47 protein-coding genes and 4 pseudogenes are annotated in these 53,165 nt (G+C 71.8%); 21 read left to right on the forward strand and 30 right to left on the reverse strand.

Annotated features, from left to right (window positions below):
* Positions 1 to 59 precede the first annotated feature (59 nt).
* Genes HYE82_RS04745 through HYE82_RS04755 form a run of 3 tightly spaced genes read left to right on the forward strand, consistent with a single transcriptional unit; the run spans position 60 to position 3,777 of the window.
* Positions 60 to 1,598: a cobalamin biosynthesis protein CobG gene (locus HYE82_RS04745; protein WP_256986922.1), complete on the forward strand. Its 1,539-nt coding sequence runs from the start codon at positions 60 to 62 to the stop codon at positions 1,596 to 1,598.
* The gene (locus HYE82_RS04750; protein WP_179172644.1) at positions 1,595 to 2,242 is read left to right on the forward strand and encodes a precorrin-8X methylmutase; all 648 of its coding nucleotides are present in this window, start codon (positions 1,595 to 1,597) and stop codon (positions 2,240 to 2,242) included. The genes HYE82_RS04745 and HYE82_RS04750 overlap by 4 nt, the downstream gene beginning before the upstream one ends.
* On the forward strand, positions 2,239 to 3,777 hold the full coding sequence (locus HYE82_RS04755) for a precorrin-2 C(20)-methyltransferase (protein WP_179172645.1): 1,539 nt from the start codon (positions 2,239 to 2,241) through the stop codon (positions 3,775 to 3,777). The genes HYE82_RS04750 and HYE82_RS04755 overlap by 4 nt, the downstream gene beginning before the upstream one ends.
* Before the next feature lie 85 nt (positions 3,778 to 3,862).
* On the opposite strand, the pseudogene HYE82_RS04760 reads toward HYE82_RS04755, so the two are convergent.
* Positions 3,863 to 4,042: pseudogene (locus HYE82_RS04760) on the reverse strand (transposase); the annotation flags it as partial.
* A 103-nt stretch (positions 4,043 to 4,145) separates the two neighbouring features.
* On the opposite strand from HYE82_RS04760, the gene HYE82_RS04765 reads away from it, so the two are divergent.
* Positions 4,146 to 4,925: a hypothetical protein gene (locus tag HYE82_RS04765; RefSeq protein WP_179172646.1), complete on the forward strand. Its 780-nt coding sequence runs from the start codon at positions 4,146 to 4,148 to the stop codon at positions 4,923 to 4,925.
* 187 nt (positions 4,926 to 5,112) lie between these two features.
* Here HYE82_RS04765 and HYE82_RS04770 read toward each other — a convergent pair whose 3' ends face one another.
* The 4 genes from HYE82_RS04770 to HYE82_RS04785 all read right to left on the reverse strand — a co-directional run bounded on the left by HYE82_RS04770 (position 5,113) and on the right by HYE82_RS04785 (position 8,897).
* On the reverse strand, positions 5,113 to 5,904 hold the full coding sequence (locus HYE82_RS04770; RefSeq protein WP_179172647.1) for a cobalt-precorrin-6A reductase: 792 nt from the start codon (positions 5,902 to 5,904) through the stop codon (positions 5,113 to 5,115).
* On the reverse strand, positions 5,894 to 6,643 hold the full coding sequence (cobM, locus tag HYE82_RS04775; protein ID WP_179172648.1) for a precorrin-4 C(11)-methyltransferase: 750 nt from the start codon (positions 6,641 to 6,643) through the stop codon (positions 5,894 to 5,896). Before cobM ends, HYE82_RS04770 begins: the two co-directional genes overlap by 11 nt.
* Entirely contained in the window at positions 6,640 to 7,911 is a 1,272-nt protein-coding gene (gene cbiE / locus HYE82_RS04780; protein WP_179172649.1) for a precorrin-6y C5,15-methyltransferase (decarboxylating) subunit CbiE, read from the reverse strand. The genes cobM and cbiE overlap by 4 nt, the downstream gene beginning before the upstream one ends.
* A gap of 314 nt (positions 7,912 to 8,225) precedes the next feature.
* Entirely contained in the window at positions 8,226 to 8,897 is a 672-nt protein-coding gene (locus HYE82_RS04785; RefSeq protein WP_179172650.1) for a DUF1326 domain-containing protein, read from the reverse strand.
* A gap of 219 nt (positions 8,898 to 9,116) precedes the next feature.
* On the opposite strand from HYE82_RS04785, the gene HYE82_RS04790 reads away from it, so the two are divergent.
* The gene (locus tag HYE82_RS04790) at positions 9,117 to 9,893 is read left to right on the forward strand and encodes a DUF2182 domain-containing protein (RefSeq protein WP_179172686.1); all 777 of its coding nucleotides are present in this window, start codon (positions 9,117 to 9,119) and stop codon (positions 9,891 to 9,893) included.
* A gap of 392 nt (positions 9,894 to 10,285) precedes the next feature.
* On the opposite strand, the gene HYE82_RS04795 is transcribed toward HYE82_RS04790, so the two are convergent.
* Positions 10,286 to 11,368, reverse strand: a complete 1,083-nt coding sequence (locus tag HYE82_RS04795; RefSeq protein WP_179172651.1) for a serine protease — start codon at positions 11,366 to 11,368, stop codon at positions 10,286 to 10,288.
* A 360-nt stretch (positions 11,369 to 11,728) separates the two neighbouring features.
* Here HYE82_RS04795 and HYE82_RS04800 point away from each other — a divergent pair, with 360 nt between their 5' ends.
* Together HYE82_RS04800 and HYE82_RS04805 are read left to right on the forward strand one after the other, a co-directional pair.
* Positions 11,729 to 12,397, forward strand: a complete 669-nt coding sequence (locus tag HYE82_RS04800) for an O-methyltransferase (protein ID WP_179172652.1) — start codon at positions 11,729 to 11,731, stop codon at positions 12,395 to 12,397.
* 76 nt (positions 12,398 to 12,473) lie between these two features.
* On the forward strand, positions 12,474 to 13,259 hold the full coding sequence (locus HYE82_RS04805) for a tyrosine-protein phosphatase (RefSeq protein ID WP_179172653.1): 786 nt from the start codon (positions 12,474 to 12,476) through the stop codon (positions 13,257 to 13,259).
* Positions 13,260 to 13,274: 15 nt separating this feature from the next.
* Here HYE82_RS04805 and metC read toward each other — a convergent pair whose 3' ends face one another.
* The 8 genes from metC to HYE82_RS04845 form a co-directional block, all read right to left on the reverse strand.
* Entirely contained in the window at positions 13,275 to 14,477 is a 1,203-nt protein-coding gene (gene metC, locus HYE82_RS04810) for a cystathionine beta-lyase (protein WP_309144195.1), read from the reverse strand.
* Complete coding sequence (locus HYE82_RS04815; protein WP_179172655.1) at positions 14,474 to 15,751, reverse strand: MFS transporter; 1,278 nt, start codon at positions 15,749 to 15,751, stop codon at positions 14,474 to 14,476. The genes metC and HYE82_RS04815 overlap by 4 nt, the downstream gene beginning before the upstream one ends.
* On the reverse strand, positions 15,748 to 16,704 hold the full coding sequence (locus tag HYE82_RS04820; RefSeq protein WP_256986924.1) for a sulfurtransferase: 957 nt from the start codon (positions 16,702 to 16,704) through the stop codon (positions 15,748 to 15,750). Before HYE82_RS04820 ends, HYE82_RS04815 begins: the two co-directional genes overlap by 4 nt.
* Positions 16,701 to 17,942 (reverse strand): acetyl-CoA carboxylase biotin carboxylase subunit family protein, encoded by a 1,242-nt coding sequence (locus HYE82_RS04825; RefSeq protein WP_179172656.1) that lies wholly within the window; start codon positions 17,940 to 17,942, stop codon positions 16,701 to 16,703. The genes HYE82_RS04820 and HYE82_RS04825 overlap by 4 nt, the downstream gene beginning before the upstream one ends.
* A 20-nt stretch (positions 17,943 to 17,962) precedes the next feature.
* The gene (locus HYE82_RS04830) at positions 17,963 to 19,159 is read right to left on the reverse strand and encodes a radical SAM protein (RefSeq protein ID WP_179172657.1); all 1,197 of its coding nucleotides are present in this window, start codon (positions 19,157 to 19,159) and stop codon (positions 17,963 to 17,965) included.
* Between the two features lie 179 nt (positions 19,160 to 19,338).
* Positions 19,339 to 20,505 (reverse strand): ATP-grasp domain-containing protein, encoded by a 1,167-nt coding sequence (locus HYE82_RS04835; RefSeq protein ID WP_179172658.1) that lies wholly within the window; start codon positions 20,503 to 20,505, stop codon positions 19,339 to 19,341.
* A 1,009-nt stretch (positions 20,506 to 21,514) separates the two neighbouring features.
* Positions 21,515 to 22,759, reverse strand: coding sequence for an SWIM zinc finger family protein (locus HYE82_RS38860; RefSeq protein ID WP_179172659.1), 1,245 nt, complete (start codon positions 22,757 to 22,759; stop codon positions 21,515 to 21,517).
* Between the two features lie 380 nt (positions 22,760 to 23,139).
* The gene (locus tag HYE82_RS04845; RefSeq protein WP_179172660.1) at positions 23,140 to 23,658 is read right to left on the reverse strand and encodes a plasmid pRiA4b ORF-3 family protein; all 519 of its coding nucleotides are present in this window, start codon (positions 23,656 to 23,658) and stop codon (positions 23,140 to 23,142) included.
* Between the two features lie 181 nt (positions 23,659 to 23,839).
* Between HYE82_RS04845 and HYE82_RS04850 the strand changes: the two genes are divergently transcribed.
* On the forward strand, positions 23,840 to 24,787 hold the full coding sequence (locus HYE82_RS04850; protein ID WP_179172661.1) for a hypothetical protein: 948 nt from the start codon (positions 23,840 to 23,842) through the stop codon (positions 24,785 to 24,787).
* A gap of 376 nt (positions 24,788 to 25,163) precedes the next feature.
* On the opposite strand, the gene HYE82_RS04855 is transcribed toward HYE82_RS04850, so the two are convergent.
* The gene (locus HYE82_RS04855; protein ID WP_179172662.1) at positions 25,164 to 25,544 is read right to left on the reverse strand and encodes a TipAS antibiotic-recognition domain-containing protein; all 381 of its coding nucleotides are present in this window, start codon (positions 25,542 to 25,544) and stop codon (positions 25,164 to 25,166) included.
* A gap of 469 nt (positions 25,545 to 26,013) precedes the next feature.
* Positions 26,014 to 26,445 carry a helix-turn-helix domain-containing protein gene (locus HYE82_RS04860; RefSeq protein ID WP_179172663.1) on the reverse strand — a complete coding sequence of 144 codons (432 nt, stop codon included), beginning with the start codon at positions 26,443 to 26,445 and terminating at the stop codon, positions 26,014 to 26,016.
* A 96-nt stretch (positions 26,446 to 26,541) separates the two neighbouring features.
* Here HYE82_RS04860 and HYE82_RS04865 point away from each other — a divergent pair, with 96 nt between their 5' ends.
* A complete protein-coding gene (locus HYE82_RS04865; protein ID WP_179172664.1) occupies positions 26,542 to 26,892 on the forward strand; it encodes a DoxX family protein in 351 nt (116 codons plus the stop codon).
* A gap of 137 nt (positions 26,893 to 27,029) precedes the next feature.
* On the opposite strand, the pseudogene HYE82_RS04870 reads toward HYE82_RS04865, so the two are convergent.
* Positions 27,030 to 28,029, reverse strand: a pseudogene (locus tag HYE82_RS04870) (IS630 family transposase).
* A gap of 220 nt (positions 28,030 to 28,249) precedes the next feature.
* Between HYE82_RS04870 and HYE82_RS04875 the strand changes: the two are divergent.
* Positions 28,250 to 28,471, forward strand: a complete 222-nt coding sequence (locus HYE82_RS04875) for a hypothetical protein (protein ID WP_256986926.1) — start codon at positions 28,250 to 28,252, stop codon at positions 28,469 to 28,471.
* Between the two features lie 10 nt (positions 28,472 to 28,481).
* Here the strand turns inward: HYE82_RS04875 and HYE82_RS37690 are convergent.
* The 3 genes and pseudogenes from HYE82_RS37690 to HYE82_RS04890 form a co-directional block, all read right to left on the reverse strand.
* A pseudogene (locus tag HYE82_RS37690) lies at positions 28,482 to 28,916 on the reverse strand (IS701 family transposase); the annotation flags it as partial.
* 234 nt (positions 28,917 to 29,150) lie between these two features.
* Positions 29,151 to 29,702, reverse strand: a complete 552-nt coding sequence (locus tag HYE82_RS04885; protein WP_179172665.1) for a GNAT family N-acetyltransferase — start codon at positions 29,700 to 29,702, stop codon at positions 29,151 to 29,153.
* Between the two features lie 103 nt (positions 29,703 to 29,805).
* Entirely contained in the window at positions 29,806 to 30,933 is a 1,128-nt protein-coding gene (locus HYE82_RS04890; RefSeq protein WP_179172666.1) for a magnesium and cobalt transport protein CorA, read from the reverse strand.
* A gap of 101 nt (positions 30,934 to 31,034) precedes the next feature.
* Here HYE82_RS04890 and HYE82_RS04895 point away from each other — a divergent pair, with 101 nt between their 5' ends.
* On the forward strand, positions 31,035 to 32,162 hold the full coding sequence (locus HYE82_RS04895; RefSeq protein WP_179172667.1) for a winged helix DNA-binding domain-containing protein: 1,128 nt from the start codon (positions 31,035 to 31,037) through the stop codon (positions 32,160 to 32,162).
* A 45-nt stretch (positions 32,163 to 32,207) separates the two neighbouring features.
* Complete coding sequence (locus HYE82_RS04900) at positions 32,208 to 33,929, forward strand: AMP-binding protein (RefSeq protein ID WP_179172668.1); 1,722 nt, start codon at positions 32,208 to 32,210, stop codon at positions 33,927 to 33,929.
* Between the two features lie 96 nt (positions 33,930 to 34,025).
* On the opposite strand, the gene HYE82_RS04905 is transcribed toward HYE82_RS04900, so the two are convergent.
* Entirely contained in the window at positions 34,026 to 34,514 is a 489-nt protein-coding gene (locus tag HYE82_RS04905; protein WP_179172669.1) for a glutathione peroxidase, read from the reverse strand.
* 78 nt (positions 34,515 to 34,592) lie between these two features.
* Positions 34,593 to 34,982, reverse strand: a pseudogene (locus HYE82_RS04910) (hypothetical protein); the annotation flags it as partial.
* A gap of 1,072 nt (positions 34,983 to 36,054) precedes the next feature.
* Here HYE82_RS04910 and gcl point away from each other — a divergent pair.
* A complete protein-coding gene (gene gcl, locus HYE82_RS04915; RefSeq protein WP_179172670.1) occupies positions 36,055 to 37,842 on the forward strand; it encodes a glyoxylate carboligase in 1,788 nt (595 codons plus the stop codon).
* 100 nt (positions 37,843 to 37,942) lie between these two features.
* Here the strand turns inward: gcl and HYE82_RS04920 are convergent, their stop codons facing one another.
* The 5 genes from HYE82_RS04920 to HYE82_RS04935 form a co-directional block, all read right to left on the reverse strand.
* The gene (locus tag HYE82_RS04920; protein WP_179172671.1) at positions 37,943 to 38,521 is read right to left on the reverse strand and encodes a TetR/AcrR family transcriptional regulator; all 579 of its coding nucleotides are present in this window, start codon (positions 38,519 to 38,521) and stop codon (positions 37,943 to 37,945) included.
* Between the two features lie 121 nt (positions 38,522 to 38,642).
* Positions 38,643 to 38,771 carry a hypothetical protein gene (locus tag HYE82_RS37695; protein WP_256986925.1) on the reverse strand — a complete coding sequence of 43 codons (129 nt, stop codon included), beginning with the start codon at positions 38,769 to 38,771 and terminating at the stop codon, positions 38,643 to 38,645.
* Between the two features lie 405 nt (positions 38,772 to 39,176).
* A complete protein-coding gene (locus tag HYE82_RS04925; RefSeq protein WP_179172688.1) occupies positions 39,177 to 40,634 on the reverse strand; it encodes a catalase in 1,458 nt (485 codons plus the stop codon).
* A 280-nt stretch (positions 40,635 to 40,914) separates the two neighbouring features.
* Positions 40,915 to 41,808, reverse strand: a complete 894-nt coding sequence (locus tag HYE82_RS04930) for a 2-hydroxy-3-oxopropionate reductase (RefSeq protein ID WP_179172672.1) — start codon at positions 41,806 to 41,808, stop codon at positions 40,915 to 40,917.
* A 116-nt stretch (positions 41,809 to 41,924) separates the two neighbouring features.
* A complete protein-coding gene (locus HYE82_RS04935) occupies positions 41,925 to 42,758 on the reverse strand; it encodes a TIM barrel protein (protein WP_179172673.1) in 834 nt (277 codons plus the stop codon).
* 124 nt (positions 42,759 to 42,882) lie between these two features.
* On the opposite strand from HYE82_RS04935, the gene HYE82_RS04940 reads away from it, so the two are divergent.
* The 7 genes from HYE82_RS04940 (at position 42,883) to HYE82_RS04970 (ending at position 48,811) form a co-directional block, all read left to right on the forward strand.
* On the forward strand, positions 42,883 to 43,134 hold the full coding sequence (locus HYE82_RS04940) for a thiamine-binding protein (RefSeq protein WP_179172674.1): 252 nt from the start codon (positions 42,883 to 42,885) through the stop codon (positions 43,132 to 43,134).
* The gene (locus HYE82_RS04945; RefSeq protein ID WP_179172675.1) at positions 43,131 to 43,514 is read left to right on the forward strand and encodes a helix-turn-helix domain-containing protein; all 384 of its coding nucleotides are present in this window, start codon (positions 43,131 to 43,133) and stop codon (positions 43,512 to 43,514) included. Before HYE82_RS04940 ends, HYE82_RS04945 begins: the two co-directional genes overlap by 4 nt.
* A 179-nt stretch (positions 43,515 to 43,693) precedes the next feature.
* Positions 43,694 to 44,200, forward strand: a complete 507-nt coding sequence (gene uraD / locus HYE82_RS04950; RefSeq protein WP_179172676.1) for a 2-oxo-4-hydroxy-4-carboxy-5-ureidoimidazoline decarboxylase — start codon at positions 43,694 to 43,696, stop codon at positions 44,198 to 44,200.
* Positions 44,201 to 44,208: 8 nt separating this feature from the next.
* A complete protein-coding gene (uraH, locus tag HYE82_RS04955) occupies positions 44,209 to 44,601 on the forward strand; it encodes a hydroxyisourate hydrolase (RefSeq protein WP_179172677.1) in 393 nt (130 codons plus the stop codon).
* Between the two features lie 6 nt (positions 44,602 to 44,607).
* Entirely contained in the window at positions 44,608 to 45,531 is a 924-nt protein-coding gene (gene pucL / locus HYE82_RS04960) for a factor-independent urate hydroxylase (RefSeq protein WP_179172678.1), read from the forward strand.
* Between the two features lie 214 nt (positions 45,532 to 45,745).
* A complete protein-coding gene (locus HYE82_RS04965) occupies positions 45,746 to 47,140 on the forward strand; it encodes an 8-oxoguanine deaminase (RefSeq protein WP_179172679.1) in 1,395 nt (464 codons plus the stop codon).
* A 279-nt stretch (positions 47,141 to 47,419) separates the two neighbouring features.
* On the forward strand, positions 47,420 to 48,811 hold the full coding sequence (locus HYE82_RS04970; RefSeq protein WP_309144197.1) for a nucleobase:cation symporter-2 family protein: 1,392 nt from the start codon (positions 47,420 to 47,422) through the stop codon (positions 48,809 to 48,811).
* Positions 48,812 to 48,938: 127 nt separating this feature from the next.
* On the opposite strand, the gene HYE82_RS04975 is transcribed toward HYE82_RS04970, so the two are convergent.
* Complete coding sequence (locus tag HYE82_RS04975) at positions 48,939 to 49,421, reverse strand: hypothetical protein (protein WP_179172681.1); 483 nt, start codon at positions 49,419 to 49,421, stop codon at positions 48,939 to 48,941.
* 244 nt (positions 49,422 to 49,665) lie between these two features.
* On the opposite strand from HYE82_RS04975, the gene HYE82_RS04980 reads away from it, so the two are divergent.
* Positions 49,666 to 50,298, forward strand: coding sequence for an HAD family hydrolase (locus HYE82_RS04980; protein WP_179172682.1), 633 nt, complete (start codon positions 49,666 to 49,668; stop codon positions 50,296 to 50,298).
* A 145-nt stretch (positions 50,299 to 50,443) separates the two neighbouring features.
* Here HYE82_RS04980 and HYE82_RS04985 read toward each other — a convergent pair whose 3' ends face one another.
* Entirely contained in the window at positions 50,444 to 51,094 is a 651-nt protein-coding gene (locus HYE82_RS04985) for a 3'-5' exoribonuclease (RefSeq protein ID WP_179172683.1), read from the reverse strand.
* Between the two features lie 50 nt (positions 51,095 to 51,144).
* On the reverse strand, positions 51,145 to 52,335 hold the full coding sequence (locus tag HYE82_RS04990) for a GDSL-type esterase/lipase family protein (protein WP_309144196.1): 1,191 nt from the start codon (positions 52,333 to 52,335) through the stop codon (positions 51,145 to 51,147).
* Between the last annotated feature and the right edge of the window lie 830 nt (positions 52,336 to 53,165).

A 53,165-nucleotide genomic window follows, 5' to 3' on the forward strand; every position in this document is an offset into this window, starting at 1 on the left:
GGTCGGGGGTGGTGACGGCCACAGGTCGGGGGCCGGGATTCGTGGGTATGCTCGCCGCCATGCCCACACCCCCCTCCGCCCCTGCAGCACGGGACGAACCCGTCATACGGGAGCGCGGTGACGCCTGCCCCGGCGCACTGCGCCTCCACGCGGCCGACGACGGGTACCTGGCCCGGGTGCGGATCCCCGGCGGGATGCTCGGCGGGGACGCGGCCCTGCTGCTCGCCGACGCCGCCGACCGGCTGGGCGACGGGCACATCGACCTCACCTCGCGCGGCAACGCCCAGCTCCGCGGGCTCGGCGCGAGCTGCGGCGGCGAACTGGCCGCGGTACTGGACCGGGCCGGGCTGCTGCCCGCGCCCACCCACGAGCGGGTCCGCAACATCGTCGCCTCGCCGCTGACCGGCCTGGACCTGCCGGCGCTGCCGGACGTGGCCCCGTGGGTGGCCGAGCTGGACCGGCTGCTCTGCGCCGAGGCCCAAGCGGCCGCCCTGTCCGGCCGTTTCCTGTTCGCCCTCGACGACGGCCGCGGCGACGTGGCCTCGCTGGACGCGGATGTCACCGTCGTCGCCCGCGACGCCGAACACGCCCTCGTGTACGTCGCCACCGCCTCGGCTGCGACCACCTTGGCTGTGACGGCCCCGGCTGCGACCGCCTCGGCTGCGACCACCTTGGCTGTGACGGCCCCGGCTGCGACCGCTCCGGCTGCGACCACCTTGGCTGTGACGGCCCCGGCTGCGACCGCTCCGGCTGCGACCGCCTCGGCCGTACGCGTGGCCGCGGAGGACGTGCCGCGTGCCGCGCTGGCCGCTGCCCGCTACTTCCTCGACGCGGTCCGCGCCGCCGGTACGCGCGCCTGGCGGGCTGTCGAACTGCCCGCCGAACACGCCCTGACCGCCGCCGGGTTGGCGGCCCGCCTGGAAGCCGCCGGCATCCCGGCCACCGCCGTGGCCGCGGCCTGCACCGCTGCCGCACCGGAGGGCCGGCGGAACCCGGGGGAACAGGAACATGGGCAAGGCCCGGACGGCCCCCCCGAGACCCGCCCGGACGGGCCGGGCCCCGAGCCCGGGATCGTCGCCGGGCCCGGCGCGGCCGTCGCACTCAGTGTGCTCGCTCCCCTCGGGCGGCTGACCACCGCTCAGTGGCGGCTGCTGGCCGGGCTGACCGGCCGGATGCGGCTCACGCCCTGGCGCGGGATCGTCGTGCCCGGCGTGCCCGCCGACCGGGCACCGCAGGCCCTGGCCGCGCTCGCCGAGGCCGGGCTCGTCACCGCCCCCGACGACCCCTGGCGTTCCGTCACCGCCTGTACCGGGCAGCCCGGTTGCGCCAGGTCCCTGGCCGACGTCCGCGCCGACGCGCGGGCCGTCGCCGCCCGCGCGACCGGACCGCTGCCCGTGCACTGGTCCGGCTGCGACCGCCGCTGCGGTCACCCCCGCGGCACCGCCTGGGTCGACGTCGTCGCCACCCCGGCCGGCTACGACCTCACCGTCCCCGGCGGCAGCCCACCGCACCGCGGCATCGAGACTTCCGACCACCTGGCCGCGGCCCTCGCGTCCGCACGCCGCACCACCTCCCACGACGACGCAGCGAAGAAATGAGCGAGTACACAGTGTTCGAGTACGAGAAGGACGGCGCGGAGATCTACCGCCAGTCCTTTGCCACGATCCGCGCCGAGGCGGACCTCTCCGGGCTGCCCGCCTCCGTCGCGCAGGTCGCGGTACGCATGATTCACGCCTGCGGAATGACCGACCTGCCCCGGGACCTCGGCTACACGCCGGACGTCGTCCTGCGCGCCCGCGCCGCCCTGCACGCCGGGGCGCCCGTCCTCTGTGACGTACAGATGGTCGCCAGCGGCGTCACCCGCAAGCGGCTGCCCGCCGACAACGAGGTGGTCTGCACCCTCTCCGACCCGTCCGTGCCCGCTCTCGCACAGCGCATGGGCACCACCCGCAGCGCCGCCGCCCTCGAAGTGTGGCGCGACCGCGGCCTGCTGGAGGGCTCCGTGATCGCCGTCGGCAATGCGCCGACCGCCCTGTTCCGGCTGCTGGAGATGATCGAGGAGGGTGCCCCGCGCCCCGCCGCCGTCATCGGCGTGCCCGTCGGCTTCATCGGCGCCGCCGAGTCCAAGGACGCCCTGGCCGCCCACCCCTCGGGCCTCGACCACCTCATCGTCCGCGGCCGGCGCGGGGGCAGCGCCATCGCGGCCGCCGCCCTCAACGCGATCGCGAGTGAGGAAGAATGAGCAGCAGCGCCAGCACCAGCACCATCAGCACCGGCAGCGCCGGCGTCGGCGCCAAGGGCCGTCTGTACGGGGTGGGGCTCGGCCCCGGTGACCCGTCGTTGATGACCCTGCGGGCCGTCGAGGTGATCGGCGAGGCCGATGTCGTCGCCTACCACAGCGCCCGCCACGGCCGTTCCATCGCCCGCTCCATCGCCGCCCGCCACCTGCGCGCGGACCACATCGAGGAGCCGCTGGTCTACCCGGTCACCACCGAGACCACCGACCACCCCGGTGGCTACCAGGGTGCGATGGAGGAGTTCTACGAGGCCTCCGCCGCCCGCCTGGCCGCGCACCTGGACGCCGGCCGGACCGTCGCGGTCCTCGCCGAGGGCGACCCGCTCTTCTACGGCTCGTACATGCACATGCACAAGCGGCTCGCCGACCGCTACGAGGCCGAGGTCATCCCCGGCGTGACCTCGGTCAGTGCCGCGGCCGCCCGCCTGGGCACCCCGCTCGTGGAGGGCGAGGAGGTGCTCACCATCCTCCCCGGCACCCTGCCCGAGGAGGAGCTCACCGCCCGCCTGGCCGCCACCGATTCCGCGGTCGTCATGAAGCTGGGACGCACCTTCCCGGCCGTGCGCCGCGCGATGGAGGGCAGCGGCCGCCTCGCCGAGGCCCGCTACGTCGAGCGCGCCACGATGGAGGGGGAGCGGACCGGCGTCCTCGCGGAGACCGATCCGGACACCGTCCCCTACTTCGCCGTCGCCGTCGTGCCCAGCCGGGTCGGCAATCCCGGCAGCGTGCCGTCCGGGCCCGGCGGGGTCTGCGTCGTCGGCACCGGGCCGGCCGGGCCGCTGTGGCTCACCCCCGAGACGCGCCGGGCGCTGTCCGACGCCGAGGTCCTGATCGGCTACACCACGTACCTGGACCGCGTCCCCGCCAGGCCGGGGCAGATCCGGCACGGCTCCGACAACAAGGTCGAGTCGGAGCGCGCCGAGTTCGCCCTCGACCTGGCCCGGCGCGGCAAGCGGGTCGCCGTGGTCTCCGGTGGCGACCCGGGCGTCTTCGCCATGGCCACTGCTGTGTTGGAGGTCGCCGCGCAGCCCGAGTACAAGGACGTGCCCGTACGGGTCCTGCCGGGCGTGACCGCGGCCAACGCGGCGGCCGCCGCGGCCGGCGCCCCGCTCGGCCACGACTACGCCACCATCTCCCTGTCCGACCGGCTCAAGCCGTGGGAGGTCATCGAGGAGCGGCTGCGCGCGGCCGCCGCGGCCGACCTGGTCCTCGCCCTGTACAACCCGGGCTCGCGCAGCCGGAACTGGCAGGTCGCCAAGGCTCGCGAGCTGCTGCTGGGGCTGCGCCCGGCACGGACCCCGGTGGTCGTCGCCCGCGACGTGGGCGGACCGGAGCAGTCCGTCCGCATCGTCACGCTCGGCACGCTGGAGCCCTCCGAGGTCGACATGCGCACGCTCCTGCTCATCGGCTCCTCGCAGACGCAGGTCACGGAGCGCCCGGACGGCTCGTCCGTCACCTGGACCCCCCGCCGGTACGGCTGAGGGGGCGGGGCGGGGGCGATGGGTTTCCGGGGCTTCCCGGCCGCCCGTCGTCCTTCCGGGGCGGGCCGGCCTGTAAGACGTCATCTCATGTGGCGAGTCTGCGATAGCAGATGAGGGTGCAGGCAATGCTGGTGAAGGCCAGGAAGTGTTCGGCCTTGCGTTCGTAGCGGCGGTGGAGCCGGCGGCAGCCGGCGAGCCAGGCCATGGTGCGTTCGATGGTCCAGCGAGGGCGGCCCGGTCGCTGCGAGGACTCGATGCCTCTGCGGCGTTCGCGCCCGAGATTCCGACGGAGAGGGCAGACCGGTCCGCTCCGTGATCAAGTGGATCTTCGATCCGTCCAACTCCGACAGCAGGGAGCGTCTCCTCCTATGACCGCACAGCCCGCACGCCCTGAGCGCAGCGGTCCCGAGACCGCCTCGTTCATGGATGTCTCGCCGTTCAAGCCTTCTCTCGTCAAAGCGGTGTTCAGGGACGTGACCCCGATGCACGTCTCTCGGTCGGCCGCGTGGGCCGCCGCGTCGGTGACGCGGACAGTGCTGACGGAGATCATCGACGGCGCGAGGGGAGCGGCGGCGAAGGAGGCCCGGAAGAAGCTGATTCCCAGGGACCTGCTTTCGGCGATCGACCGGAACGTCGAGCTCGAGGTGGGGGAGAAGTGGTACGACCACAGCCCGACGTTTCGAGGCCTGACCGGTGTCCTGTACGACGCCGAGGGCGTCATCGTGCCTTCTCGTCAGCGCAGCAGGTCACGCAAGCCGAGTGCTGTGGCCGGCGCCCACAGGTTCGAGGCCGGGGTCAAGAAGCTGCTGCGGAGCCAGGGGGCGGCGGCCGTCCCGGCGATGGTCCGCGACCTGGACGGAATCGCGAGCGTGTTCCTGACGGACCTCGCCCGGGACGCGGCCATGGTCGTCCGCGAGGGCGGGGTCAAACGTTTCGGTACGGTCACCCCAGTGATGCCGGGCGAAACGGCCCCGACCCCGTTCCTCAAGGATTCCCTACGAGCCTGGTCCGCCCGCACGGGGGACAGGCGGACCATCGGCACGGATGACATCCTGGCCGCCACCACGATTCAGTTGTTCGGCGGCAACCTCAGGCAGCGAGCCCTCACCGAGGCACGCGAGGCGACACGGAACACTTCGGCCGGCTGAGCGGGTGCGACCGGCATCGCCGCCTGCACCCTCATCTGCCACCGCCGACTCGCCACATGAGACGGCCTCTACCGCGGTCCGGCATCCGCCACGAGGCAGTGGTGCGCCCGGGACCGCTACGCGCTCCTCGTGGTTCGGCGGCCGGCGGAGGCCGGTGGGCGGCGGCCTCACCGCCGCGCCGGAGGCCTCAGGTGCGCGCCGCGTGCTCGTGCAGCCAGGCCGCCGCGGCCGCTGCGGTGCCGGCTTCCGGGACGCCCTCGGGGACCGGAGGGCGGCGGACGACGAGGACGGGGACGCCGGCCGCGCGGGCCGCGGCCAGCTTGGGGGCGGTGGCGGAGCCGCCGCTGTCCTTGGTGACCAGGAGGTCGATCCGGTGCCGGGAGAGGAGTTCGCGCTCGTCGCCGAGGGTGAACGGGCCGCGGGCCAGCAGTACTTCGAGGCGCGGCGGCACCGGACCGGCCGGGGGGTCCACGGAGCGCACGAGGAACCACGGACGGGTCAGGTGCGCGAAGGCGTGCAGTCCGGTACGGCCGGTGGTGAGGAAGACCCGGGCGGCGCCGAGGCGGGGGAGGAGGGCCGCCGCCCCGTCGAGGTCCGGTGCGAAGGTCCAGTCGTCGCCGGGGCCCGGGGTCCAGCCGGGGCGGCGCAGAGCCAGCAGCGGGACCCCCGAAAGCGCCGCAGCACGGGCCGCGTTGAAGCTCATCCGCTCCGCGAACGGGTGGGTGGCGTCCACCAGGTGGGTGACCCGGTGGGTGGCGATCCAGGCCGCGAGGCCCTCCGGCCCGCCGAACCCGCCGATGCGGACCTCGCCCGGCGGGAGTACGGGTGCGGCGACCCGCCCGGCCAGTGAGCTCGTCACCCGGAACGGAGGTGTGGGCGGGGCGGGTTCGGGGGCTGCCAGGGTTTCCGCGAGACGGCGGGCCTCCGTGGTGCCGCCCAGGATGAGGACGTGCGGCCCGGCGTGCGGTTCAGCAGACATGCCGGTCGCGCTCGGGGGAGTACAGGTGGCTGTCGCGGAACTGCTCGGCGCCGAGGGTGCGGCCCACCACGATGACCGCCGTGCGGACCAGGCCCGCCTCCTTCACCTGGTCGGCGATGTCGGCCAGCGTGCCGCGCAGGATCAGCTCGTCGGGGCGGCTGGCCATCGCCACCACTGCCACGGGGCAGTCGGCCCCGTAGTGCGGCAGCAGTTCGCCGACGACCCGGTCCACGTAGCGCGTGGCCAGGTGCAGCACGAGGAGGGCGCCGCTGCGGCCCAGGGTGGCCAGGTCCTCGCCGGGGGGCATCGGGGTGGCCTGCTGGGCGATACGGGTCAGGATCACGGTCTGGCCGACGGTGGGGACGGTCAGCTCCCGCTTCAGCGAGGCCGCCGCCGCGGCGAACGCGGGCACGCCCGGCACCACCTCGTACGGAATGCCGGCCGCGTCGAGCCGCCGCATCTGCTCGGCGACCGCGCTGAAGATGGACGGGTCGCCCGAGTGGAGCCGCGCCACGTCCCGGCCCGCCTCGTGGGCCCGTACGCACTCGGCGACGATCTCGTCGAGGTTCAGCTGCGAGGTGTCGACGAGGCGGGCGCCGGGCGGGCACTCCGCCAGCAGCTCGCGCGGGACGAGGCTGCCCGCGTACAGGCAGACCGGGGCGGCGGCCAGGGTCCGGGCACCGCGCACCGTGATCAGGTCGGCGGCGCCGGGGCCCGCACCGATGAAGTACACGGTCATGTCTGGGGGTCCTTTTCGTTCGCGGGCAGGGCTTGCTTGGTGACGGACCACTGGGTTACCGGCATCGCCTGCCGCCAGCCGGTGAAGCCGCCGACCGGCACCGCGTGGGCGACGGCCAGTTTCACCAGGTCGCCGCCGTGCCGCCGGTACCGCTCGGTCAGGACCGCCTCCGATTCGAGGGTGACGGTGTTGACCACCAGTCGGCCGCCGGGGGCCAGGGCTTCCCAGGCGGCGTCCAGCAGGCCGGGGGCGGTCAGGCCGCCGCCGATGAACACGGCCTCGGGGGAGGGGAGTCCGGCCAGCGCCGCGGGGGCGGAGCCGGTGACCACCCGCAGGCCGGGAACACCGAGCGCGGCCGCGTTGCGGGTGATGCGGGCCGCCCGCTCCGGGACGCGTTCCACCGCCACCGCCCGGCAGGAGGGGTGCGTGCGCATCCACTCGATGCCGATGGAGCCGGAGCCGCCGCCGATGTCCCACAGCAGTTCGCCGGGGGCCGGGGCGAGGGCGCACAGCGTCGCGGCCCGCACGTGGCGCTTGGTCAGCTGGCCGTCGTGCTCGTACGCGGTGTCGGGCAGGCCCGGGGTCGCGCCGAGGCGCGGGCCGGGCGCGGCCGGGTCGCGGCGGCAGTCGACGGCCACCACGTTCAGGGGGTCGCCGGGTGCGCGGTCCCAGCTGTCGGCGCGGCCCTCGTACGCGTCCTCGCGCTCGGAGCCGAGCTGCTCCAGCACCCGCATCCGGCTCGGGCCGAAGCCCTGCTCGCACAGGAGAGCGGCGATCTCGTTCGGGGTCGCCGCTCCGGCGCTGAGCACCAGCACCCGCCGTCCCTCGTACAGGGCGGCCGCGAGCCGGGCCACCGGACGGCCCACCACCGTGACGACCTCGGTCTCCTCCACCGGCCAGCCCAGGCGGGCGCAGGCGTACGACACCGAGGACGGGTGCGGGTGGACCAGCAGGGCCCCGGGCCCGAGTTCCTCCGACAGTGCGCGCCCGATCCCGTAGAACATGGGGTCGCCGCTGGCGAGCACGGCGACCCGGCGCCCGGCGTGCTCCGCCATCAGTTTCGGCACCGCCGGCCGCAGCGGGCTCGGCCAGGCCACCCGCTCGCCGCGGCAGTCCGCGCCGGGCAGCAGGTCCAGTTGCCGCGGCCCGCCGATCAGCACCTCGGCCGAGGCGAGGGCGGAGCGCGCGGCGGCGGTGAGCCCGGCCCAGCCGTCGGCGCCGACGCCGACGACCGTGACGGGTATGGGGGGCGGCGGTGCGGGGCTCACGGAGCGGTACCTCGGGGCGTAGGGGACGGACGGACCCGCAGCCTACTGGCCGGGAGGCCCGGCCCCTGGTCCACCCCCGCGCAACGGCCGGGCTACCCGCGGTAACTCGCCGTCGCGAGGGCAGCGACGAGGCCGACGTGCCGTGAGCAACCCGGGGTAGCGGCCACCGCGCCCGGTGTCCGGCCCGACGACTCCTTCGGTCCGCGGTTCGGCCGGCGCGGGGCGCCGGTCCGCTCCCGGCGGGCGAAGCCGACCCCGGACGGCGACGCCGCCCGGCGGCTGTGGACCGCCTCGGAGAACCGTGCGAACCGGATTCACGCGGCCTGCCCGACCTCGTCCGGCCCCGCCCAGTCGAACGGGATGTACTTGCTGGACTGGCCGGGCCTGCTCCACTCGAAGCCGAAGGCGTCGGCGCGGTTGGCAGTCGCCCGGCCCCAGGTCACCACCTGCCCCGGCCCCGTCTCGCAGCCCGGCATGTTCGTCGACTGGACGCGCGCGCCCTCCGGGGTGGTGGGCCCGGTGAGCGCTTCGCCGCGGGCCTCGACCCGGCCCGGAACGGCCGCCCACCAGGCGCTGAGGTCCTCGGCGACCTCCATCTCGATGGGCGCGAAGTCCATGCCCCGCATCTCCGCGCCGAGCGTCTCGCCCAGCCGGGCGGGCCACCCGCCGGCCTGCCCACTGAAGATCATCCGGAGCGCCTCGCGCTGGGGCTCGTCGGCCCGCTCGTCGAAGAACACCGCCGCATACGCCTCGGAGTGCTTGGCCCACACGTTGCCGACGAAGGAAGCCAGCATCAGCACGTTGAGGCCGTCCAGGGGCACGTCCCCGTACCGCCCCTCACGGATGTGCCAGGCCAGGACGCCGTCGCAGGCGCCGTACGTCGGCAGCTGCGCGAACGTGCACGGACAGGGCACATGGCACCTGCACGTGTCGAACCAGTCGCCCACTGCACGCCATTTCGGGACCGTCACCGTTTCCGCGGACATCGCGCCGCCTCCTCGTGACCGTGAGCACAGCCCTCCACCCCGATTCTCCCCCCTCCACCCGACCGCGGGCCATCGGGGCGGGCCGGGTCGCACCGCGCGCCGGAACGCCCCCTGTGCTGTCCTGTACGTGTGCGCCGCCTCGACCGCAGTGCCCTCCGGCCACCCCTGAGACCGGCGAACCTCCTGCCGGCGCGGGAACTCGCGCTCGCCTGGTCCCTGATGGCCGCGCTCGCGCTGCTCGCCTGGGCCCTCGTACTCGACCAGGCCCGGGGCATGGGCGTCGCGCCGGGCACCATGGGCATGGACCTGCCGCTGTTCCTGCTGCTGTGGGTGATCATGATGATCGCCATGATGTTCCCGTCCGTGGCGCCGGTGGCGGTCACCTGGGCCCGGTCCATCGGCCGCGCGTCGGCCGGCGCGGCCCGCGCGGCACGGCTGACACAGTTCGTCTGCGGCTACCTGCTGGCCTGGACGGCCTTCGGGCTGCTCACGTACGGGATCCTCGCGCTCGCCGGCACCGCGGTGGAGGACCACCCCGACGCCGGCCGCTGGATCGGGGCCGGCGCGTTCCTGCTGGCCGGGCTCCAGCAGATCGGCCCGCTGAAGGACGTCTGCCTGCAGCACTGCCGCAGCCCCCTGGCACACCTCGTGCGGTACGCCGGCTTCCACCCCTGGGCCCGGGACCTCCGCGTCGGGCTCCACCACGGCCTCTACTGCGTCGGCTGCTGCTGGGGCCTGATGATCGTCCTGATCCCGCTGGGCGTCATGAACGTCCTGGCGATGGCCGCCCTGGCCGTGGTCGTCTTCGTCGAGAAGCTGTGGCGGCTCGGCCCGCTGTTCTCCCTCGCGGTCGGCGCCGTCTTCCTCGCCCTCGCCGCCCTGGCCCCGTTCCACCCCTGGCTCCTGCCCGGACTGGAACCCCCGCAGCAGCCCGTGCCGGACATGGAGCACATGGACATGCTGCCGCCGGGCCCGGCGGCAGTCGTGGTGCCGTAGCCGTACGGCTGCCCCGCAGGCCGTCCGTGACTCCGTCCGCCCCCGGGTTGCGCCAGAGCGCCCCGGACCAGACCTGAACCGGCCCGTGTCGGCCATGGACACTCGGCACCATGGACGACGACCATCCGGACAACCACCCAACAGCCGATGGCACGGCGGGTGTGCCCGGCCGCCCGGCCCGGACGGGAGGAGCCGTGTGATGCCCCGCCGCCGAGGCCGCTCCGGCCGCGCCGAACGCGGTACCCCACCTCCGCCGCGACGAATCCGGCCCCGGCCCCCGGTTGCGGGTGCGCCGCGCGGGTCGGCCGCGGCGGAGACGTCCGGCGCATGAACCGCCGGACACCCCACGACGGCAGCTGCCCCCGTCGGCCGCACCCCGGCGGGAAGGCGGATCAACGACGGGCCGGGGCCTGCCCCGGCCCCTGGGCGGGCGCAGCACCCTGGACCGGCCCTTGCCCCGGCCCCTGCCCCTGGCCCGGCGGTGGGGCGGCCTGTCGGCGGCCCGGATTCGCCGGGCCCATGATGGCCCGCTCGTACAGCGCGCGCACACCCTCTCCGAACCGGCTGCTGTACGAGGTCTTCTCGTCCCCGCCCCCGTCACGGCCGCCGATCACCCCGATCAGGGCGTGCCCGTCGGTCAGCACAGGACCGCCGCTCGTGCCGTTGGGTACGTCCGCGCAATCCAGCCGCAGCTGCGTGGGCCCCTCGGCACGGGCGGTGTTGAAGCACTCCAGCGACTGCTCGGCGGTGTTCGGGAAGCCCACGAGCCGTGCCGGCGCGGGCAGTTCGGCGTCGAACCGGAGCGTCTCCGCCCCCGTCACGTCCTCCAGCTCCTCGCCCGGCCGCCCCGGCCTGCGCAGCCGGAGGAAGGCCACGTCGTAGTCGGGATCCTGGTCCTCGGTCCAGCGCGGGTCCACGTCGATCCGGGTGGGTACCCACACCCCGTACGGGGCCTGCCCGTCCCGGTAGCCGGGCACGAAGGCGAGGTTGGTGCGGAAACCCAGGGCGGCCCGGTACACGCAGTGCGCGGCCGTGGCGACCAGGTCGCCGGCCGGGGAGTGGACCACGACGCCCGAGCAGTGGTGCTCGGGGTCGCCGTCGCTGCCGGGGGAGAACAGCGCCCCGACCGTCGGCTCGCCGGCGGCGGGCCGTGCCACGAGCGGGTCGGAGGGCCGCCATCCCCCCGCCCGCCAGTTCGTGTTGCGCCGCGGGGCGGCCTGCCGCGCGCGCAGCCCCGGATCGGCCTCCGCCTCCCGTACGATCCCGTCCAGCACGGCCGATGCCGTGCGGTCGGCGGTCTCCGGGTCCTGCAGGTACGTTCCGCGGACCCGGTCGCCGGCCGCCGAGTTCGCCACGATGCCCCGCAGCTGCCACGCGTACGCGGCGACACCCGCCAGCACCGCGCAGCACCCGACGAGGAGCAGCCGGCGACCGATGCCCCGCCTGCTGCCCCGCCTGCGCCCTGTGGTGACCATGTGGACTCCCGCCGCCGCCTGCCCCGATTCCCTTTTCCCGCCCCCTGTTCGACGGAGGCGGTCGCGGCGGGAGTTCCCCACGGGCATGTGGTCGTCCTCACAACCATCCGGCCGACTCCCGTCCTGCCGTCCGGCACCGCACCCGCGCCCTCGCCGTGCCCCACCGCGCGCCCTCGGTGCTCCCCGCCGCCGCTCCCTGAAGGTCTTCCTTCCCCGGGGATCCGACTCCCCCGGAACCACGGGCGCGGCCGCTGACCCGGAGAGCGCCGCCGAGCCCGGCCGTTTCCGCAGCCGAGCGGGGTCGTTGACCACCCCGGACGGCGGCGCAGGGCCCCGTCCTCGCACGAAGGGGCAGAGGCCATGGACAGGACCCCCGGCTCGGCGAAGACGGTGCCGATCACCCCGGAGGTGTACGCGTACCTGCTCGCGCAGACCGAACCGCCGACGCCCGTCCAGCAGTCGCTCACCGCCCGCACGCGCGAGCTCGGCGACATCGCGGTCATGCAGGTCCCTCACGAGCAGGCCCGCTTCCTCACCCTCATCACCCGGATCACCGGCGCCCGCCGCGTCGTCGAGGTGGGCACCTTCACCGGCTACTCCACCCTCGCCCTCGCCGAGGGCCTCTCCCCCGGCGGGCGCGTGGTGACCTGCGACATCTCGGAGGAGTGGACGGCGATCGCCCGGGAGGCCTGGCAGGCCGCCGGCGTCACCGACCGCATCGACCTGCGGCTCGGCCCGGCCGCGGACACCCTCGCCGCGCTCCCCTACGAGGCCGAGATCGACCTCGCCTTCCTCGACGCCGACAAGGGCGGCTACCGCGCCTACTGGGACGAGCTCGTGCCGCGGATGCGGCCCGGCGGGCTGCTCCTCGCCGACAACGTCCTGTACGGCGGCGACGCCGCCCGTCCCGACGCCACCGGAAACGCCCTGGCGATCCGGGAGTTCAACGCCCACGTGCGCGCCGACACCCGGGTCGAGTCCGTCCTCCTCACCATCGCGGACGGCCTCACCCTCGCCCGCAAACGCTGACCCGGCCCAACCCGGAACCCGACCCCCCCGAACCGACCCGCCGCAGGGGCATCCTTGGTCATGACAACACCCGACCATGGAGCCACAGTTGACCCAGCAGCCGCCCCGCCCGGCGTCGCCCCGACGCCGCCGCCACATCACCTTCGACCGCCTGCACAACTTCCGAGACCTGGGCGGCTACCGCGGTGCCGACGGCCGTACGGTCGCCTGGGGCGCGCTCTACCGCGCCGACTCGCTGGGCAAGCTCCAGATCGGGGAAGCCGATTGGGACCGCTTCCTCGCCCTGGACGTACGCACGGTCATCGACCTGCGCTACCCCTGGGAGATCGAGGCCAAGGGCCGCGTCCCCACCCCCGAGCCGGGCCGTTTCACCTACGCCAACCTCAGCATCGAGCACCGCCCGTACGACCAGGCCGCCATCGACCCCGACACAGACCCCTGGCGGTACCTGGCCGACCGGTTCGCGGAGGTCGCCGAGGACGGGGTCGAGGAGATCCGGCAGGTGATCGAGCTGATCGCCACCGGGCCGGGCCCGGCGGTCTTCCACTGCACCTCCGGCAAGGACCGCACGGGACTCGTCGCCGCCCTCCTCCTCACTCTCCTCGGGGTGTCCGAGGAGGACGTCCTCGCCGACTTCGCCCTGACCGAACTGGCCACCGAGCGGCTCCTGGCCGACTGGCACGCCGCCAACCCGGACCGCACCATGCGCTGGCCGTCGTACGGGCGTGCGCCGGCGGTCGTCCTGTCCCTGGTCCTCGCCGACCTGTCGGCGCGCTACGGCTCGCCGACCGGCTACCTCACCGACCGCGTGGGCATCACGCACGCCACGCAGAACCGCCTGCGATCCCGGTTCCTGACCTGAGCGATCCGCCGCCGTTCAGCAGCGGAGCGCTTCGAACGCAGCCGACAGGTCTTCTTTGAGGTCGGTCAGGGATTCGAAACCGACGTGGACGCGGATCAGGGGGCCCCGGCCCGCCCAGGTGCCCGGGAGGCGGTGGGAGACCGGGTCGGCGGGGACGACGAGGCTCTCGTAACCGCCGTAGCTGTGGCCGAGGCCGAAGAGGCGGAGGCGGTCGAGCATCGCGTCGACGGCGGCCCTGCCGAAGTCGGGGTGGAGTTCCACCCCGAACAGGCCGGCTGCGCCGGTGAAGTCGCGGCGCCACAGTGCATGGCCCGGGTCCCCCGGGAGGCCGGGGTGCAGGACGGCCGCCACACCCTCCTGCCCGGCGGTCCAGCGGGCGAGTTCCAGTCCCTGCTCGTGGTGCCTGGCCATGCGTACGCCCAGGGTGCGCAGCCCGCGCAGGCCCAGGTAGGCGTCGTCCGCTCCGGCACACTGGCCGAGCCGGATGGCGGCGGCCCGGACGGTCGGATAGCTCTCCTGCGAGCAGACGATCGCGCCGAGGATGCTGTCGGCGTGCCCCGTCAGGTACTTCGTCGCGGAGTGCACGACGACGTCCACGCCCGCGTCGGCGCCGCCGCCGAGCGCCATCGGCCGGAAGAAGGCGGGCGTGGCCCAGGTGTTGTCGGCGATGGTGGTCACTCCCCGGGCCCGGCACGCGGTGGTGAGGGCCGGGACGTCCTGCACCTCGAAAGTGGTCGAGCCCGGGGACTCCAGGTAGAGCAGCCTGGTACGGGGGCGGATCAGGTCCTCGATCGCGGCACCGCCCGCGCGTGGATCGTAGTACTCGGTCTCCACTCCCAGCGCGGCGAGCGAGTCGCAGAACTTCCGGGTCGGCAGGTAGACGGAGTCGCTGACGAGGATGTGGTCCCCGGCCCGGACGTACGCGAGGATCGCCGTGGTGATCGCCGACAGGCCGGAGCAGGTCAGCACCGACGCGTGTCCGCCCTCCAGCTCGGTCAGCGCCTGCTCGAAGGCACGGCCGGTGGGGGTGCCGAAGCGGCCGTAGACCGGGGTGCCCCGCTTGAGGGGGTCTGCCTGCGAGGCCGCCATCTCGGCCGTGTCCCGGTAGAGAGCGGTGGAGGCGCGGTACACGGGCGGGTTGACGTAGCCGCCCTGCCGGGCCGGATCGGAGCCGGCGTGCACGAAGCGGGTCTCCGGTGAGTTCGTGGGATCGTTCACCGGGCCGCCGCCGATGCGGGCAGGGGAGGCCGGGAGGCGGTGTCGGGCCGTGGGCGGCCGCCCAGCAGCAGGGCGAGGAGGGCCGCGCCCGCGCATTGCGCCGCCACCACCGACCAGAACGCGTCAGGGTGGCCGGAGGCCTCGTAGTGGGCGAAGACGAAGCCGCCGACGACGCCGGCGAAGAGCCCGCCGATGCCGGCGGTCAGCCGCTGGATCCCGAACGCGAAGGCGGGGTTGCCGGGGATCCGGTCGACGAGTTCCAGGTCGCAGCGCAGGAAGAGGAAGATCTCGCCGAGGGTGAAGAGCGCGGTCCCGGCCAGCAGGGCCGGGATGCTGCCGAGGGCCATGGCCCCGGTGCCGAGGGCCATCAGCACGAACGACCCGACCACGAGGAGGCGGTAGGAGGCGCGCGCGATGCGGTCGGCGAGGGCCGGCTGGAGCAGCACCACCATGGCGCAGTTGAGCAGCATCACCCAGCCGAGGACCTGGATGCCGGACGCCTCGGCCGCGTACAGGCCGATGAAGCTCTGGAAGAAGAAGTAGAGGTAGAAGGCGAGGGCCGTGAACAGGACGGGACGGAGGGCGCCGCGCAGGACCGCCCGCTTTCCTCCGGGGGCCACGCCCCCGGAGGCTGCGGGGGTGTCGGCCGGGCGGGTTTCGACGGGTGTGAGGGCGGCCTGGTGCGCGGCGGTGATCAGCGCGAAGAACACGGCGAGGCCGGTGAGGAGCAGGACCGGGTCGGCGCCGACCAGCACGGCGGCGAGCAGCGGGCCGAGGCCCATGCCGGCGTTGAGGGCGGCGCTGCTGACCCCGAGGAAGAGCGGGCGCAGCTCGTCGGAGACGCTGGTGACGATGTACGCCTTGTTCGCCGGGAGGTACAGCGCCGGTCCGGCCGCGACGAGCACGACGGCCGGGTACGCGGCCCAGGGCAGGCGGACGGCCAGGCCGAGCAGGACCAGACCGGCCGTGCGCAGGGTCAGCGCGAGCACCATGGTCCGCTTGAGTCCGAGCCGGTTCACGACCGTGCCGCCCAGGATGCTGCCGCCGAACTGGATGAAGGTGGCCGCGGCCACCAGGATCCCGGCGACCCGGATGTCCAGGCCGACGGCCCGGACCAGCAGCACCCCCATGAAGGGGGTCACCATGTAGCTGCCGAGGGCGACGACGAAGGACAGGCCGATCAGGGACTTGAGACCGGCGGGCAGCTCGGCGAAGGTGCGCCATTTCGCGGCTGCTGCGGCGGCGGCCCCGGCGCCCCGGCGTGGCTGGGTCACGGTGCGCTGCTCCCCCCGGTGGCCGCGGACGGGCCGGAGGGGAGGCCGGTGGCCACCGGCCGGTCCGAGGGAAGGCCCCATTCGCTCCAGGAGCCGTCGTACACGGCCAGGTCGCGGTAGCCGGCCAGGGTGGCTCCGAGCGCGAGGACGCAGGCGGTGACCCCGGAGCCGCAGCTGAAGTACAGCTGCTCGCGGTCGCCGGCCGCGGTCTCGAACGCCGTGCGCAGTTCGTTCGGCGGCCGCATCAGGCCGTCGTCCCGCTGGAGCTCGCCGAAGGGCAGGGAGACCGATCCGGGCATGTGGCCGCCGCGCAGGCCCGGGCGCGGCTCGGGGGCGGTGCCGGCGTACCTCTGCCTGGTGCGGGCGTCGAGGACGGCGGCGGCGGGGTCGGAGAGGGCGGCGGCGACGGTTCCGGAGTCCGCGATCAGGCCCGGACGGGGCCGGGCCGTGAAGGTGCCGGGCGGGCCGTCGTACGCCGCCGGCACCGGTTCGACCGGGTGGCCGGCCGCGATCCAGGCGGGCAGGCCCCCGTCGAGGACCGCGGCCCGGTCGAAGCCCATGGCGCGCAGCATCCACCACGCGCGGGCGCTTGAGTAGATGCCCTGGGCGTCGTAGACGACGACCGTGTCGGTGTCGTGCAGGCCGAGGGCGCGCACGGCCTCGGTGAACTCCCGAGGGCCGGGCATGGTGTGCGGCAGGGGCGACGTGTGGTCGGACAGCGGCCCGTCGAGGTCGAAGGGCCGGGCGCCGGGGAGACGGAGGGCGGCGCCGCGGTGGGCGCCGACGGAGGCGTCGAAAAGGACCACGCCCTCCCCGGCGAGGGCGGCCAGCCGATCGGCCGTGACGAGCGGGCCGTGGAGGCCGAGGAGGGCGGCGGAGGCGGTACCGCCGGAACCGGCGCCGGCTGAAGCAGCGTCGGCTGAAGCGGCGTCGGCGGGTGTCATGGCGCTCATGCGGTGCCTCCGGCGGGCGCGGGCGCGGGCGCCGAGAGCCGCCGCCAGCGGGTGTTGTCGGAGAACCAGCCGGCCACTCGTTCGAGGTTGGCCGCGACTTCCTCCTCGGTGTCGCCGTCGACCACGTACCCGGCCAGGAAGAGACCGGACTTGACCCCGCCGTGGTACTCCCGGCCGGCAGCGCCGGTCAGAGCCTCCTCGCGGATGCACTCGGGGCGCTCGGCCCCTGTTTCGCCGGTCGGCAGCTGCTCCAGCACACCGCTCTGCGGGGGGATGCACAGCGCTCCGGCCGGCCGGTAGGAGGGGGTGCCGAGGGTCGGGGGGAGGCCGCACTCGCCGTACAGCCATTCCTTGTCGAGGTCGATGCCGAACGCGTGCCGGACCATGGAGCTGATCATGCCGCCGCCGGTGCGGCTGGCGATCTCGCAGAACACCAGCCGGTCGTCCGGGGTGATCCAGAATTCGGAGTGGAAGGCGGTCTGCGGGGGTGTCGGCAGCTCGGCGAGGACCGCTTGCGCGGCCTTGACGAGGCGGTCGTACAGGGGGTCCTGCGGGGTGAGCGGGAGGTTGGCCACCCAGTCGTCGTCCCGGAAGGACAGACAGTCGTTGAGGTAGCGGAAGGGGTGGACGAACGCCACTTCGCCGCCGAGCACGAGGCCGTCCACGTGGTACATCTGGCCGGGTATGAAGACCTCGATCTCGCTGCTGCCCCGCCACGGGGCGGCGAGACAGGCATCCAGGTCCGCCTCGTCGCGGATGACCCGTGTACCCAGCGAACCGGACTCGGACACCGGTTTGACCACCACCGGGTAGCCGTGCTCGGCGACGAACTCGACGGCGGTGTAGGCCGAGTCGAGCTTGCGGTAGGCGGGTATCTCGACGGGGCCGCCCGCGAGGTGGTCCTTCATGACCACCTTGTCGCGGAAGGCGAGCGCGCTCGCCGTGTGCTGGCCGGGCAGCCCGAGCAGCTCGCGCAGCTGGGCGGCCCGTACGACGTCGGCTTCGGCGCGGGCGAAGACCGCCTCGACCGCGAACTCGCGGGCCAGGCGCAGCGCGGTCTTCTCGACCAGCTGGTTCGTGTCGTAGTCGGCGAAGGCGTACACGTGCGGGAGGTGGGCGTAGCCGTCCGCGTATTCGTGTGCGGTCACGATGACCGGGACGATTCCCGTGCCGGCGAGCCACCGGTCGTACGGTGTCTTGGCGTGCGGCGTCTTGGCGAAGACGAGGATGTGGCGCATCGGGGCGATCTTCCTGTGGGTCAGGGACGGGCGTCGACGAGGAGCGGCAGGCGGCGCCGCTCGGGCACGCGGGAGATCAGCCCGAGTTCCTCGGAGAGTTCGGTGGCGAAGCAGCCGTCCTTGTAGGTGCCGGAGAGCCGCTTGGCGGTGAAGGCCTCGATCTCGTCGTGGTCGAACTCCACGTCGTAGGTGGTGGTCGTGCCCGTCTCGCCGGTGGTGACGGTGCGGACCAGGATGCCGAGGTGGGGTTCGAAGGTGTTGACGCAGCCGACGATGTCGCCGATCTTCTCGCGGCGGCCCTCGGCGCCGTCCGAGAGGACCTCCTCCTGTGCGGGGATGGCGGCGAACAGCTGTCGGCCGGCGCGGCACCAGCCGACGTGGCCGGGGAAGCCCATGACCTTGATGCCGAAGGTGCCGAAGTCCTCACTGACGCCGAGCTGGAAGTCGAGCGGGATCGTCTCGTGGATCCACTTGAAGTCGCGGTAGGCCTGCTCGATCTCCTCGCGGGAGAGGCGGAGTTCGGGGTGGCGGCCGCCGTGGTCGGTGAAGTTGTTGAACCGGACGGTGGCCACGCCGAGCTTGTTGAAGTAGTGGGCGTAGCGCTCCAGGGAGGTGCGGCCGTGGTTGTGCCGGCCGACGGTCACGCCGATGTTGACGCGGAAGGCGTCCTGCGGGTCCACGCCCTTGTTGTACTCGGCGATGCGGCGCAGCACCTCCTCGGTGTCCGCGCCGGAGAAGACGCCCTTGATGGGGTAGGTCTTGTGGTCGGTGACTTCGAGGTTCTCGTCGATCACGCCGTGGTAGGTGATGGAGATGGTGCCGTAGCCGTTCTTGACGGCCAGGTCGAGGAGTTCGCTCCAGTTGTCGGCGAGCAGCGGACGGCCACTGGTCCAGGCGTCGCCCTTCTCCATCGTCTCGGTCGGCTTGTGATCGGACTCCTGGCGGAACTCGCGGTTGTTGGCCGGGCCGTAGATCCGCATGAACTCGCCGTCGTAGGCGAAGCTGTCGACGTAGCGGGGATAGACGTGGTAGCCGTGCGACTGGAGGCCCTCCAGGATGCGCGGACCCTCCTCCATGGCGAAGGACTTGTCGTAGACCTTCTCGTAGTTGACGAACCAGCAGTGCGAACACTTCTGGCCGCAGGTGTTCTTGCCGACCTTGGTGTCGAGGTCGAGGTAGATGTGGATGTCCTCCGGCTTGATGTCCTTGAAGGGCATCGAGAACGGGGCATCGCCGTGGAAATCGTAAGAAATGGGATGGTTCTGAGCAGACATGTGTCCCCCGTGAGGTGGTGTGGTCGTGCAGAACGGAGCGATGTGCGGCTACGGCAGTACTCCGGGCCTGCGGCAATGACCGGCAGACGCCCGGTGGCGGGTGGCCAGGGGCCCGGTGGCTGTCAGACGGCTGCCGGGCCGGGGGCAGTGGTAATGATCTGGCGGGCGGTCAACTCGGCGACCGCCGCTGTGCAGGCGTCGGTGTCGGCCGCGGTCAGGACGGCCATGCCGAGCCGGTCCGAGGAGCAGCGCAGCGGGCGGACCTCGTCCCCGGGGCGGACCGGGAGGTCCCAGGCGTGGACCTCCGCGTGGGTGAGCTCGGGCGTCGGCGCGACGGCCGTCACCCGCCCCGGCGGGGCGACGAGGAAGACCGTGGCTGCCGCGGGAGCCGCGGCGGCGCCCTGCCGGATGCCGGCGCCGACCGCCCAGCCGAGGGCGGCGCGCCGCCATTCGACTCCGGTGGTGAGGTGGACCAGGTCGGCGATGCCGTCGCCGCCGAGCCGGGTGTGAGTCTCGATCACGACGACCTTGTCGCCGTCGACCTTGACCTCGGTGTGGCTGGGGCCGTCGGTGACGCCGACCGCGTCGAGCAGTTCGCCAACCGCCCGGGCGACCGCTTCCTGTTGCAGAGGGTCCAGGGAAGGCGGCGGCATCATGTGGCTGACCTCGACGAACCCGTCCGTGGTGCCCTTCTCGGCTATGCCGACGACGGTGTGGGTGCCGTCCGCCGAGAGCGCCTCGACGCTGAACTCACGGCCCTCGGCGAACTGTTCGAGCAGGTACCCGGCCGTGCGGCGGTCCTCGGGGAGTGCGTCGATTCCCTCCACGAGCAGGACGGACGTGCTGCCGACCCCGTCGACGGGCTTCGCCACCGCCCGCCCGTGTGCGGCGAACAGGCGCTCGACCGACTCCGCGTCGTCACCGGCCGCGAAGTCCGGGTTCAGGTGCGGGGCCCGGCGTTCCAGGAGCTGCCGCATCCGGAGCTTGTCCCGGGTGGCCCGTACGACGTCCGGGTCGACGCCTGCGACTCCGAGGCGGCGGGCGGCCAGCGCGGCCGGCTCCAGGCCGAGTTCGGTGAGGGAGACGACGGCCGTGGGCCGGAGGGGGCGCAGGACCTCGTCGGTGAAGGCGAGGAAGCCCGGCAGGTCCAGGAAGTCGCAGGTGAGGACCCGGTCCCCGGGAGCGAGTGCGGGCGCGCCGGGCAGCTGTACGTGGACCACCCTGCCGGGCAGGGTCGCGGCCGCGCGGGCCACGGTCGGGTTGGCCCCGATGACCACCAGGGTCGTCATGCCCCCGGCGTCCCCCGGACCGATCTCCTGTGGTCTGCCTGCCAGCCCCACTGCACCCACTGCTGTTCCCCCGTCCCCCGACACCGACCATCTGTTCGGCCGGCGTGCCGGGCACAACATCGCAACATGATCGTCGGGTGTCAACAGTTCGAGCCAACGAAGCCAGGAAGCCCCCGAAACCGGGTCTGACCTGCGGCCGGCCCCGGATTTGAGCGCTTCCCGCAGAGCCGCACGGCGCCCCGCCCCGGGTGCGAGCGCCGGCTGGATGAGGACACTGTTTCGGCCAATTCTCCGGCTCCAGGACACGCTCCGTTCACAAAACCGCAGCACGCGTCCCAGGCCGGTACACACTTTCGGCCAATGTCTCCCTGCGTGGTGCCGCACTCGCGGATCACCGCCCTCCACCGGCTCCGCAGCCGCCCCGGCGCAGCACCCCATGGCGTCGTCCTCCCGCTCACCCGAGCCCCGCGGCCGCTCCCACCGAGCCGCCTCACCGGTCTCACCCGCAGCGGCTCCGCACGAGAAACACTTCGGGTACTTCAAATTCCCGCCAGGGCCGCCCGGCGCAGCACGGCGAATTCGTCGGCGGGAACCGCAGGGAAACGCTCGGCAGGAAGTTTCACGATCCAGTCACCGCCGCTCCCGGCAGCGGAAACACGCTGACGGCGGTCGACCGGGAGTTTTGAGGCAGCTCGCCAGGCGGTGAGGTATTCGCTGGTCCTCCAGCGATCGGGCGAACCCGGAAGCGGTCACCGCGGCCGGAGGGGAGGGCGACCACCGCGTGCACCGCGGAATTCGCCGATCAATGGATCAGCTTTCCTGCCTACAGCCGGTCGCGCTTCTCAAGACGATGTAGAGGCCGGTGCAGACGACTGCCATGAGGAGGACGGCGAAAAGGCAGCCCGCCGCCCATTTCAACTCCGGTACGCCCTCGAAGTCCATGCCGCTTCGCACGGTCGAGGCGGCTGCGTGAGGGCTGAGGAGGCGACTCACGGGCCCGGCGTACGTGTCACCTCGCGGTCTGCTGCCAGACGGAGGTGAGCGCCGTGACGGGGTTGCTGTCGGGCGGCGCGGCAGGCCACCAGCCGCCGTGGTCATCCTGGAGGTAGGGGTACCAGCGGGTGTCGAGGCCCAGGCGCACCTGGATGCCGTGGCCGGTGAGAGTGAGGCGGTTGCGCCAAGCCCTGAGCGCGACCGGGGTGGTGGTCATTTCGATGAGGGCCTCGGTCAGGGCGCTGCGGGCTGCTGTCATCGCCGCCGGGTCGGGGGTGTGGGGCTGTTCGGCGACGGTGATGCCGGTCGGGCTGCCATACCGCCAGGCGCGGGTGAGGCGGACGAACGCGGTCGGTTCGCCACCGGTGTTCTGGACCAGGCGGTGGAACCACTCCAGTCCGCAGTCGGTCGCGGCGATCCGGGCCGCGTCCTCCCGCTGGGTCAGGTGCAGGCTGGTCGTGTCGCCCGTGAGCAGCCGGGCAGCGCGTACGGCGGTGTCCGTCATGAGGCGTTCGAGGTCCGCGGTGGACAGACCGGTGCCGGGTGGCGGGGCGGCGGGAAGTGCGGCGGTGTGGGGGGCCGGTTCGGGGAGCTCTGGAAGGGGCGGCGTGTGTTCGGCCAGGGCGGCCCAGGCCGCGTAGGCGCCGACGGCCGGGAGGCCGGCTGCGGCCGGTGGCGTGGAGGCCGCTTGTGCGGCCGTACGGCGGGCGCGCAGCCGGGCGAGGACCTCCTCGCGTCCGAGGCCGCGCAGGGCGAATACCACGAAGGGGTCGGCGTCGATGGTGGAGGCGATGGCGTAGCAGAGCGCGGCGGCGTGTTTGCAGGGGTAGCCCCAGTCGGGGCAGGAGCATTCGGGGTCGAGTTCGGTGGGCTGCGGTAGCAGGGGGACGCCGGCGTGGCGGGCGTCGTCGACGAGTTCGGCGGTCATCTCGCCGTCGAGGAGCGCGGCGAGATGTCCGGCCCGGGCCGCGATGGTGTCGAGCAGGGTGTCCCACTGGGCGTCGGTGAGGACGGGCAGGTGGACGGCGGATCGGTAGGGGCGGGGCCTGCTGCCCCGGACGGCGGCTTCGACCTTGCCGAGGGCGATGGTGGTCGGGCCCACCATGCCCTGGCGGGCGTAGGTACGTCCCCGGGACAGGCGCCCCGCGTCCAAGGTGGAGTCCTCCAGGGCCGTCACCCATGCCTGCCCCCACCAGGTCGCGGCGAAAGCACGCCTGCCGCGGGCGGGCGTGCGGCGCGGGCCGGGGGTCGAGGGTGTCATGCCTGCCTCCTCAGGGCGACGAGTTCGGCGAGATCGGCGTCGGACAGTCTCGACGGCCTCACGGGCGAGCGCGGGCCGAAGCACCCGGCCGGCGGTGACCTGCCGTCCCTCGCGGCACCAGACGGCGAGCCGCAGCGCAGCGTCGAAGAGCGGAACACCCCGCACAGCGGCGACAAGCTCCTCCCGCGGAGCCAGCGTCACCGGGCGCAGCACAGGCACGTCCTCGGCCGGTCCGTCGACTCCGGAATCGATCGGATCGACCACCCTGCACTGCCCGCAGGTACACAACGCCACGTCCTCGGCGGTCAGCCGACGGACACCGCCGCGCCCGGCCCCGTCGCCGGTCAGCGGCTTCGCATTGCCGGACACGGTGTCCGGCGTCAGCCGTACGGGCCGTCCCCGGCCCCGCCCGGGGTGGCGAGACACTCCAGCACCTCGGCCAGCCCCCACACGCCGCCGATGTCCTCGGCCGGCACGTCGGCGCGACGCCCGCCGACGCAGCGCACCGTCCGCTCCGTGCCGGCCGGGCGGGGCAGTGTCTTCTCCAGCGTGATCCGGTGTTCCCAGCCGTCGCCGAAGTCGTAGACGCAGCGCAGCCGTTCCTTCTCCTCGGCCAGCACGTCGCCGAGCGCGATGACGTCCTCGTCGCCGACCCCGTGGCCGAAGCCGAGATCCATGCCGGTGAGTCGGGCCGCATCGCCGTACCCCCGGCCGAACTCGTCGGTGAAGAGGTGCAGATGGCCACCGTGCCATCCGAAGGCGACCTGGATGGCGTCGTGCAGCGTCCCGAGCGAGGTGTCGGACGGCAGCACGAGGCGCCGCCACAGGGGCGGTCTTGTGCCGTGCAGCACGATCTTCAGCTGGAGATCGGACGGGGCCGTCTTCCCGTCTCGCTGCATCTGCTGCTCCTACCGCACCGGGGCCACTCGAACGGCCCCATCATGACGCTGCCGGTGTGCCCGGCCCAAAAAGAGTCGCGGCGGCCACCGTCCTTCCGGGAACACACGGTCCGGACGCCGCCCGCAGTGGCTATCCTCCGCCCCGCGCCCTTTCGCGGGGCGGCACAGGCGCTCGGGAGCCGTGACCGCGAACGACCAAGCGACGACGGCCGCCGCCACGGCCCCCTCGGGCGCCCCGGCCCAGACCCAGCCACCGCCGACCGTGATCGACACGCCGCCGAACCACGGGCCCGTGACGGACCTCAAGCGGACGGACATCGACCAGAGCCAGGACATCTTCCAGATGGCACTGGGAGCGGTGGAGGCCGGAGTCCCGGCGATCGCTGGACCCAACTCGTCACGCTCACTCCTCCTGACGACGAACGACGTCGTGGGAGGGTCGTGGGACCGGGGCGAAACCGCCGCGCGTGACGTGACCAATGTGTGGGTCGTTCGCAGCCCCAACCCGGGGAGCCACCCGCCGTTCGTCGTTGCACCCGTAGTACGCACTTGGAGAACTGAGGTGAGGCCTGTGACTCAGATTGCCGCCACCTCGTGGAGCCGTTCCCTGCGGGCCCTTTTCGGGGAGGACGTGTTCGCGGCCGTGGGGGCGCGGCGGCGCGATGACTGGCGCCTGGATGCCCTCGACGTGATGCACCTGCGGACGGACGATCCGCGTGGCTGGTCGAAGGTTGCCGTGGCAGCGGGAGGGGGCGATTACGGCACCGGCCCGGACAGCCCGTTCAGTGCCGTCACGCCAGGAGACTTCAGCGCGGCCTTCCCTGTGTCCAGGAGAGGTGCCGAACAAATCCTGGTCACACTCCAGAGTGAGTGGTTCCAAACAGAGGACATTCCGGATTTTGATGCGCGAGAGGCCGAACTGACCTCGCACGCGAGAACGATCCTGGAAAGATTCGGAGAAGACGCGCTGTTTTTTACCAATGCGGCGACGGCGCGAGAGAATCCCCATGCCGATATGTTTCGTCGCGAGGGTGCCTATGAAGGCTTCACCAGCCACGTAATGGATTGTGGTGTAATCACTGTCTCCGCCACGGAAGTCGGCATCTTCTGGGGCTTCACCATCGACTGAGGATCTCCCGTGCGTACCCGTTCTGCCGCCTGTCCCGGCCGCGCGACCGCACGGCGCTGTACAGGGCTTTCGACGTAGTCACCTGATGTCGTACCTCGGTCAGCCGCTCCAGCACCCTCAGGATCTCCTCAGGTCGAGGTTCGGGACGCTCGCGGAGCTGGTCGAGACCAGGCGGGATCGGTGATGATGCGTCGGTAGGCACGGTCTTCCACTCGGGTCACGGGGCGTCGAGAACTCCATGATCGTGGAAGCCGTGGCATGTCTCGTCCCCAGGGCTGTCCGCTCGACAGATCGTCAGGGGCCGCGGACAGATCCTCTGGACGCCGCCGCCCTGCACCGTCCCCAACCGGCGAGATCGCGATCTGCAGCTGGAGTGCTACGAGGTGAAGCCGACTCCCCGTTCGGCGAATATCCTCATCGCCTCACCCAGGAATTCCACCATCCTGGGATGGTAGGAGTTGTGAAACTCCCTCATGGCGTCGTCTTCCGCATAGAAGAGTGCCATTCCGGCGTACGCTTGCCTGCTGGGGGCGTAAAATCGGCAGGCTATGTCGAAATGCCGGCCGACGAGCTCCTGGATCTGGGGATCCCCGGGCAGGGAGCCGTCCAGGCAGGCCGCGATCTCCCGGTACAGCACGTCCCAGTCCTGGTGGACCCGAGACCTGTCGACGTGCTCCCAGTTGTTGGTCTCGGAAAGGCTCTTCGCCTGCTCTTCGGCCAACGACCGACGACACTCTTCCTCGTACTGATTCCCCATGGCACCAATTCTCTTGTCCGGCTGTCGATCCAGGCGGAACAGTGGCACAGGCCCACCGGATCGGCAAGCTATTTATTTGAGCGGCTCAGTCGATTCGTCAAGGGCAGCCAGAAGAGTCTCCGGATGCAGCTCAAGTCGCTTCCCTGGCGGGATGTCCCGCTCCTGGGCCGGACGAAGGAGACCGGCCACGGGCGCTGCGAGATCCGCCGGATCAAGGTCGCCACCGTGAGCAACCTGCTGTTCCCCGGCGCCCGCCAAGCCATCCTGTCTACGCGGTCACGAGTCTCACTACCCACCAGGCCGCCCCGGCCCGGCTTGCGAAGCCGGTCCGCGGCCACTGGAGGATCGAGTCCCCTGCGGAACCTCGCCATCCCCTGCAGTGGTGTACCAGCAGGTCGTCACGCGCAACGAGCAGGCCGTACATCGCTGGCTGGCCCAGGGCACGCGACCGAGGCTCACCATCTATTGATCAGAAACGGCTCGGGTTCTCATTGACATGAGGGGTCTTCACCGGGGTCGCCTGATCCGCCTCGATGGTCCTGGCCGCCTCGGCTGCTTCCCGGAAGGTGACGACCGCCTCGCCGTTCTCCCGCGCCCATGCGGTGAGCATCCTGATGGGCTCCTCCAGGGTTCGCCCGAGATCGGTCAGGCCGTACTCCACGCGCGGCGGCGCCTCGGCGTACGCGCGCCGCTCGACGAGCCCGTTGGCTTGGAGCCGGCGCAACGTCTGGGTCAGTACCTTGCGCGAAATGCCACCGCTCAGCTCGACCAGCTCGCCGTGGCGCAACGGGCCGTCAGTCAGCGCGAAGAGCGTGACCATGGACCACTTACTGGCGATGATCTCCATGGCCAGGAGAGCAGGACAGTCGGCGAGGAAGGCAACTCCGGGTCGCAGGCTCATGCCCCGAAGGTTACCTGGAGGTACCTGACAGCCGCCTATCGTCGTCGAGGTGCGCACGCCCCCTTACTCGCATCTCGCACGATTGAGGTTTCAGCCATGTTCGTCTCCCTTGCCGTCGTCACCGTGTTCATGTCGGCGCTTCTCCTGGTATCGGCCGGGGCCAAGTCGCTGCGGACGCGGCACATCACCGAGCAGATGTCCACCCTCGGAGTGCCGCAGAGCATGATGGCTTTCCTGATCGGCGCTCAGATCGCGGGCGCGGCCGGTGTGATCGCCGGGCTCTGGTGGGGACCCATCGGAATCGCCGCCGCGATCGGCCTGACGCTCTATTTCGCCGGCGCGGTCGCCTTCCACCTGCGCGTCGGCGACCGCAAGGGCGCGTCTCCGGCGGTGGTCCTCACTATGGCCTCCGTCGCCCTGATCATGCTGCGTGCTGCCACCCCCTGACAGCGGACAGCCGGTATGACGCTGGCCTTGATCGTGCTGGGTGAGGTCGGTCTCCGATGAGGACGGCCACCGTTGATCATCGTGAGTTGTGTCGACAAACGAAGATCAGCCGGTGGCCGTGGGCCACAGCGTACTGATCAGAAACTCATGGGGTCCCCGTCCAGGACGTAGCGGACGTGGGGGCCGCCGAAAGCCGCGGATGATGTGTGGCTGACGCTGATGTTTGCGGAAGAAGCGGCGGGTCTCGGCGGCGAGTTCGGCCTGGTTCCGGGCGCGGTGCTGCTTGGGCAGGCTGTGCTTGAGGTCGGCGTTGACCAGCTCGTCGGGGTTGAGCTCGGGCGAATACGGGGGCAGGAAGTGCAGCTCGATGTCGTCGGGGTGGGCGGAGAGCCAGTTGCGGACCTTCCTGGAGCGGTGAGCGGGGTGCCCGTCGACCACGAGGTGGACCTTATGGCCGAAGTGGCCAGCGAGCCGCTGAAGGAAGCGGCACATCAGCTCGGCGGTGAAGTGCCCGGTGAAGACCATGAAGTGCATCCGGCCCCTGGTGCTGATCGCCGACATCGCGTTGACCGAGAACCGGTTTCCGCTCCTGCGCACCACGGGCGTCCTGCCCTTCTCGCCCCAGGTGCGGCCGGTGACCTGGTCGGAGCGGATGCCGACCTGGTCGGCGAAGAAAACCTCACCTCCGTCCTTCCTCGCCTTCGCCCGGATCGCTGGCCAGGTCTCCTCGTGCCAGCGATGCACGGCCCGCGGGTCCTGCTCGACGGCACGCTTGTCCGGCCGCTGGAAGGACAGACCCCACCGCTTCAGGTACTTGCCCACTCCCGGTTCGGTCAGCCGCACCCGGTACAGCTTCACGATCAGCTCGCCCACCAGTCGCCGCGTCCACAGCTGTCCGCTCAGGCCCACGTCACAGGGCCGGTGATCTAGGATCGCCTGCCGCACGGCGGCCTGCTCGGTCTCCCCGAGCACCTGGTGCACCCCGATCGGCTTGCCCCGCGGCTGCATGACCAGCGCCTCCCGGCCACCGGCCAGCCACTTCGCCCACCACCCGTCGACGGCCTTCAGCGACACCCCGAACACCGCCGCCACGTCCTCACGGACCCGCCCCGCCACCAACGCGGCCACCGCCCGCAGTCGCACGGCCTCCTGCGCCGACGGCGACAGATGCCGCGCGTCCCCCACCAGATCGCTCACACCCAGCTCAACGACCCAGAACCCAAACCGTTTCGGATCAATAGGCCGCTTGGCCGTCCCGTGAGGAACCCGTCGTGCGCGTACTGCTGCAGGGAATGATGCTCGCCGGTCGCGAGCCCGTCGATGTGCGGGCCGGTACGCCACGTGCGGGCTTGCCGGTCTGACGGGCAGGAAACCCGGGCGTGGACGCGAGCAGGTGCCATCGTGCACGCGGGGCCGGGTGATCGCGCTGACGAAAACGAATCCGCCGGCCGGCACCGGTCTGACGCACTGGTCGACACGGACCCTCGCCGGTTCCCTCAAGCGGCGTGAGGGCATCTCTGTGTCCTGGTACAGATGCAAATCCAATAGGCGGGCGATGTGGTTAGTACTCCAGTCGTAGATCGTGATCTTCATGTCTGATTCGCGGCCTGTCGGCGGTAGTGGCTGGCCCTGGCTCGGGCCTGATGGCGGCGTCGCCAGGCGGACCAGCCGAGCCGGTGAGTCACGGCGCACATGGGCCGGACGATTGCTGTGAACAGCCGCTGGATCTCGTTGCAGGTGAGCGGGATCAGTCCGTCCGAGGCGGGATGGCGGGCGTGTTCGTCAGCACGGACGACAGCGAGGAAGGCGTGAGCGAGCATGGCCAGGGTGACCCAGCGGGACCACGAGGTGAAGCGGCGGACTTGGTGTTCGTCCAGTCCGGCCAGGCCCTTTCCTGCCCGGAAAGTCTCCTCCACCCGCCATCTCGACCCGGCGACGCGCACCAGCGTGGCCGGCGGCACCGGGGCCGGCGACCAGCAGCGGTAGTAGGCCAGTTCACCGGTGGTGCGGTTGCGGCGGATCATCCCGCACATCATCACGCACGGCGTCGGCGTCCCACGTGGCCCGGCCGATCAGGTGCTGCATGCCGTCCGGGCTGGTCTCCCCGGCCCACTCCGCGCACCCGGCGCCGGGGCTCGACCCGCGCGAACCGGCCCGCTGTCCGGCCCATCCGGCCCTCGAACGCCTCCTGCCGGCAGGCAGGGTCTACGCTGTGACCAGCGGCCACCGCGAGCTCGTCAGTCTTCACACACCGATGATCAGCGGTGGCCGCGGCTTTCCCGCAGCCGGTCCTCAGGCAAGATCGCGCTGTATGGCTGGATCACCAGGTCGCGCTGATACCAGGTGCCTGGCTCACCGCCGAGGTGGGCCGGTTCGGCCGGGCCGACAGGGACGAACCCTGCTTTGGCCAGCACCTTCTGAGACGCGGCATTCTGGCGGGCCGTGGCTGCCCTCAGCGTGCGCAGCCCGTGTCGGGCCGCCGCCAGCCGGCACAGCTCCCGGACGGTCGCGGTCGCGACGCCGCGGCCGGCGATGTGCTGCGCGACCCGGTAGCCGAGTTCCGCAGTGTGGTCCTCGATACCGACCAGATTGAACCTGCCGAGTACCGAGCCGTCCTCGGCGACGAGTACGTGGAAGGCGCAGATTCCGGCCTCCTGCTCGGTCAGCAAGGCGTTGTACCGATCGGCGAACCGGTCGAAGAAGTCGTCGCCGCGGTCCGGGACCGAGGCAGCGAAGTAGGCGCGGTTCGCCAGCTCGAAGGCCAGGACCGCCGGGGCATGGCCAGCATGCAGCCGCTTCAGCTTGGGCATTTCCCGACCTTACCCAGATGGTCCGCTGAGGCCACCTGGTTTTGCAGACAGCTCCAAGGCCAGGGCACATAACGATCTACGACTGGAGTATTAGTTGCTTGGTCTAGAGCCAGTCCCGACGTTTGAAGATGAGGTACAAACTGATGCAAACTGCCGCCATCAGGGCAACTGCGAATGGGTATCCGAGCGCCCAGCGCAGTTCCGGCATGGCTTCGAAGTTCATGCCATAGATAGTGCCAACGAGTGTGGGTGCAAACAGAATTGCCGCCCAACTTGAGATCTTCTTGATCTCCTCGTTTTGTTCGAAGCCGGCTTCGGCCAGGGCTCGCATCTCGGCGTTCTGTTGTTGGGAGACCAGGGTCGCGTTGACCGTGAGGATGTCCGTGAGTGCCTGGCGGAAGCCGTCGACGCGTTCGCTGGTGTGGGTGACGTGGTCGGCCACGTCGCGGAGGTAGCGCTGGAGCTCCTCGTCCGTGCCGTACTTCGCGAAGCCGGCCATCAGGCCGTGGAGCATGGCCACCAGGGGGCGGGTGGCGCGCTGGAACTCGACCATCTCGCGGGAGAGTTCGTAGATGCGGCGGGAGACCTCCGGGTCGCCGCGGAACACCTCGGTCTCGATCTCGTCCATGTCGTTCTGGACGCCCTCGACGACAGGGGCGTAGCCGTCGACCACCGCGTCGAGGATGGCGTACAGGGCGGCCTCCGGGCCGAGGGAGAGGAGTTCGGGGGTCCCCTCCATGCGGCGGCGTACCGCCGGGAGGTCGGGGGCGGCGCCGTGGCGGACGGTGATCAGGAAGTCCGGGCCGACGAAGATGTGGAGCTCGCTGAACTCGACCTCCTCCGGGGCGTCCAGGTAGCGGGCGGCGCGCAGGACGACGAAGAGGGTGTCGCCGTAGCGCTCCAGCTTGGGGCGCTGGTGGGCTTCGAGGGCGTCCTCGACGGCGAGCTCGTGGAGGTTGAACTCGGCGGCTAGGGACAGTAGTTCGGTTTCGGTGGGGCGGTGCAGGCCGATCCAGGCCATGCGGCCGGGCTGCTCGCGCAGTCGGCGGAAGGTTTCTGCGAGGGTGGTGGGGGACGCGACGCGCCTGCCGGCGCGGTACACCGCGGAGTCGATCACGCTGCGGTGGTCCACGGGGGTCTCGGCCGGGGGCGTGGCGGGCGGGGGCGCGGCGCGGCGCCACCCCGGTCGCTTCGGCGACGGTGGGGGATCGCGGTCTGGGTGCTCCGGCATCGCGGGTCAGCTCCCGGGGTGGGTCAGCGGCATCAGGGGATGGTTTTGATCGCTGGTCGTTGCGGACAGGATCTGTCCGCCATGGGGGATAGCTTGCTGTCATGGCCTCCAGGACGACGCACCGCGTACTCGACACCCGTTCACTGAACCGTGCCACGCTCGCCCGGCAGCTACTCCTCAGCCGCGCCGAGATGCCCGCGTTGGACGCCGTCGCGCACCTGCTCGGGCTCCAGGCGCAGAACGTGAAGCCCCCGTACTTCCAGCTGCACGCACGGCTCGCCGGGTTCCGGCCTGATGAGCTCGCCGGGCTGATGGAGTCCCGCCGGGTGGTCCGGATGGTCACCATGCGCTCCACCATTCACACGCACACCGCCGCGGACGCCCTCACCCTGCGGCCCCTCGTCCAGGCCCCCCGCGACCGGGAGCTGGGGAACTTCCGCAAGGGCCTCCTCGGCGTGGACCTCGAACGGCTCACCGGGCTCGCCCGCGCGTTCGTCGAGGCCGAGCCGCGCACCATGGGCGAGATCCGCGAGGAGCTGCTGAAGCACTGGCCCGATGCCGAGCCGCAGGCGCTGTCCGTCGCCGCGCGCTGCCGGCTGCCGCTCGTGCAGGTCACGCCGCGCGGGGTGTGGGGGCGCCGCGGGCAGGTGCGGCTCACCACCGTCGGGTGCTGGCTCGGCGGCGAAGCGTCGGATGCAGAGGCAGAAGTGTCCGGTGCGGGGGTGGACGGGCTCGTGGTGCGGTATCTGCGTGCGTTCGGGCCCGCCTCCGTCAAGGACATGCAGGTGTGGGCCGGGCTCACCCGTCTGCGGGAATCCTTCGAGCGGCTGCGGCCGCAGCTGTCCGTCTTCCGCGACGAGAACGGCGTCGAGCTGTTCGATGTGCCCGATGCGCCCCGACCGCCGGCCGACACCCCGGCGCCGCCCCGCTTCCTGCCCGAGTTCGACAACCTCCTGCTCTCGCACGCCGACCGTACGCGAGTGGTACCCGCCGACCTCAAAGGCCGTAGCTGGGCGGGCAATCAGGCGTATTGCACGCTCCTCCTCGACGGGTTCCTCGCCGGCCTGTGGCGGCTGGACGACGCCGGCCGGCTCACCGTCGAACTCTTCGGAAGGGCCACCCGGCAGGAGAAGGACGCCATTGCGGCCGAAGGGGAGCGGATGCTCGTCGACATGGCCGGGGGCGCGGGCGGGGCGGGCTCCGTCCGCTTCGGGTCAATCCACGGCTGACCCGGCTCTGGTGGGGCGTGCTGCCAGCACGGCACGATGCCCCTCATGACGCACAACACCGTCGAGAATGCAGGGGCGGCGGCCGGGAACGGCGGCGGCGCCGCCGGGTTCCGTGCCGCGCGGGACTTCCTCCTCGCCCACCGCGAGGACTACGGGGGCGCCCGCGCCGGCTTCGCCTGGCCGCGGCCCGAGCGCTTCAACTGGGCCGAGGACTGGTTCGACCACCTCGCCCACGGCGACGCCGGCACCGCCGACGCGCTCCGCATCGTCGAGGAGGACGGCACGAGCCGCGGCCTCTCCTTCCGGGAGCTGTCCGAACGCTCCTGCTCCGCCGCCAACTGGCTGCGCGAGCAGGGGGTCGCGGCCGGCGACCGGGTCCTCGTCATGCTCGGCAACCAGCGCGAACTGTGGGAGGTCATGCTCGGTGCGATGCGGCTGCGCGCCGTCGTCATCCCCGCCACCCCGCTGCTCGGCCCGGCCGACCTGCACGACCGCATCGAACGCGGCCGCGTACGCCACGTCATCGTGCGCGCCGAGGACACCGCCAAGTTCGACGGCGTCCCGGGCAACTACACGAGGATCGCCGCGGGAGCGCAGGTGCCCACCGGCTGGCGGCGCCTGGAGGACATGTACCGGGCCGACCGGGCCTTCACCCCGGACGGCGCGACCCTCGCCGGCGACCCGCTGATGCTGTACTTCACCTCCGGGACGACCGCCCGCCCCAAGCTCGTCGAGCACACCCACGCCTCGTACCCGATCGGGCACCTGTCCACCATGTACTGGCTCGGGCTGCAGCCCGGCGACGTGCACCTCAACATCGCCTCGCCCGGTTGGGCCAAGCACGCCTGGTCCAACCTCTTCGCCCCGTGGAACGCCGGCGCCACCGCCTTCGTGTACAACTACACCCGCTTCGACGCGGAGCGGCTGATGGCGGAGATGGACCGGCACGGCGTGACCACCTTCTGCGCCCCGCCCACCGTGTGGCGGATGCTGATCCAGTCCGATCCGGGGAAGCTGCGCAACCCGCCGCGCGAGGCGGTCGCCGCCGGCGAGCCCCTCAACCCCGAGGTCATCGCGAAGGTCCGCGACGCGTGGGGCGTCACCATCCGCGACGGATTCGGCCAGACCGAGACGACCCTCCAGATCGGCAACTTCCCCGGGGCGCGGGTGAAGCCCGGCTCGATGGGGCGGCCCGCGCCCGGATACGAGATCGTCCTCCTCGACCCGGTCACCGGCAAGGTCTCCCCGGACGAGGGCGAGGTCTGCGTGGACCTCGGCCCGCGCCCGGCCGGGGTGATGACCGGCTACCGCGACGACGAGGAGCGCACCGCCGAGGCCATGGCGGACGGGCTCTACCGCACGGGCGACATCGCCGCGCGCGACGCGGACGGCTACCTCACCTACGTCGGGCGCTCCGACGACGTCTTCAAGGCCTCCGACTACAAGATCAGCCCGTTCGAGCTGGAGAGCGCGCTGCTGGAGCACGAGGCCGTGGCGGAGGCCGCCGTCGTACCGGCCCCCGACCCGCTGCGGCTGGCCGTGCCGAAGGCGTACGTCGCGCTCGCCGCCGGCTGGGAGCCGGGGCCGGAGACGGCGCGGGCGCTGTTCGCGCACTCCCGCGCGGTGCTCTCCCCGTACAAGCGGATCCGCCGCATCGAGTTCGCGGAGCTCCCGAAGACCGTGTCCGGCAAGATCCGCCGGGTGGAGCTGCGGGAGCTGACCGCGGCGGGCTCGGGAGCGGAGTACGACGAGGCAGAGCTGGGCTGAGGCCGAGCTGGGCTGAGGTCGACCCGGCTGAGGCCGGCGGGCGGGACCTGCCGCGGCCGGTACCGCCCGCCCGTAAGCGCGTGCGTGCGTACGCGGCTACGCCGGCAGGTGCGCCTCGATCGCGGCGATGACCTCGTCGGACTCGGGCTCGGTACGCGGGCGGAACCGCGCGACGACCTCACCGGCGGGGGAGATCAGGAACTTCTCGAAGTTCCACTGGACGTCACCCGCCTCGCCGTCCGCGTCCGGGGTCTTCACCAGCTCGCGGTACAGCGGGTGCCGGTTCTCGCCGTTGACCTCGGACTTCTCCAGCATCGGGAAGGTCACCCCGAAGCCGGTCGCGCAGAACGTCCGGATGTCCTCGGCGGTGCCGGGCTCCTGCTCGCCGAACTGGTTGCAGGGCACTCCGATGACGGTGAAGCCCTTCTCCTCGTACTTGAACTGGAGCCGCGCCAGGCCCGAGTACTGCGGGGTGAGGCCGCACTGCGATGCGGTGTTCACCAGCAGGATCACCTTGCCCTTGTGGGCACCGAGGCTGGTGGGCTCGTCGGACAGGGTGGTCAGCGGGATGTCGTACAGGCTCATCGGGCTCTCCTCGGCAGGGCAGGTCGCGGCCAGCGGATATCGCCTCCGAGCGTACGTCCCGGCCGGAGGGGGCCGGGGTCAGGCCCCCGCGGCGACGAGTGCGTCCGCGGGGTCGTTGAGCGGCTGGGGCATGCCCGTGAGGTCCATGACGAAGAGCGGTATCCGCAGCTCGTCGGCGCGGGCGCGGGCCTCCTGCGTGTATCCGGCGAGTGCGAAGTAGACGGCGGCCGCCGAGGCCGTCAGCCCGTTCAGCCAGACGCACTCCACCGCCCGCAGCCCGGCGGGCGCGGTGGTCGGGTCCACCTGGGCGACGAGGCCGGGAGCCCGCAGGTCCACGGCTGCCGTGGGGATCGGGCGGCCGTCGGGTTGGCGGACGTCCCGGAAGCCGAGCCAGCGCAGGTAGAGCGCGGCCGTGGCCACCGCGTCCCGGGCGGTGCGGATGGCCATCGGGCGGAAGGGCGGCCGAGGCGCCCGCGGCGCCGGCGCTGCTCCGCCGGGCTGCTGCGGGCGGTACGGGCCCGCCGGGCCGGTGGCCCGCAGCGGATGGGCGGCCGACAGGGAGCCGTCGGCGGCGGAGGCGCCGTCGGCGCCGGGGGCGGACGGTGACGTGGCGGCGTTCGGGGAGCCGGCCGTCGCCGCCTCGGGAGCCCCGGCCGGGATGTTCGACGCCGCCCGGGTGTCCGCCGCCTGGGAGTCGGCTGCTCGGGAGTCGGCTGCTCGGGAGTCGGCCCGGGAGTCGGTTGCTCGGGAGTCGGCCGATCGGCCGTCCGCAGACTGGAGATCCGCTGACCGGTGGTCCGCAGACCGGAAATCCGCCGCTCGGGAGTCGCCCGACCGGAGGTCCGCAGGTCGGAGGAGGTCCGCCGACCGGGAGCCGGGGCCCCGGAAGTCCGTGTCGAAGCCGGAGGCCTGCCGGTCCGCCGCCTCCGATGCTTCGGCAGGCCCCGGCGGCCCTGGCGACGCAGGCGGCCTCATCCGCCCCAGCAGCCCCCTCGCCTCCTCCAGCCCCACCGGATCCAAGGGATGCACCGGAATCCGGACCACCGTCCCGCACGAGCCGCAGCCCATCTCGGGCTGCGGCCACTCGCTCACCAGTCCGCAGACCCCGCACCGCGCAGCCACCCACGAGTCCGACCAGGTCCGGTGCTCCAGCGGCACGGGCGGCGCCGTCAGGTCCAGCGGCAGGGCGGCCGGGCTCCCGCAGGCGCAGGGGAACACCGGGGCGGCGTAACTGCTCTCGTCCAGGCACACCGGACAGCGCACCGGCACCGCTTCCCTCATGGACCCCGACCCCCTCCGTCGCTGTGCGTGGATCCATGGTCCACCACCTGCGACCGCCGCCGCGACGGCCTCGGCGATTTTCCGTCCTGCCGAACTCCATTTGTGCAACCCGCATCCACGGGACGCGGCTTTTGGTGGGTTCCGGGGTGCCGAACCGCCTTGACGCACACGAAGCGGCCCCCTTAGTTTGTTTCGCATAACAGAATATGACTTCCGCATTGCGGAAGTAGTCTGACCGCCGGACCGCCAGGAGTACTCGATGCCCCGTATGACAGCCGCAGCCGCCGCCGTGGAGATCCTCAAGCGCGAGGGTGTCGCGCAAGCGTTCGGCGTGCCCGGCGCTGCGATCAACCCGTTCTACCGAGAGCTCAAGAACGTGGGCGGCATCAACCACACCCTCGCCCGCCACGTCGAGGGCGCCTCGCATATGGCCGAGGGCTACACCCGGGCCAAGGCGGGCAACATCGGTGTCTGCATCGGCACCTCCGGCCCCGCCGGCACCGACATGATCACCGGCCTGTACTCCGCGATCGCCGACTCGATCCCGATCCTCTGCATCACCGGCCAGGCCCCGGTGTCCAAGCTCCACAAGGAGGACTTCCAGGCCGTCGACATCGCGGCGATCGCGAAGCCCGTCACCAAGGCCGCGACCACCGTCCTGGAGGCCGCGCAGGTCCCCGGCGTCTTCCAGCAGGCGTTCCACCTGATGCGCTCCGGCCGCCCCGGCCCGGTCCTGATCGACCTCCCGATCGACGTCCAGCTGACCGAGATCGACTTCGACCCCGAGACCTACGAGCCGCTGCCGGTCTACAAGCCGTCCGCGACCCGCGCCCAGATCGAGAAGGCGATCCGCTTCCTGCGGGAGTCCGAGCGCCCGCTGATCGTCGCCGGCGGCGGCATCATCAACGCCGACGCCTGCGAGCTGCTGGTCGAGTTCGCCGAGCTGACGGGCGTCCCGGTCATCTCCACCCTGATGGGCTGGGGCACCATCCCGGACGACCACGAGCTGGCCGCCGGCATGGTCGGCGTCCAGACCGCCCACCGCTACGGCAACGCGACGTTCCTGGAGTCGGACTTCGTCCTGGGCATCGGCAACCGCTGGGCCAACCGCCACACCGGCTACAACATGGACGCCTACACCGAAGGCCGCACGTTCGTCCACGTCGACATCGAGCCGACCCAGATCGGCAAGATCTTCGCCCCGGACTACGGCATCGCCTCCGACGCCAAGGCCGCGCTGGAGCTGTTCATCGAGGTCGCCAAGGAGCTCAAGGCCGAGGGCGGGCTGCCGGACTTCTCCGCCTGGGCCGCCTCCGCGCAGGAGCGCAAGGCCACCCTGCAGCGCCGCACGCACTTCGAGAACATCCCGATGAAGCCGCAGCGCGTCTACGAGGAGATGAACAGGGCCTTCGGCCCGGAGACCCGCTACGTCACCACCATCGGCCTCTCCCAGATCGCGGCCGCCCAGTTCCTGCACGTCTACAAGCCGCGCCACTGGATCAACTGCGGCCAGGCCGGCCCGCTCGGCTGGACCATCCCGGCCGCCATCGGCGCCGCCACCGCGGATCCGCAGACCCCGATCGTCGCCCTCTCCGGCGACTACGACTTCCAGTTCATGATCGAGGAGCTGGCGGTCGCCGCCCAGCACGAGGTCCCCTACGTCCACGTCCTCGTGAACAACGCCTACCTGGGCCTGATCCGCCAGGCGCAGGGCAATCTGGGCATCAACTTCGAGGTCAACCTGGAGTTCGACAACATCAACACCCCCGAGCTCGGCGGCTACGGCGTCGACCACGTCAAGGTCGCCGAGGGCCTGGGCGTCAAGGCCATCCGCGTCACCGACCCGGAGGAGCTCGGCGCGGCCTTCGAGCAGGCCAAGAAGCTGGCCGCCGAGCACCGGGTCCCGGTCGTCGTCGAGGCCATCCTGGAGCGCATCACGAACATCGCGATGAGCAAGACCGTCGACATGAGCGACGTCACCGAGTTCGAGGAGCTCGCCACCGAGCCCGGCCACGCCCCGACCGCCATCAAGGCCCTGAAGGTCTGATCGGCCTGCCTGACCGGAAGGTCGGGCGGGAACGGTACGCGAACGGCCCCCGCCCCTCCCGCGAGGAGGGACGGGGGTCGTTCGCGTGCGGACGTGCGTCCTACCGGCGGGGGCCGAGCTCCGCCTCGACCGCGCCGGCCAGCAGCTCGCGGGCCCGCGTCACGTCGAGCGAACCGCTCAGCCAGCGCCCGCTGAGCCCCTCCACGAGGGCGGTCAGCCGCTCGGCGACGTCCAGCGGCTCGACCCGCGGATCGGCCAGGCCGACCGCCTGCGCGTCCGCGACGAGCTCGGCGGTGTCCCGGACCCAGTCGCCGGTGGACCCGACGAGGTTCGCGCGCAGACTGGCGTCGAAGACGGCACTGGCCCGCAGCTCGCCCCAGGCGATGCTGTTGTCGCGGACCGCGTCGGTCTCCTGGAGCTCGCTCAACAGCAGTCGCAGCAGGGCGTCCCGGACGTCCTGCGCGCCCCCCAGCGCCTCCTCCGTGTAGCCGACGGCGCGGTCGTTGACAAAGGCGAGGGTGCGTTGGACCAGCCCCGCGCGGTCCTTGAAGTGGTAGTAGATCAGCGCGGTGGACACGCCGGCCTCGGCGGCCAGGTCCTCGACGCGGAGTCCCCTGATGCCGCTGCGCGCAATGACGCGTACGGCTGCTTCCAAGATCAACGCCTGGCGGTCGGTCACGGTCGAGTGCTACCCCTCGGACGATCGGCTCTGACTGATCATTCAGTCAGCAGTCACGATAGCGCCGTGCCGTCCTGACCGAATTCCCGGTCAGGCGCTGCCCGGCCGACCGGGAATCCGGTCAGGCACGCAGGTCCTCGACCTGCACCGACAGCTGCGTCCGCGCCGCGGCCAGCCGTACGAGGAGGTCCGCGGCCGACCGTCCCGCCGCCGCGAACCTCCCCCGGGCAAGGCGAAGCGCCGGGTTCACGGGACCGTCCGTGAACCCGGCGCTTCGGGTGTGACCGCCCGACGGTGCGAGGCTGGCGCGACAGGACGTTCGCACCGCCGGGCGGAGTGTGGGGGAGGGAGGTGGTGTTCCCGGTCCGTGCGGGGGACCCTGTGCGCGGCCCCTGCGCGGCCGCGGAGAGCGGCGGGGGACCGTGGCGGTCGGCGACGGGCACTCCGGCTCCGTCTCCCTCAGGTCAAGAGACGGGCCTTGGTGCCCATGACCACCGCACTGGCTCGCACGCCCGCCACGGTCCTCACGCGGCGCCGGCCCCATGGGTCGGCGCGGTCTGCCCGTACTGCGGACCACCCCTCATCCGGGTCCGCAGTACGGGCCCGGCACCCGGAGCCGGACCTCCCGCCCGGCTCCCGGCGCAGCTTGCGGCTCTCAGCCCTCGCGCAGTGCGCGGACGGCCTCCTCGACGCGCTTGCCGTAGTCGGCGTCCGCGGCGTGGAAGTGAGCCAGGTTCTTCTCGATGACGTCCTCGCGGGAGACCTGGGAGAGGCCGCCGGCGATGTTCGCCACCAGGCGCTCCTTCTCGGCCTCCGACATCAGGCGGTAGAGCTCGCCGGCCTGGAAGAAGTCGTCGTCCTTGGTGTGGAGCGGGGCCGGGTGGGTGCCCGTGTAGCCGGAAACGGCCTTCGGCGCGCCGAGGGCGAGGCCGGTCTCGGCCGGGCCCCGGTACGAGTTGGGCTCGTAGTTCTTGTCGGTACGGGCGCCGTTGCGGGTGGCCATGAAGCCGTCGCGGCCGTAATTGTCCGCCGCGGTCCCCTTCGGGGCGTTGACCGGCAGCTGGGTGTGGTTCACGCCGAGGCGGTAGCGCTGGGCGTCGGCGTACGCGAACAGGCGGCCCTGGAGCATCTTGTCAGGGGAGGCGGTGATGCCCGGGACGAAGTTGTTCGGGGAGAAGGCGGACTGCTCGACCTCGGCGAACACGTTGTCCGGGTTGCGGTCGAGGACCAGGCGGCCCACGCGCTGCAGCGGGTAGTCGCCGTGCGGCCACACCTTCGTCAGGTCGAACGGGTTGAAGCGGTAGTCCGCGGCCTCGGCGGCCGGCATGATCTGGACGTAGAGGGTCCAGGACGGGTACACGCCGCGCTCGATGGCCTGGAGCAGGTCGGTCTGGTGCGAGTTGGCGTCCTTGCCCGCGAGTTCGGCGCCCTGCTCGGAGGACAGGCAGCGGATGCCCTGGTTCGTCTTGAAGTGGTACTTGACGAAGAAGGCCTCGCCCTTGTCGTTCGTCCACTGGTAGGTGTGCGAGCCGTAGCCGTTCATGTGGCGGTACGAGGCCGGTATGCCGCGGTCGCCCATCAGCCAGGTGATCTGGTGCGTCGCCTCGGGTGCGTGCGCCCAGAAGTCCCAGACGTTGTCCGCCTCCTGCCTGCCCGTGAACGGGTCGCGCTTCTGGGAGTGGATGAAGTCGGGGAACTTGATCGGGTCCTTGATGAAGAACACCGGGGTGTTGTTGCCGACGAGGTCGTAATTGCCCTCTTCCGTGTAGAACTTCAGCGCGAAGCCGCGCGGGTCGCGGACCGCGTCGGCGCCGCCGAGCGAGTCGGCCACGGTGGAGAACCGCAGGAAGGTCTCGGTCTTCTTGCCGACCGTGTCGAGGAAGGCGGCGCTGGTGTAGGTGGTGACGTCGTCGGTCACCTCGAAGTAGCCGTACGCAGCCGAGCCGCGCGCGTGCACCACACGCTCCGGGATGCGCTCACGGTTGAAGCGGGCGAGCTTCTCGAGGAGCTGCTGGTCCTGGATCAGGAGCGGGCCACCGACGCCGGCGGTGGCGGAGTTCTGGTTGTCGGCGACCGGGGCGCCGGACTCGGTCGTCAGCGTGCGCTTCGACATGGTGACCTTCCGTACGGGAAACTGCTGACGGAAAGCGTTTTCCGTCATGCGGAACAGCCTAGGATTGGGCCGATCGCAGCGTCAACAGTTTGTTGAACAAACGTGGAGAGAGGTGATCCGGACGGTGCCGGCGCCTGGGCGCGACAGGACAGTTGTCGGCACCGGCACCGTCCGGAAACTCGGACCCCCGGTGGCAGGGGGGAGGGTGGCCCGCTCGGCCAGGCCGTCGGATCCGTCAGGCCCGTCGGATCCGTCAGGCCCTTCAGGCCCGTCGGGCCCGTCAGACCCGGTCGCCGGAGAGGCGCTCGACGGCGCGCAGCAGGGCCGAGTGGTCCAGGCCGCCGTCGCCTTGGGCGCGCAGCGAGGCGACGAGCTGGGCGACGACCGTGCCGACCGGGAGGGCCGCACCGACATTGCGGGCGGCGTCGGTGACGATGCCCATGTCCTTGTGGTGCAGGTCGATCCGGAAGCCGGGCCTGAAGTCGCGGTTCAGGAAGTTGTCCTTCTTGCGGGTCAGCACGGTGGAGCCGGCCAGGCCGCCGTTCAGGACGTCCAGGGCGGCCGCCAGGTCCACGCCGGACTTCTCCAGGAAGACCACGGCCTCGGCGCACGCCTGGATGTTGACGGCGACGATGAGCTGGTTGGCGGCCTTGACCGTCTGGCCGGAGCCGTGCGGGCCGCACAGGACGATGGTCCTGCCGAGGGCCTGGAGGATCGGCAGGGCCGCGTCGAAGTCGGCCTGCTCGCCGCCCACCATGATCGACAGTACGGCCTCGATCGCGCCGGCCTCACCGCCGGAGACGGGGGCGTCGATGACGCGGATGCCCTTCTCCTCGGCGTTCTTCGCCAGGTCGACGGAGGTCTGCGGGGTGATCGACGACATGTCGATGACCAGCGCGCCGGACCTCGCGTTCTCCAGGATGCCTTCGGGGCCGTAGGCGATGGCCTCGACCTGCGGGGAGGCCGGCACCATCGTGATGATCACATCGGCGTCCTCGACGGCCTCGGCGATGGAGCCCGCCGCGGTGCCGCCGGCCGCCGCGAGGCGGTCCAGCTTGTCCTGCTCCAGGGTGTAGCCGGTGACCGCGTAGCCGGCCTTCAGCAGGTTCTCGGACATGGGGGAGCCCATGATGCCGAGACCGATCCACGCAATCTTGGGGAGGTCGTTGCTCATTGTGACGGGGTCCTTCTCTGAAAAGCTCTGGAAGCTGCGTACGAAAAGTGGCGGGCGAGCCCGGGGGAAACTCCGGACTTCGTCCTCTTGTGTGCGGCTACCGGGCGGCTGTGCGGCTACCGGGCGGCGCGGGCCCCGGCCGGCAGCCAGTCGAAGGACGCGGCGGCGTTCCCGGCCTTGTACTCCAGGCCGACGAAGCCCCGGTAGCCGGCCTTCTCCAGCTGGTCGAGGAGGTTCTCCAGGGGCAGTTCGCCGGTGCCCGGGGCGCCCCGGCCCGGCTTGTCCGCGATCTGGACGTGGCCGGTCTTGGCGGCGTACTTTTCGATGACCTCCGAGGGGTCCTCGCCGTTCATCGCCAGGTGGTAGAGGTCCAGCAGGAGCTTGGCGTTCCCGAGGCCGGTCGCCTCGTTCACCTTGTCCACGACCTCGATCGCGGACGGCGCGCTCACCAGCGGGTAGAGCGGCGACTCGGGCTTGTTCAGCGTCTCGATCAGCAGGATCGCGCCGATCCGGTCCGCGGCGCGGGCCGCGATCGCCAGGTTCTCCAGGGCGAGTTCGTCCTGGACGGCCGGGTCCACACCCTCGACACGGTTGCCGTAGAGCGCGTTCAGCGCCCTGCAGCCGACGGAGGCGGCGAAGCCCGCCGCGACCTCGATGTTGGCGCGGAACCGGTCCGACTCCTCGCCGGGTACGGAGACCGCGCCGCGGTCGGGGCCGGGGAGCCGCCCCGCGTAGAAGTTCAGGCCCACCAGCCGGGTGCCCGCGTCCTCAAGGGCCTTCTTGAGGGCGTCGAGCTCCTCCTGGGCAGGGGTGGGGGTGTCGATCCAGGGCCACCACAGCTCGACCGCGGTGAAGCCCGCCGCCGCGGCGGCCGCGGGGCGCTCCAGAAGCGGGAGTTCCGTGAAGAGGATCGACAGGTTCACATCGAAGCGCTGGTCCGTGTATCCCATGAGGGCGTGCGCTCCTTCCGTATTGCGGAAGTTTCTTTCTGCTTGATGGAAGACTGCATGGGCCGCCAGGGGGATGTCAAGTGGGGCCTGCCGGAATTTCGGTACCTCGGGGTAGCTTGACCAGGTGCGATTGAGAGTGGAGTTCACGACCGAGCCCTTCGACCTCGAAGAGGCACCCGCCCATGCCGTGGCCGCGCGCGAGGTCATCCAGAAGGCGCAACTGGACGCGGTCGACGTCGGCCCGTTCGGCAACACCGCCGAGGGCGAGGCCGGCGAGGTGCTCCAGGCGGTGTCCGCGCTGCTGCGGGACTCGCTGCGGGCCGGGGCCACCCGCGTCTCCCTCCAGGTGAACGTGATCAGAGAGGGCCTCGAATGACCGAGCCTCGCGACCACCCGTTCGTCGCCGCGGTCAAGCCGCTGGTGGACGCGATGGGCGGGGTGCTGATGGATCCCTCCCAGGCCGAGCCCGACGACGTCGTGCTCGCCTGGGAGGGGCGGGACGTGCTCGCCGTGCGCCTGCCGCAGCTGGGCGAGTCCCTGGACCGCATCCTCGCGGCGCTGGAGCGCCGCCACGGAATGCCTCTGGCGCAGCTGGACCGGAAGGCCAAGCAGGACGTCGTCCGGATACTGGAGGCGCGCGGCGCCTTCACCGTGCGCCACGGCGTCGAGACCGTGGCGAGTGCCCTCGGCGTCAGCCGCTTCACCGTTTACAACTACTTGAACAGGGAAAATCCCAACAAAAACAACCAGGGGTGAAACGGTCGTCACCCGTGGCCACGAGCCGCCGCCCGAATCAACCGGACGGCGGCTTTTGTGTCGGGGAAATTTCAACAAAGTGTTGACGTCGTGTTGCCGAGGGCGTTAGCTATGCGCAGCCCGTCAAGCAATCAGGCCACAGGCCACAGGCCAGAGGCCGCAGGCCACGGAGGCTTCCCGTGACTTCGAGTCCGACCCCGGGGCTTTCCCGGTTCAACGCCCTGGACGATGCAGCGGCCGCGGCCGAACTGCACGAGGTGTGCGCCAGCGCGGCCTGGGGCAGCAAGGTCCTCGCCCAACGCCCCTTCGCCGGCACCCCCGCTCTCTTCGCCGCGAGCGACGCCGCCATGGCGGAGCTCACCACGGCGGACCTGGAGGAGGCCATGGCCGGCCACCCCCCGATCGGCCGGCCGAAGCCGGGCGACCCGACCTCCGCCCGCGAGCAGCGGGGCATGGCCGGCGCCTCCGAGGAGCTCAGGGCCGAACTGCTCGAACTCAACCTGGCCTACCAGGAGAAGTTCGGGCACGTCTTCCTGATCTGCGCGACCGGTGCGACCGGTGAACAGATGCGGGACGCGGTCGAGGTCCGGATCCGCAACACCGCCGAGGTCGAGCGGGAGATCGCCCGCGGAGAGCTCGTCAAGATCAACCGGATCCGTCTGAGCCGCCTCGTCGAAGGAGAGTGACACGGCACATGAGCACCGAAACCACCGCATCGGTGTCCACCCACATCCTGGACACCAGCGTCGGCCGCCCCGCCGAGGGCGTCGCCGTCTCGCTCACGGCCCGCAGCGGCCGCGACGCCGAGTGGACGGCCCTGGGCGGCTCGGCCACCGACGCCGACGGGCGTTGCAAGGACCTGCCGGCATTGCCGGAGGGCACCACCCACGTACGCCTCGACTTCGACACCGAGGCGTACTTCGCCAAGAAGCAAGCCGCCGAGGCGCAGCAGGACGCCCCCCGCGTAAGGGACAGCGGTGCGTTCTTCCCCGAGGTGACCGTCACGTTCGCGGTCGACCCGGGTGAGCACTACCACGTACCGCTGCTGCTCAACCCGTTCGGCTACTCCGTTTACCGAGGGAGCTAGCAGACCATGCCCACGATTCTCGGCCAGAACCAGTACGGCAAAGCAGAGAACCGCGTCGTCAGGATCACGCGGGACGGCGACACCCACCACATCAAGGACCTGAACGTCTCGGTCGCCCTCTCCGGCGACATGGACGACGTCCACTACTCCGGCTCGAACGCGAACGTCCTGCCGACGGACACGACCAAGAACACGGTGTACGCGTTCGCCAAGGAGTACGGCATCGAGTCCGCCGAGCAGTTCGGCATCCACCTGGCCCGCTGGTTCGTGGGCAGCCAGGAGCCGATCTCCCGGGCGCGCATCCGCATCGAGGAGTACGCCTGGGAGCGGATCCAGACCTCGGACGCGAACTCCAGGTTCATCGGCGCCGACGAGGTCAAGCACTCCTTCGTCCGCAAGGGCCAGGAGACCCGCGTCACCCAGGTCACGTACGACGGCAGCGACTGGGAGGTCATCTCCGGCCTCAAGGACCTGATCGTCATGAACTCCACGAACTCCGAGTTCTGGGGGTACGTGAAGGACAAGTACACGACCCTCCAGGAGGCGTACGACCGCATCCTGGCCACCCAGGTGTCGGGCCGCTGGCGGTTCAACTGGACCGACGACGAGCAGCGGATGCCCAACTGGGAGAAGTCCTACGAGGCGACGAAGAAGCACATGCTGGAGGCCTTCGCGGAGACCTACTCCCTCTCCCTGCAGCAGACGCTGTACCAGATGGGCTCGCGCATCATCAACCACCGCCCGGAGATCGACGAGGTCCGCTTCTCGCTCCCGAACAAGCACCACTTCCTCGTCGACCTGGAGCCCTTCGGCCTCAAGAACGAGAACGAGGTGTACTTCGCCGCGGACCGCCCTTACGGCCTGATCGAGGCAACGATCCTGCGGGACGGCGCCGACGCGCGCATCCCGGTGGACCTGACCAACCTCTAGGCCCGGCCGGCACCCGGTGTCCCGGGGGCCCCGCAGTGGCCCCGGGACCCGGCCCTCCGGATCCACCCGCAACACCTTCGAACTTTCCGAACTCGGCACCCGGAGCATCACACGGGGCGGCAGTACTGTCAGCTGCCAGGCCCCCGGTTTCGGCACTCAAATCCCCTGGGTCCTGCCGTGCCCGCACCGCCACCGAAAGCACGAGGAAGCTCCCATGGCAGCCACTGACAGCGAGACCCGGCGCACCGTCATCGAGAACTGTGCGATCGCGACCGTCGACGCGAACGACACCGAGTACGCCTCCGGGCACATCGTCATCGCCGGGAACAGGATCGAGGCCGTCGGCGCGGGCGACGCCCCCGGGAACCTCGCCGACGTCGTACGCCGCATCGACGGCACGGGCCACCTCGTGACCCCCGGTCTGGTCAACACGCACCACCACTTCTACCAGTGGATCACCCGCGGCCTGGCCACCGACCACAACCTCTTCAACTGGCTCGTCGCCCTGTACCCGACCTGGGCGCGCATCGACGAGCAGATGGCGTACTCGGCCGCGCAGGGCTCCCTGGCCGCGATGGCGCGCGGCGGTGTCACCACCGCGATGGACCACCACTACGTGTACCCCAAGGGGGCCGGCGACCTCTCGGGGGCGATCGTCCGCGCCGCGTCCGAGATGGGCGTCCGCTTCACCCTGGCCCGCGGCTCCATGGACCGCAGCGAGAAGGACGGCGGCCTGCCGCCGGACCACGCCGTCGAGACCCTCGAAGGAGCCCTCGCCGACACCGAGGCGACCGTCAAGAAGTTCCACGACGGGTCCTTCGACTCGATGACCCAGGTCGCCGTCGCCCCGTGCTCCCCCTTCTCGGCCTCCACCGAACTGCTCAGGCAGGGCGCCGAGCTGGCGCGCCGCCTCGGCGTGCGCATGCACACCCACGGCAGCGAGACGGTCGAGGAGGAGAAGTTCTGCCACGAACTCTTCGGCATGGGCCCGACCGACTACTTCGAGTCCACCGGCTGGCTCGGCGAGGACGTGTGGATGGCGCACAGCGTCCACATGAACGACTCCGACATCGCCGCCTTCGCCCGCACCAGGACCGGTGTCGCGCACTGCCCGTCCTCCAACGCCCGCCTGGCCGCCGGCATCGCCCGCGTCCCGGACATGCTCGCCGCCGGCGTCCCGGTCGGCCTCGGCGTGGACGGCACCGCCTCCAACGAGTCCGGCGAGCTGCACACCGAGCTGCGCAACGCGCTGCTGATCAACCGTCTGAACCCGGTGCACCGCGAGGCCGCGCTGAACGCCCGCCAGTCGCTGCGCCTCGGTACGTACGGCGGCGCGCAGGTCCTCGGCCGCGCCGACAACATCGGCTCCCTGGAGGTCGGCAAGCTCGCCGACCTGGTGCTGTGGAACCTCAGCACGTTCCTGCACTCCTCGATCGCCGACCCGGTCACCGCCCTCGTCTTCGGCGCGGCCGCCCCGGTCACCGCGTCGTTCGTCAACGGCAGGCAGATCGTCGAGAACAACCGGCTGCTCACCGCGGACGAGGACGCCATCGCCCGCTCCACGCGGGACGAGGCCCAGCGCCTCGCGCGCATCGCCGCGCAGGGCTGAACCCCCACCGGCTCCGGCCGGGGGGGACGGCCCCCGGCCGGCGGCCGCGGACCCGAGCGGGGTCCGCGGCTCCCGTTCCCGGGCGGCACCGACGGCTTGCCCGAGGTGCCCCCGGGGTCGGTGACGGCGGCGCTTGCCACCGCCTGACCTGACGCGCGTACGGCGGAACGACTCGGGCGAATCGTTTCTGCGCTTCTCTTCTTTCGACGTGCACCGCTTTCACACCACCTCCTTGACACCCACGTCCCCGCCGACGTGTCCAACCGACCGGAGGAAGCCGTGGCCCAGGCGCCCAGGTTTCGCAAAGATGCAGTCGCAGTACCGGGGGAGAAGCATCCGGTCGACGAGACCCCGCCCCCGCTGAAGACGTTCACCAGCGGCCTCCAGCACGTGGCCGCCATGTACGCCGGCGTCGTCGCCCCACCCATGATCGTCGGCCCGGCCGTCGGACTCTCCGCCGAGGACACCGCCTTCCTGATGGGCGCCTCCCTCTTCACCGCCGGCCTCGCCACCCTGCTCCAGACCCTCGGCTTCTGGCGCATCGGAGCCAAGCTCCCCTTCGTCAACGGGGTCTCCTTCGCCGGCGTCACCCCGATGATCGCCATCGGCAAGGACCAGGGCGCCGACGCCGTCCCCGTCATCTTCGGCGCGATCATCATCGCCGGACTGCTCGGCTTCCTGGCCGCCCCCTACTTCGGCAGGCTCGTCCGCCTCTTCCCGCCGGTGGTCACCGGCACGGTCATCACCCTCATCGGCGTCTCCCTCCTGCCGGTCGCCTTCAACTGGTCCCAGGGCGGCAACCGCAACGCCGCCGACTACGGCTCCGTGCAGAACATCGGCATGGCCGCCGCCACCCTCCTCGTGGTCCTGCTGCTCCGCAAACTGCTGCGCGGCTTCCTCCAGCAGATCTCCATCCTGCTCGGCCTGGCCGCCGGCACCCTCGCCGCGATCCCGCTCGGCATGGTGGACACCGAGGCCCTGCGCACCGCCGACCTGGTCGGCTTCCCCGCGCCCTTCCACTTCGGCGCCCCGCAGTTCCAGGTCGCCGCGATCGTCTCCATGTGCATCGTGATGCTCGTCTGCATGACCGAGTCCACCGCCGACATCCTGGCCCTCGGCAGGATCGTCGACCGGCCGGCGGACGCCCGGACCATCGAGGGCGGGCTGCGCGCCGACGCCCTCGGCAGCGCGCTGAGCCCCCTGTTCAACGGGTTCATGTGCAGCGCCTTCGCCCAGAACATCGGGCTCGTGGCCATGACCAAGGTGCGCAGCCGGTTCGTCGTCGCCGCGGGCGGAGGCATCCTGATCCTGCTCGGCCTGTGCCCCCTGGCCGCCTCGGTCATCGGCGTGGTCCCGCTGCCGGTCCTCGGCGGCGCCGGCATCGTGCTCTTCGGGTCGGTCGCGGCCAGCGGCATCCAGACCCTGGCGGGCGCGGCCATGGAACGCGGCGAGAACGCACTGATCGTCGCCGCGTCGGTCGGCGTGGGCCTGATCCCGATCGCCGCCCCGGACTTCTACCACGCCTTCCCCAAGGACCTGCTCGTCGTCCTGGACTCCGGCATCAGCACCGGCTGCGTGGCGGCCATCCTCCTCAACCTGGCCTTCAACCACCTCGGCCACCGGCGGACCGGGGCCGCCGAGGGCTGCCCGGAGCCGGTGCCCGCGCAGTGAACCCTGTCCGGTGCGGCGCCGGTGCGCCGAAGGTGCGCACGCCACCCGCTGAGGGAGTGGCGTGCCCACCCGTCGGCGCGCCGGCGCCGCACCGTGCCGCGTACGGGGGCGGCGCGGACTCCCGGCCTCAGCCCTGATCCGGGGCGAAACCGCGCCGGACGGCCGTGATGGCGGCGAGGAGACCGGACACGGAGCAGTCCAGGCGGGCGCCCGCCACGGGATCGAAGTCGCGGACGCTCCCGGCCGCGCCGGCGATGTCCGACGGGGGGAAGCTCCAGCCTTCCAGGACGCGGCTCCAACCCGCCTCCACCCGGGCCCGCACGCCGTCCTCGGAGGCCACCCGCAGCCAGCCCGTGTACTGGTCGGAGAAGTCGAAGGGCAGGAACGCCGTCCCGCCGGCCCGCCCAGGTATCCCCGCCACCTGCTCCTCCCACTGTTCGAGGAGCCTTGCGATCCGCCGGGTGAGGTCCCCGCGCGCCGTCGGGGCGTCATCGACGGACAGGTAGTACGAGTCGCACACCTGCCGCCACGCGCCGAGCCGCAGGAGCAGGTCGCCGCCGCGCCCGCGTCGGCCGTCGGTGCGTTCGAAGTGCAGTGCGACACGGTCCACACCGGAGAGCCTCACCGTGCCGGAGGCACCACCGCGTGCCGGAGCCGACCGGACCGCCCGGCGCCCGCCCCCCGCGCACGGGGCCGGGCAGTGCCTCCGGTTCCGAGACGGCCGCCGTGCGCAGGCTCCGCTCGATGTGCTCCACGACCTCCGAGCCGATCTCCCGCCGGACCGACTCCCCCTCACCCCGCGCGGAGGGGCGGATCGTCTCGACGGCCGCGGACGGCGCTGCTATGCAAGGGAGGTGACTGATGACCCGATAGCCGACGCCCCCTTCGACGCGCTCCTCTGCGACTTCGACAACGTGATCCGCTTCTACGATCCGGGTCTGCTCCCGGAGCTGGAGCGGCGGGCCGGACTGGCAGCGGGCACGACCGCGCAGGTGGCCTTCGCGCCCGGCCGGGACCTGCCGCTGCTCCTGGGCGAGATCACCAAGCGGCAGTGGGTGGAGTCCATCGTGCTGGGCCTGACCGAGTGCGTGCCGGAGCCGGTCGCCCGCGAGTTGGGCACGGCGTTCGCCGAGCTGCCGTTCCGGGCCGACGAGGCGGTGGTGGCGCTGCTCCGCCGCGTACGGGCGCACATGCCCCTGGTGCTCGTGACGAACGCGACCGAGGAACTGGAGGCGGACCTGGTGACGCTGGGGCTGGCGGACCTCGCGCACCACGTCGTCAGCAGTGCCCGGGTGGGAGTCGCCAAGCCGGACCGCCGGATCTACGAGATCGCGGCCGAACGGGCCGGTGTCGCCGTGCAGCGCTGCCTGTTCGTCGACGACCGGGCCGAGAACGTCGAGGCCGCGGTCGCGATCGGCATGACGGGCGTGCACTACCGCGAACTCGCCGACCTCAGTGCGGTGCTGGGCTTCCTGCCGCCCGGCTGACATCGCGGCCGCGGGCGCGCGCACAGCCCCGTTGCCCGTTTCCCCCGGTGGACGCCCGACCGACCGCGGGGCTGCGGGACCGCGGGCACCGGGACCGCGGGGCGCCCGTCGCGCCTCGTGCTCAGCCCCGCGCGGAGCCGTGGGGCTACCGGGCGTCCCCGGCAGCGCCGACGTCGGTACCGGTACGGGTACCGGACTCCGCCGGTCCCTGCCACAGCATCAGGTTGCTCATCAGTTCCGCCTGTTCGACGGCGTCGTCGAGGGCGTGGTGGGTGTGGCGGCGGCGGGAGCGGAGCTCGGCCGGCATCCGGCCCTTGACGGCGGCGCGCAGCGGGACCCGCGCCTTCGCCGCGTACAGGGTCTTCATGTCCAGGCAGCCGGAGTGTCCGAAGGGGCTGTCGCCACCGAACCGCATGAGGTACCAGTACAGGAAGGTCCAGTCGAAGGAGGCCGGATAGCCGCACATCACCGGCTGCGCCCCGGCGGTCTCGGCCACCGCGCGCACCCACCCGCGGAAGGCGGCCATGGCCGCGCCCGGGTCGGTGCCCTCCCGCAGCAGCCGGTCCCGGTCCAGGCCGCTGACGGCCAGGGCCTCCGGGTCGTACCGGTCGCTGATCGGCCGCAGTTCGCGGTAGAAGGTCCGCTGCTCGGGGTCGGCGGCCGTGTACACGGTGCCGTCCTGCCGTCCGGCGACGGCGGCACCGAAACTGATCATGGAGTAGGGGCCGGGGATCGGGCCGTCGGCCTCGATGTCGACGGAGATGTAGATGCTGGGACGTGCGGTGCGGGCTGCCATGCGCCGAGCATGCCAGCCCGCACCGCGGAAGATCACCCGGATTTCGGGTCCTACGGGACCGGGGTGAGGTACATGCCGGTCTGGTCCGCGCCGGCGGTGTTCTTGCAGCCGACGCTCGACGTGCCGCTCCGGCCGACGGCCAGGGCCAGGCAGCGGCCCAGCGCGAGCTGGCCGAAGTAGTTCGGGTGCATGGACTCCTGGACCGGCCCCTGCGTCTCGCTGCTGTCGATCCAGCGCGCCCACTCGCTGGTCTTCGCCGACGCCGGCGCCGCGGTGGTGACCTGCTTGCTCGCCTTGGCGCACACCTCGCGCCCCTGCATCATGTCCCGCAGGTCCAGGAACTGCACGCCCTTCTCCGCCGCGACCGCCTTGAGGCGGTTCGCGATCTGCGGGACGAGGGAGTCCCGCGCCCAGTCGGAGTCCCGGTTCCAGAAGGGGCAGCCGCCGGTGTTCAGGCGGCTCCAGTCGCTCTGGAGGTACCGGTTCTCCGCACCGCGCGGGATCGGCGACGGGTAGGACTGCAGCACGATGCGGTACGCGGAATCGCCGTAGCCGGCGGCGCGCATCACGGCCCGGATCTCGTCCACGGACTTGGCGACGTCCGCCATCACGCCGTCGATCCTCTGGTCCACGCCGTACTGCTGGTCGTCGTGGCAGTACGAGTTCCAGATCACGAAGTCGAGCGCGCAGTCCTTGATGATGTCGGCGAAGCCGAGGTCGTTGCCTCCGATGGACAGGGCTATGACCTTGACGTCGTTGCTCGCGGCGACGGCGGCGAGCCGGTCGGCCTGCGGGGCCTCGCCCTTGAAGGGGACGCCGCCGCTGACGGAGCGGAAGACGTTCGCGGTGGTGGCACCGGAGCAGGCCAGGTTGACGGCCACGTCGGCGATCGCCCCGGCGCTCTTGACCTCGGCCGAGTCGGAGCGGTGGCATCCGCCCGCGGTGGCGCCGTATACCTTCGACGGGTCGTAGACGCTGCCGCTGACCCAGGCCCGGTCGGTGCCGGTGCGGTTGCCCGAGTTGGTGAGGCTGTTGCCCTTCCAGCGCCCGGCCTCGCCGGAGATGTAGCTGTCGCCCATGGACACCACGGCGGTGGGCCCGGTCCCGGGGGCGGCGGCCGCGGTCCCGGAGGGGGCGAGGACGAGTGCACCGGCGGCGAGCGGCAGGGCCAGCCCGGCCCCGGCCAGCCGTCGCACCCGACGGCGTGTCCTGTCCTTGCTGGCATAGCGGAATCCGGTCACGACGGAACTCCTGCGGTAGGCCATGCCGGAGCCGGAGCGCGAGAGAACTCCGGGGCATGGCTGGGGAAGTGGGGGACACCGCCGGCCGGTGGCACGGGAAAGGTGACACGCACTGGCTTGTTACCGCTAGGTAGCCGCAGATTACGATGGCGTAACGACCGACCGGTCGTTCGGCAGCCCCTGTTCCGCTTCGCGGGACGCGGAACTCCCCGCGCGCCGCCCCGCCGCGCCCGGTACGGTCACCCGACGGGACCAGAGGAGATACGGGGGGTGAGGGCGGTGCGGCGGAGGTACGGCCAACGGGTGCTCACCCTGGTCCAAGCGCGCGGTGGGGCGCGGGACTTCGAGTGGGCCGCGGCGGAGTCCGGGATGCGGGGGTGGCCCGTCGTGGCCGGGTTCGGCCGGGGCGAGGGGGCGTACGCCGGAGTCCTTGCCGCCGATTCCGGGGCGCCCGTTCTGCGTCGAAGTCCGCTTCTTCGGGGGCGCAACCGCCGTACGGAGCAGGCCGCGGGCCGGCGGATCGGTGCTCGCGAAGACGGCCGCAGATGCCTCACCGCTGCGGTCGCGGCGACCGTTGCCGGCCTCTGGCTGCCGGTGCGTCAGTGGCCCGCGTGGGCGCAGTGGCCGACGGCCACCGCGCCTCACGCGGCGCCCCTGGCAACCGGCCCGGCCGTCGCCTCCGGTTCCGTATTCCACGGGCTGTACGCGGACGGCCTCGACCTCACCCCGGACGAACCGGACCGTGCCCGGCCTGTGGCAGGTCGCGGCGGGGGTGAGGCCGGCCGACCGTTCCCCTGGCCGGGCTCAACGGGCCCCGACCCCACCCCTGT

This window comes from Streptomyces sp. BR123, from assembly GCF_013401435.1.
Taxonomy (GTDB): Bacteria; Actinomycetota; Actinomycetes; order Streptomycetales; family Streptomycetaceae; genus Streptomyces.

Excerpts from the sequence above, each read along its gene's own strand:
- pucL (WP_179172678.1), top strand. The coding sequence starts at position 44,608 with ATGCCCACGATTCTCGGCCAGAACCAGTACGGCAAAGCAGAGAACCGC.
- HYE82_RS04890 (WP_179172666.1), bottom strand. The coding sequence starts at position 30,933 with ATGCCGGAGCACCCAGACCGCGATCCCCCACCGTCGCCGAAGCGACCG.
- HYE82_RS04800 (WP_179172652.1), top strand. The coding sequence starts at position 11,729 with ATGGACAGGACCCCCGGCTCGGCGAAGACGGTGCCGATCACCCCGGAG.
- HYE82_RS04985 (WP_179172683.1), bottom strand. The coding sequence starts at position 51,094 with ATGGCAGCCCGCACCGCACGTCCCAGCATCTACATCTCCGTCGACATC.
- HYE82_RS04855 (WP_179172662.1), bottom strand. The coding sequence starts at position 25,544 with ATGGGGAATCAGTACGAGGAAGAGTGTCGTCGGTCGTTGGCCGAAGAG.
- HYE82_RS04935 (WP_179172673.1), bottom strand. The coding sequence starts at position 42,758 with ATGGGATACACGGACCAGCGCTTCGATGTGAACCTGTCGATCCTCTTC.
- HYE82_RS04790 (WP_179172686.1), top strand. The coding sequence starts at position 9,117 with ATGGCCGCGCTCGCGCTGCTCGCCTGGGCCCTCGTACTCGACCAGGCC.
- gcl (WP_179172670.1), top strand. The coding sequence starts at position 36,055 with ATGCCCCGTATGACAGCCGCAGCCGCCGCCGTGGAGATCCTCAAGCGC.
- HYE82_RS04945 (WP_179172675.1), top strand. The coding sequence starts at position 43,131 with ATGACCGAGCCTCGCGACCACCCGTTCGTCGCCGCGGTCAAGCCGCTG.
- HYE82_RS04885 (WP_179172665.1), bottom strand. The coding sequence starts at position 29,702 with ATGCCCAAGCTGAAGCGGCTGCATGCTGGCCATGCCCCGGCGGTCCTG.
- HYE82_RS04905 (WP_179172669.1), bottom strand. The coding sequence starts at position 34,514 with ATGAGCCTGTACGACATCCCGCTGACCACCCTGTCCGACGAGCCCACC.
- HYE82_RS04745 (WP_256986922.1), top strand. The coding sequence starts at position 60 with ATGCCCACACCCCCCTCCGCCCCTGCAGCACGGGACGAACCCGTCATA.
- HYE82_RS04900 (WP_179172668.1), top strand. The coding sequence starts at position 32,208 with ATGACGCACAACACCGTCGAGAATGCAGGGGCGGCGGCCGGGAACGGC.
- HYE82_RS04930 (WP_179172672.1), bottom strand. The coding sequence starts at position 41,808 with ATGAGCAACGACCTCCCCAAGATTGCGTGGATCGGTCTCGGCATCATG.
- HYE82_RS04805 (WP_179172653.1), top strand. The coding sequence starts at position 12,474 with ATGGAGCCACAGTTGACCCAGCAGCCGCCCCGCCCGGCGTCGCCCCGA.
- HYE82_RS04755 (WP_179172645.1), top strand. The coding sequence starts at position 2,239 with ATGAGCAGCAGCGCCAGCACCAGCACCATCAGCACCGGCAGCGCCGGC.
- HYE82_RS04795 (WP_179172651.1), bottom strand. The coding sequence starts at position 11,368 with ATGGTCACCACAGGGCGCAGGCGGGGCAGCAGGCGGGGCATCGGTCGC.
- HYE82_RS38860 (WP_179172659.1), bottom strand. The coding sequence starts at position 22,759 with ATGACACCCTCGACCCCCGGCCCGCGCCGCACGCCCGCCCGCGGCAGG.
- HYE82_RS04830 (WP_179172657.1), bottom strand. The coding sequence starts at position 19,159 with ATGCCCTTCAAGGACATCAAGCCGGAGGACATCCACATCTACCTCGAC.
- uraH (WP_179172677.1), top strand. The coding sequence starts at position 44,209 with ATGAGCACCGAAACCACCGCATCGGTGTCCACCCACATCCTGGACACC.
- HYE82_RS04835 (WP_179172658.1), bottom strand. The coding sequence starts at position 20,505 with ATGACGACCCTGGTGGTCATCGGGGCCAACCCGACCGTGGCCCGCGCG.
- HYE82_RS04770 (WP_179172647.1), bottom strand. The coding sequence starts at position 5,904 with ATGTCTGCTGAACCGCACGCCGGGCCGCACGTCCTCATCCTGGGCGGC.
- HYE82_RS04925 (WP_179172688.1), bottom strand. The coding sequence starts at position 40,634 with ATGTCGAAGCGCACGCTGACGACCGAGTCCGGCGCCCCGGTCGCCGAC.
- HYE82_RS04860 (WP_179172663.1), bottom strand. The coding sequence starts at position 26,445 with ATGAGCCTGCGACCCGGAGTTGCCTTCCTCGCCGACTGTCCTGCTCTC.
- cobM (WP_179172648.1), bottom strand. The coding sequence starts at position 6,643 with ATGACCGTGTACTTCATCGGTGCGGGCCCCGGCGCCGCCGACCTGATC.
- HYE82_RS04895 (WP_179172667.1), top strand. The coding sequence starts at position 31,035 with ATGGCCTCCAGGACGACGCACCGCGTACTCGACACCCGTTCACTGAAC.
- HYE82_RS04750 (WP_179172644.1), top strand. The coding sequence starts at position 1,595 with ATGAGCGAGTACACAGTGTTCGAGTACGAGAAGGACGGCGCGGAGATC.
- HYE82_RS04825 (WP_179172656.1), bottom strand. The coding sequence starts at position 17,942 with ATGCGCCACATCCTCGTCTTCGCCAAGACGCCGCACGCCAAGACACCG.
- HYE82_RS04820 (WP_256986924.1), bottom strand. The coding sequence starts at position 16,704 with ATGAGCGCCATGACACCCGCCGACGCCGCTTCAGCCGACGCTGCTTCA.
- HYE82_RS04965 (WP_179172679.1), top strand. The coding sequence starts at position 45,746 with ATGGCAGCCACTGACAGCGAGACCCGGCGCACCGTCATCGAGAACTGT.
- HYE82_RS04865 (WP_179172664.1), top strand. The coding sequence starts at position 26,542 with ATGTTCGTCTCCCTTGCCGTCGTCACCGTGTTCATGTCGGCGCTTCTC.
- HYE82_RS04785 (WP_179172650.1), bottom strand. The coding sequence starts at position 8,897 with ATGTCCGCGGAAACGGTGACGGTCCCGAAATGGCGTGCAGTGGGCGAC.
- HYE82_RS04765 (WP_179172646.1), top strand. The coding sequence starts at position 4,146 with ATGACCGCACAGCCCGCACGCCCTGAGCGCAGCGGTCCCGAGACCGCC.
- HYE82_RS04845 (WP_179172660.1), bottom strand. The coding sequence starts at position 23,658 with ATGCAGCGAGACGGGAAGACGGCCCCGTCCGATCTCCAGCTGAAGATC.